Raw genomic sequence first — 57671 nt, forward strand, 5'->3', positions numbered from 1 at the left:
GTACTTTTTAAAGTGATAAGCAATCGGTTTGTTATAGTCATCTACCTCTACCCCTTCAAGTACGCGGTTTTTACCATGAGCTGTTACTGTCGTATCCAGTTCATCAACGGACCGAATTTGTAACTTAAACGGGAATTTACTATTTCCAACATATACTTTTACAGCAAAAATACCGCCATCTACAACGTACCGGCGAATAATCATTTCGGATATCTCTTCAAGGGACTGCGTCGCCGTAATATCAATATTCTCGGCCTTGCAATATTCCTTCCAGAGCTTTTCAATACTTTTATTAATCTGACCTTCTTCATTCCCTGGAACATCGTGAGGGATTTTCGCCTGAAGCATAATACCCGTTCCAACAACATTGCGGTTAAAAGCCTGTAAAATTCCTGCGGTCAGGTCACTATTATTCTCAAGATCCTGAGCTCTTGCCCGGAGTGTGGAGCGTTCTGACGCTTTTTTCCATTCATTTGGACCAACAGACGGATTCCATCCTTGATTAAGACGTCCACGTCCTCCGGCATCAAAGACATTCATTGCATCACGCCAAGCCGCGCGTTTATAGGCCCACCTTGGACTTACTGCTGCAATAGACCGGTCAAGCCAGTTCATATTGTTCACCTCCCTTCAAAAAAACCATAGTGAAAGATAGATCCGCCACGCTGCAACATATCAATTTCCTTCTCTAGGCGATTACGCTCAGAATACAGTAATCCAAGATCAGCACGTTTTACTGATCGGCTTCCAATTCGGTATTCCTGTGCCCCATTTTGGACCGCCAAAATTGCCTTGTTTACATTTAGCAACTGTTCCTGCAATGTAATTAGCTTTTCATCCATGGTCATAGCCACTTCTCACCCCCATTCAAGCCTTTTGCTACAACTTTAGGTGATTCCTTTGGTTTGACCGTATCTTCATAACGCATGTACCGAATGCCTAAGCAGTCCGCGGCAAACGCTGCATACACTTCACAATCCAGGTAATGGTTATCTGCATGAGCTGTTTTGGGTCTCCAGACCTCAACATCTCTTTTCCCAACCCTCTCCAACACCTTTTCCTCGGCTGTTACTTGCTCGGCATATTCCAAATCACAGTTTTCATACACGAACCATCCTCCGGGTTGCTCCTCCTTCCGATCCAACCGACCAGCAATAAAGTCTTTATAAAATCCGCCGTCTACGTGGTACAAGGAAATGCCGTACATCCCCTTATCCTCCCGGTCAATTTTAGTCAGCTTATATTTTTGCGGTAACGGACTATTTGAACCTTTAATAGAAACGGCCCATTCGTTATTTTTCAAACAGAAATCATAAATTTCATCCGCATTGTAACCCGAGTCAATCGCGCATAGATTAACAAAATATTCAGTTCCATCTTCTGCGCAATAGGACATATTCATGACATCTTCAATCTCGGTCCATGTTTCCACAACACCATGCCGAATATTATGACTTGTCATATTCTCGCTCCACGCTCTTATGGTGTAGTACATGCGATCTTTCTGTACATCGACTCCACCAGTGAGGAGAATGGTCCGATCAGGGACGACACCCTCTTCGTAACCGCTTGTTTTCTCAAGAACCTTGTCACTGTTCAACTTCACCTGGGTGTTTTCCCAAGGCTCTGCTAGCCAAGAATTAATAAAGTTCATGAGTTCTTCAGGCGACTTTTTAGAAGTAAGGAATTCATATGCCATATCACCAAAACGAACCCATGGACTATAGATTGCATTGAGGTGAAAACCCGTTTTCTTTCCTGGCTTTGTGCTCCCCGACTCTGTTCGCCACTCCCCAGCTCGAAGCATCTGCGGTTTATGAGCATCCCGTATCTGCTGTTTACAGTGTTCGCATTCATAAACGGCTGTACCTCTTGCCTGTTCCGGTTCAAGCTCCTTATTAAACTTGATTTGTTTGAATTTCAAGGTTTGGAACTGACCGCAATGAGGACATGGAACATAATATTGCATCTTCACGCCTGCGCCTTCCCAAGCCTGCCAAATCGGACCCGATTTCAGGGTAGGTGTAGAGGTTTGCATAATTTTTTTGTTGAACGGAAAAGTTTTCGTTCTTTCTCTCGCCAGTGAACGTGGATCAGCTTCTTTACCAGCGTTTTTCGGATACTTGTCCACTTCATCCATGAACAAATAACGGATTGCCCTACTGGATAGCGAAGCCGGGCTATTGGCACCGGCAATAACTGCATACATTCCATCAAATTGAAGCTCACGAACCGTGCTTTCATCCGACTTAAATCGCTCATTAAGCACCGGACTCAGCTCCAACATCGGTTGCAGCCTGTTTTTAGATGTGTATTCTGCCAGCTCCAACATGGGATAAACGATCAAAGCCGGGTTCGGGTCCTGAGCTATGACATAACCAAACATATTATTTAGACTTTCGGTGCCTCCGACCTGAGTCGGCTTTACAAATATAATCTCTTCGATACGCGGATCAGTAAAAGCGTCCATGATACCTCGAAGGTAGGGCGTTCGATCCGTAGACCAAGGACCCGGTTCAGCAGATGTTTTACTATCCAAAATACGGTAGCGATCTGACCATTCCGAAACCGATAATTTTTCAGGCGGTTTTAACACACGAAGTGAAGCCAATATCCATTCAGGCCATTCCTCAACCTTTTTTGGCATCGTACACACCTCTGACCGACAGCTGCAAAAGCACATTGTTTGAATTGTCTGAGATATTCTGCTCAATCACACGAACCTGCTCGGGTTCTATGTAAGGAGAAATGTCCATTGCGATTTTACGGCTAAAGCCTGAAAGCGAACGTTTTAGAGAAGTTAAAAACCGCTGAAGCTCACTGACTACCTCTTCGCGCCTTATGTATTCTCCATTGGCAATTGCATTCTTAAGGGTAGCTGCTTCCGCCTGCTGCTCTTTTAACATCACTTCGTACTTCAGCTTTTGTTGAGCTAATGTCATTTCCTCTTCGTCATCTGGATTCTTACGAACACCCTTATGTTCTGTCACCCATTTAATCGTATCTTTGAGTGAATACCACCCTCGGGCTTTTTTGGGCATTCCGTTTCGCTCCCACTGTGCAATCGTGTTGCGGTGTACACCAAACACCTCACAAAGCTCAGAAGTCGCGATACATAAGGCACCGTCGATCATTTTTGCTTTTACTTTTTCACTCATAAAACCCCCTCCTTTTTGCACAATGCATAGTGTGCAAATTTTATAAAACTCGGTCAATTTCCGGGGTCATTCGTACCCGCATTACCCCCACCCCCTGGGAAGGACCCAAAACCTAAAAAAACCGCAATCCCTTGCCACATAAGGGGTTACGGTTTCTCAATAACACGATTTTTAGTAAAACAACCTCAATTTATCTATTGAGTTATTCATATGTTAATATTCTGCATAACTTATACAGCTTAAAAAAAACCTTGATATATAAGGATTTGATTAACATTGATTGATTGAGTTATACATTCGTGAAATGAATGGAACTCATAGACCAAATCGGTTCATTGCGTTGTCCATCATGTCCTGATCCATACCGATATATCTGAAGGTGATAGAGTCGGAAGAATGATTCAGCATGTTTCTAACTAATGAAATATCCTTTGTCTTCTGGTACATATGATAACCGAATGTCTTTCTCATCGTGTGGCATCCGATATCTTTCAATCCGAAGCGTTTCGCGGCTTTCTTCATGATTTTGTATGCCATATCCCGTTTAATTGGACGATTTTCGCCTTGACGGGACGGGAACAGATAGTCATCATCTTCCATGTTTACCGTATATCGCTTAAGTTCACGCTTTAACGTCGGGTTAATCAGCTGCCATTTTTTCTTGCCTGTTTTCATTTCGATCATGACAATATGCTCACCCATGACATCCCTTTTACGAAACTTCAGCATGTCTTGTATACGGTATCCCGTGTTGATCCCAAAAACAAAAAGCATGTAGTTTCTATACGAGTCTTTCATCAGGTATTCTTTGATAGCTTCGATCATTTCCTGTTCTCGTATAGGCTGCACAAAGTTCATATCACCACCTCATATCATAAAGTTAAATAAAAAAAAGCATCCCTAAGGATGCTGACTGTTATTAGCTGGTTATGACGACAATTGTATGTGTTGCGTAACCGTAGACTCCCGTTTCTCTATCAGTGTTTATTGCCTGATGTTCTATTTGATATTTAACCTCAACCTTTGTAGCAATAGGCAATTCTTTAAGATAGTTATTTACTTCGAGTTCTAACGCTTCAAGACTATCTTTTCGAAAAATCTTAATCTGGTACATTTGACCCCCTCCTTTTGTAATAGGATTTCGACAGTCTGGAAGGTTTTTCCTCTTTCCATGTCGAAACCTATCTATGAAAGGAGGTGTCACTATGGCTACCTACATCGTTAATACTGGAGTGAACAAAGAGGTTCACCGTACTGCATATGTCGTGTCTGCTTGTAATATCCATTTGATCAGCCCGACCAATAGAGTAGATACAAATGATGATTGGACAGTACTTTATCCATCTACATATGATGGATGTAAACATTGCTATGCCTCTAAGCACAGAAAATAAGCGATTAGAGAGGAGTTCGCCGCTCCTCTCGTTTTACCCATTCTTCACAATCTTGTTTATTCATGCAACCCGTTTTAAGGTACATCTTTAACACTCCGAACTGCTCTCCATCAGCATAGCTGTACGGAAAAGGGCGGTAACCTAATTTCTGAGACACTTCTACACTCTCTTGAGAAATAAGAGCATGAGGCGGATCAATGTATCCTTTCCATTGTCCAAATCCATTTTCCCATTCAGTAGTTTCCCCAGCTCGACCGTGACCGCAACAGCAACTCAGGGTGATTACTCCTTTATCGTTTAGTTCTTGAATCTCCTCAGCAATACAAGCATCTACAGGAACAACCGTGCGCCCTGACTCAGATCTCGGTATACATAACCTAATATCCTTAGTTTGATCAATACACATTTAGGACCACCTCTCTTTTTACAATTCTATGCTTATAGTCATCCTTATAAACTCAGTAAAAGTTTTCTATTTATCCCATAAAAAAAGCCGCTTTTCAGCGACTTAATTTGTAAAGACAATATTGATTAAACGATATTCCTTCATGCGCAGCCTCTTCCATCAACTGTTTATGCAGCGATTTCGGAGCGCGTTGCAGCCATTTCCCACTAAACTGATTTTCGTCAGCCGGTTCTGGAATCATGTCACCAAATTCAATTTTCACCTCAATGTAACCTTCCATGGCTTCTTTAACCATTGCCAAGGCTTGCTCCGGTGTATCCCCATGGCTCTTGCACCCATCTAGTTCAACAACAGTCGCAAGGTAATACGCTCCACTCTCATCATTCATATGTTTAATCTGGATTGTATACGGGAGCGCCATGTAATACGCTAAATCCTTCTTTACATTCTCATTTGCCATCAATTTCGGGCTAGGATAAAATGAGGATTGAAGAAGGGGAGGTGCTACTCCCCTATCTTCTCCAGTACGTCTTTGACGTACGCCGTCTTAACGGGTGTTTCCTTCGGTATTGGGAAGGTGTCGCCTTGCTCATTTCGGAAGATGTGGTGTGAACCTTTAATTCGAACCACTATGTATCCGTAATGCTCAAGTACTTTGACTACTTCCTCAAACCTCATCCCGTTAGGGCGGTTTTTCATTTTCTGAACCAACTTCTCTACCCTAGCCATTGCTCACCTCCTATACTTATATAGTATCATATATGATATCACTTAGCAAGGTTTTTTTGGTTTTTTTTGGCTCTTTGACAGCTAATAAATGAGCAAATTTGCTTGGTTCCCGTCCAATCTCCCCATACACACCCTTTGCATTGTTCAGGTTGCTTATCGGATCTGACTGGAACAGGCCTTGACTTGATGGGTAATTGTCTTACCATCAGCGTCCCTCGCTATCTATGAAAATAAAAAAACCTGTCCGCTTGGACAGGCTCTCTTTTCACCAAATTTTCTTATAATACTCTGATTCCTTAAGGAAATCCTCTAAATACTTATCTTCAACTGTAACAGTCTCCATGTTTGCAATCTTCCCGGTGGTTCGGTCAAATCCTTCTACCATTCTAACGTTTACGACTTGACCTTGGTCATTAACCTTAACAAATCCCGGGAAAACGCCATGTGCCAATAGGAAGGTTAATAGATCTTGAGTTATATCATAATAATAGTTCTGTTTTTTGGTGGTAATCTTAAACCGTGTCTCCGGCATGCCAATATCACCAAAGCCAACCTTTTTGATATCACTTGTAAAAATGCGTTTCTCCTTACTACTATCTTGCAGGTCAATGACAGTCAGCATCTTTTCGGATTGGATTGCTTTAGCGACTACTTCCAAATACCTTTGACGTTTTTCTCGCATGTAATTACCTCCAATGTCATTTTCATCATTTATTGTAACTGTGAAAATGAATTAAAGGTAGTATTATGTCGATATGAATAGAAATAAGCGAGAAGAGGAACGCCCCAGTCATGCGCCGTATTTACGGCTGTGCGTTTCATTCTCGCTCGATTTCCACAATACAAATATATCACGTAAAAAGTCCAGTGAAGGGCAACAAAACGGCAAGATTCCGGCAAAATACCGGAACCCCTAGATGACTGAACTTGCAGGAGCTGCATCTTCATCGAAAACCGTTAGGCGTAGCATTCCTGCAAGAGTATCAAGTGCCGTCTGTTTGATCTCTCTTAACCTCCGATCACTCATATGCAGTTCTCCTGCAATGATGTAATCAAATTCCCCTTCATCGTCTAGGTAACTTCGTTGAATGACTTCACGTTGGATAGATGATAACTTCTCCATAGCCAGAGTGAGCAGGCGGTCTTTATTAATAAGCTCTGCTTCTTTATCAACGTTATATACGGCGATATTCTCCGTCTGCTTACTTATTGTATTGGTTGATTGATGTTCTCTATATTCATAAGCTTGTGTAACAGCTGCTTCACGCCGGACAAATCCAATTTGCCGAAACTGCCGAACGGTCTCTAAGTAGTCTTCCACGGTGCGCCGAGTTGCTTTCTCGTCGATCGGCAGGATGTTGAAACATAACTGCAGTTTGTTTTTTCTACGTTTTCCCATTTATATCCCCTCACCTGTGGTATAATTTGGTGAGGATTAAAACACAACACATCCCCCGTTCGGCAGCCAAGCTTACGGGGGATATTTTTATTTAATGTTCACTGACATTCTCCATTTGCTTAGATGTCATCTTAAAGCCCATACCAATATTATTTATAATCTGTGAGATAATTTTCGCTCGTTCCTCAGCAGGGAAGTAACAAACCGTTCCTCCTATTGCAAAAGCATTCGCCATTAGATTCTCCTGCGTATCGACATCTGTTTCACTTTCGGATAGTAGAGCTGCGAAACGGTCCATTTTTTCAACATTGCTCACTTGTGTTTTCCCCCAATATGATCATATGATTTTTCTCATTAACTTCGCTCGATCGAATGATTGCTGAAGATCCTCTCGAGTCTTTACTGTATAACTCCTCACAGCTTGCGTCTTAATGACTGACTGAACTTCCCTTTTTGCTCGACTGCATTCTTCCAGCAATCCAAAGCGCGTAATGACTTCGTATAGGATTCTCCATTGTTCATTATCATTTTTGGCTTTGCGCCGGACACGCCTGTTGGTTTGATACTGGTTGAAGAGCTCAGCCGGATCTATTTCATCCGGCCCTAGCAATTCAAAACCGTGCGTTAGATCAATAGCTTCACCTTCGCAATAGCTGATTTGTTCAGCAGTGGAATCAAATCCTAGCTTGATCTGCTTTACAAGCTCATGGAGCTGATTAGCGGCTTCTCTCGGCGTTAATTCCATGATTCACTCCTACCTTCTCCACTGGAATAGCATGGAATGAAGTTTTGCAAGTATCGTGGTATTCCGTAACCCCTTCACTCAAAGCTTCATGTGATGCAAACGGTACTATGTACCAAATAAGATTAAGCTTCTCAGCGTAACCAGCTGCCTTAAAATCAACATGATCTATCTCAGCGACTTCATTCAGAACTTTACAGAGCTCGTATATGAACCAATGATTACGTGGCTGCTGTGACACTAGATAACGACGTTCCTGAACAATATTAAGCCAATATAGCCGTCTCTCATCCTGTGACATCCTCACGAACTGTTTGAGCTCACTCATCATTTCTGAGATATGAACCAGGCTGCTTCCAGACTCCCTTGTCACTCTTGGAGCCCGTTTGAATACGTTTTGACTTTGCTCATGGAATAATTGGATCATGTTTTTATCCTCCTATGGTTTCGCTATTCTTCAGCTTTTCGACCAAACTGTCATATAGTTTCATGTATTTTGGATAGCGCGGATCACTCTTCCCCATGGAATCAAGCATTTCTGCTCCTTTTAGAATCCGCTCTCGTAACTTTTGCCTATGGTATTCAGCCAAGTCATTGAATAATCGCTGGTAATGATCGTATACACCTGATTCTTTCTCCTCCGTGCATTCCTCTTGGAAGAAATAGAAATACGTCTGCTCATCTAGCTCCTGTTTGTCAAAGGCTGCCTGCACTTGCCGCATGAGGATTTCTTGGTAAGTGGCAATGAGCAAGGATACATCCTCAGAGCTCTCTAATTTTCTGGCAGTTCCGGTCATAGAATAACTCTACCTTTCCAAGCTTTCCGTTCCGCTGCTTCGTAAAGTTAACTTCCATGACTCCTCTCTTATCAGAATAAGCGTCATAGTAGTCATCCCGATAAAGCAGCGCAATGACATCAGCTGATGTCTCAATTCCGGTACTACCAGCTAAATCAGCATTTCCCGGACGCTTGTCCTTCCGATCCTCCACACCGCGGACGATCTGTGAGAGCCCCATCACATGACAGTCCATTTCCTGCGCTCCTGAACGAAGCTTCCGACATATTCGGGCAAGCCCGCTGCCGCCGTTATCGTTTGTCTCTCCCTGCTCCTTGATATCCTGCAGATAGTCCACGACGACGAAATCTAGGCCCTGTGTCCGTTTCAAGCGCCGCATCTCGTCAACGATATAGTCCGAGCTGACACCTCTCGTGTCGTCGATATACAAACTCTTAAGCTTGTCCTTCTCTTTCATCATCCGTTCAATATAATGATGCCTGGCTAAGCGTCCGGTGCGGAACTGCTCCAGATCCACCTGCAGGAGGTTGCTCATCATCCGGTTGTATAGCTGCCGCTTCATCATTTCCAGACTGAACATGGCGCATTTGTAGCCTGCTTCGTTGAGCCGTAAAATCATTTCCAAAACGAAAGCCGTCTTACCCATGCTCGTCCTTGCTCCCACAACAGAGAAGTCTTGACGATGCCAGCCGGTTGTCATTGCATCTATCGGCCTGAATCCAGTAAGCAGTCCAAACGCCTTAGCAGGATCGTCCACGATCTCCAGCACGCCCTCTGCCCATTCATCAACGTCCCGATCAGGGGAACTGCCGTCCTTACCTTCGCTTGTGGTAAGAGCAAATGCTTTTTTCTGGATGGCTCGAAGTGTTTCGTCAGGGTCTTCTTCTTCCTCAATCAAATTCAGCGTCTTCACTGCCAAATCTTTAAGCTCTGTTGAAAGCTTGTTCTTCTTGAGCTCCTGTATCAGCCTAGGCAGCCGATTCTCGTTGAAAAACGTTGCTCTTAGCTCATGGAGTACTTTCAGCTTTGTGACCTCTGTCCGTCCGGCAACGCCCTTGAAGGTCAGGCCTTCCTCTGCATCTGTCTCCTGTATGATGCGATAAAGCCAGCTGTATTCCCCAAACAGTTCCGGCGTTAATCCTTGCTTATGGACGGTGTAAAGGGTTGGGTCCTTGAGAAAGGCTCCTAGCACTTCCTCTTGCGGTTCAGCGCTCCTTGCTTCGTCGACTTGCATATATGCGGTCATAGAACTCATTCTCCTCTGCTGTTAGCTCACGTTGTTCTAACTTCGCACCTTGTCTTGGGTGGTCCGGCTTGTGTACTACCAGCGCTTCCTCGTAATCTGCATACTTCTCGTTCTTCGGGTTTAAAAAGGTGGTAGCATGCAGGATGTATCTGTCTTCTAAGCCATTTGCCTTGCAGTGTGCAGCGTAGTTCATAGCGCAACGGATCAAATACTTTGGATCCACATTGTTTTTTAAGAGTTTCTCCCATACGTTGAGTGACTCTTTTTTTCTGAGCTTTCTCGGATATGCTTTCCAGAAGGTTTCGAAGAGAGAAACACACATATGTTTTAATTCTTTTAAGTCTTTAAGATCTTTACTGTCTTTAGAGAGCTCGGAAGCCGCGTCCTGTAAGGGCTCGTGAGGGGTCGAAGTTACCGTTTCAGTAACTCGGCTTTTTCCGTCACTTACCGTTTCAGTAACTTCGACTTCCTGATTTGGTAACTCATCGACCTCAGAAGTTACCGTTTCAGTAAGTTCCGCGTTCTCTTCCAGCATTTCTTCTTCTGGAATTACTGTTTCGGTAACTTTAACTTCCTGTTTCGGTAACTGAGAGCTGACATCAAAATTACTGTTTCGGTAATCGGAATTGCCTTCTTCGACTTCCTGTTTTGGTAACTCTGAGTTACTGTTTCGGTAACTTTCATCCGGTAATTTCTCTTCTCCCTCAGTTACCGTTTCAGTAACTTTGCTTCGCTCATTTTTAGCCTGAGTTAGATTGATATGAACAAGATCACCATAGCGACTTTTGTCCCAACCTTTATTGGAAGAAATGTCCCACTGCTCATGATTCTCATTGAACGAATACTCATTGTTCATTCTATGGATGACATTGGTCTTTTCTAGCTGTCTCAGCTCTGCACCAATATGCCCAGCTCCTACACCACATAAAGCGAAATCCTTTTGCATAGGGATGATCGCCGTCGGCTGATTACATCCGTAAGATAAGCGCCAGATAAACAGCAATATGTCTTTCTGACGCTTTGAGAAATCCCGACGAATGACCTCATCCCATATCTCGTTGGCAACTGCTACAAATCCGTTTTTCTTGCGAGAGTCGGTCACTCGTCTCACCTACTCCTTCTGTATTTCAAGTGGTTCGTATGAACCAAAAATCGTCTCATAAAACTGCTTCAATCTGATGTTATGGTCCTGCTGACTACCTGTTTCTGAGCGGATTGTGTACCGATAGATTAGTTGAGCAGAAAATTCTCTAAACAGCTGCTCGTCTGCATTCTGCTTGACAATCAACATTGCTGGTTCCATCAACTCGACAGGATCACCATCCCATTTAAAACCCAAGTTATGAAACATCCCTTCGAACTCAGAATCTGGTCTAAGGGGATGTTCGGCGAGAAGATTACTTAAGCATGCATACAACTGTTCCTCGCTATATTCCAAGTCCATTCCCCTCCCATCCATAGTGGAATTCCAAGCTTTCACATCTGTCAGATTGACAGGGACGACTGTACCACTCGCTATAACATCCTGAATCTATACAGGAAGCCACAATAAATGCTGATCCGTCAGCGTCTATACCTGGCTCAATGTTTATAGCTGCGCCTCTAATTTGGGGCAAACAACGTATTACGCTGCTAATGAGCTCCAATAAAAACTCCCAACATTCTTTACGCTCTTCTAAATCCGGACAGATCCGGACAAGGTGCATTTCCCATGTTTCTAAAAGACTACTAACACCGTATTTCGTTACAATATTTTTCACGTCATCGAAAAGATAACCCGGTGACAATTGTTCAAACGCTTTACGATAAGATGCGCGATATTCAGCGCCATTCATATATACTCACCCTCCAAATTTGAGGGCACCTCTTGCGCTTTTTGAAAATATGATGCTATAATGTTGCGCAAAGGGATGCCCCTTTTTAGTAAGCTGCCTTAACGTCCCCGCCAAGAGAGGTAAGGCAACGATTGATTAACTAATAATGTTACTGACAGAAGCTTTGTGAGCCTGTGCAAGGGCCTGCATGGCTTCTTTTTCGCGGTCATAAACTAATATGAGAATATTCATCAAATCGTCCTGTGCATGTTCTTTGGTGTACATACTCTCGTTTGCCAGAAGGTACATCACGTCCAAGAGTTTCTTTTGTATATCCCAATAAGACTGTAGCTCGGCATGCTGTTTAGGATTCATTCACGCAGTTCCTCCATTTCATCTAGCAGTGGTCTAATTAAAACCTCTTCATATCCATAGATATCAAAGATAATCTCTTTCAGGCTTCGTAAAATATGATTCCGTGTGAACATGTTATCCTGCTCGACATAATGACTTAGGATGATAACCTTTGTTTTGATTTCCGAGATTGTGGCAGCGTCGTTTAAATTGGTTACTCGTGGTGGTTTCCGAGCTGCATACACATCTTCTGCTTCTCCTGTATAAATATGATCCACTCCAATGTTGTACTTCACACACAGCCCAACAACGATATCTGCTGGAGCTTTACTTGCATCGACCTCGTACTCTTCCAATTTATTTACACTAAGGCCAAATAGCGGCGCTACCTCCTCGATCGAGAAGCCCGAATTTTCCCGAGCTTCCTTGAGAGTCAACTTTTGAGCGATATCAGTAACTGATCTCATAAGCTCTCCTCTTCTCCTGTAAGCTCTGGGTACACATGCTCACAGTAATCATCGTTTGCCATGCCAAGCAATTCCTGCAGTTTCTCAAGCTTGCCAGAACGGTCAAACCATCCTGAAACAATGATTGCTTCTCGCTGCTTATACGCTTGCTCATAACCCTTAAGTTCTGCTTCTTTAGCGCCATTTCGAATAGCATCCGTTGCGTCAAGCAAATCATCGAACTTCAGAGTCCGTAAGTATTCAATCAGATTCTTTTCTCGATCATTCACTTCTAAGAAGATGGGTTCATTCTCGTCAGGAGCTGGAGCTCTGTAGGAGTTTGCTTCAGTTATGAATTTCTCAGGAAGTGCTCCGCTATTAAACCAAGCAGTATATTCATCGTTGGCTACACACATAAATAATTGTCTGTTAGTCAACTGTTTAGATATCTGCAGGTTAAGCTCAAAACAGAACTCCGCTTCTCCAAGAGCAACCACGAAGGAATCCCCATCTTTGCTTTCGATGAACTCTGTTTTAACTGGCTGGTGACTAACGCCAACAAAAGTATCTCTAGAACTTGTAAGCGTAAGTTCCATACTGCAATACAGGCCGTATTTATCCATAAGTTCGAAAAGATAAAGTGCTTCATCAACAGATGACTCAACTAATTGAATGTTCTTGCTCATTTTTGTTTAGCTCCTTTAGATTGTTTTTTGATATTACGAATGATGATTGCATGTTGTAGTGGATGATTGAACCAGAGACGAGCAAGTTCAGGAAGGGTTAGAACTATTTTCATGCTCATGCTTGCTCACTCCCCACAGCTAAGTAGCTTACTTTTTCCTGATCTTCAATCCATTTTAATAATGTACTTTTTTGGATCCGTCGTACTTTGCGAACCTTAATACTAGGTATATCTCCTTTTGAACACCATCGGTAAATCGTATTACGCGATACCCCTAAATAATCAGCAACCTGCTCAGGGGTACAAATTTCTGGCATCTCAGTAAGTTTCATGACAACCCCCTAAGTTTTCTTAGACTTTTACTCAAAAAAAATGATCTCATCAATTTCACATCCCAGAATCTTAATCAATCGGTCTACGTCGACTATTTTCATTTCCTGAGGAGTGTTTTCCCATTTTGCGTATGTGCTGGGGTGGACATTGAGTAAAGATGCCATATCTTGCTTTGTTTTAGATAATCGCGCTCTCCACTCCCTCAAAGTCCTTCTGTTCTGAGTCACCGAATACACCTCCTTTCGGTAAATTTATCATAATCTAAGTATACTTTGGTGTCAATACTTGTCGTAAAGTTTATCAAAGTATAATTAGATTTATTGTGGTTTTTTTAGATTACATATGTTACAATACTAAAAAAATAGTGAGGTACTAATAGTGAGAACAATAAACTTTGCTCAAAATCTAAGAAGAATTAGAGAATCTAAAAATATCACTAAATCTGAACTTGCTCGGAGAATTGAAGTGTCAGATGTTCAAATTGGTTATTGGGAAAATGGAAAAAATGAACCTCGCATGGGTAAGGTTCAACAGTTAGCAGATGCTTTAGGCGTAACAATGGATGAACTTATTTACGATGATACTCCCGTTATTGAAAATATGACTCAAGTAAAAGGAACGTCATTTAGAGTACCGCTTTACGGATCAATAGCAGCTGGTATTCCATTAGAAGCTATTCCTGTAGATGAATATATTGAAATCCCAGAAGAGATTGGACGAATTTATCCTGATGCTTTTTTACTGAAAGTGAACGGAGATAGCATGAACAAAATTGTGCCTAATGGAGCATACGCACTGATTGATCCATATAACGGAGAGGACATAAATAGCGGTGATGTAGTTGCAGTTTTAGTCAATGGTTACGAAGCTACACTCAAAAGATTCTACAAATTAAATAACACCATTGTTCTGGAACCTGATAGTTATAGTAAGGATTTTGTTGCCAAGAATTTTACAGGCGATCAAATAGAATCTCTAAAAGTAATAGGTAAGATGGTTTGGTTCATGTCAGCTCCTAATACAAAATACTAATAACCTGATACGAGGTGAGAAAGTTGGGCAGAAAACCTAAGTTACCAAAAGAAGAAATTAAGTATCCAAAAGTCAGAGAACGTGATGGGTTGTACCGTTACAGATATAGCATAATTAATCCGGAAACAGGGAAGCGAAAACAAAAGGAGACTCAAGGTTTCAAAACAGCTTTAGAAGCTTTCCAGGAAGGACTTAGAATCGAAGAGGAGCTGAAGAACAAAACTTTTGTAGAGGCTAAAAACATTACTTTTTCTGAATATGCTGATGAATATTTAAAAACATATAAAGCTCTAGGTAATGTAAAGAACTCGACAGTATTTCTTAGAGAAGTAAGTCTCAAACAAATATCAAAATATTTTGGAGGATTAAAGCTCCGTGATATTACCAAACTTCAATATCAAGCGATGCTCAATGATTTTAAAGACAAAAATAAATCGCTTAACACAATCAGAATTTTACATGTTGCAGGAAAAATGTTATTTGAGTCTGCTGTTGAACAAGAAATCATTAAAGTGAGTCCAGCAAAAACTGCAAAATTGCCTTCCTTCATACAGACGGTTGATCAATTAGAATCAGGAATCACGATACCACGATATTTAGAAAAAAATGAATTGCAAAGATTCCTCGATGTTGTTAAAAACAATGGGTCTAAACAAGATTATACTGTCTTTTTCCTTCTAGCCTACACTGGTCTAAGATTAGGAGAGCTCTGTGCTCTAAAATGGAAAGATATTGATAGGAAGAATCTTTTTATATCTATTACTAAAACGATGTATATAAGATATGGCGTTGAAAATTATGAATTAAATACTCCCAAAACAAAATCGTCTATTCGAGAGGTAGATATATCTAAAAAGGTTCTCTCTGTCTTAGATGAACACGCATCTTGGCAAAAGGAGCTGATCATGTCTAAGAGAGATAAATACTACAATAAAGGGAACTTTATCTTTGTGAATGATATGTTTAAACCAGGGTATCCGATGATTCACGAGGTTCCACAGCGAAGAATTAAAGAATTCCTAAAAATAGCTGAACTCCCCGAAACACTTACTCCGCATTCGTTACGACACACTCATGCCTCATTACTTGCAGAAGCTGGAGTAGATCTTGAAGTTATTCAAAAGAGACTCGGCCACAAAAACGATCAAATTACCAGAGAAATTTATCTCCACGTAACTAAGAAAAGGAAGCAGGAAGCTCCTTTACAATTCGAGAAGCTAATGGAATAAGGACATAAATAGAGTTTTGTGGGAAGAATGTGGGATGAAGGTTAGATAAACCCTGTATTATTGGGCAAAATCATACATCGGGTAAATACACCACTCCGTCCCTGTACGGTAATGCGCCGCATGAATAATTCGATACAAGACCGGATCCCTCAGCGTAATATTGGGTGCTGACATATCTATCTTGGCACGAAGCACCTTGGCACCACTCTGAAATTCCCCATTCCTCATTTGCTCAAATAAATATTGGTTCTCATCTATTGAACGCTCCCGATATAGACTATTCTTACCAGGCTCTGTAAGCGATCCTCTATATTCTGTTAGTTGTTCTGGATTCAGATCACATACGTATGCCTTTCCTTTACTAATCAAGGTAACAGCAGCCTCATAGATTCGCTCAGAATAATCCGATCCAAAATAAACCTTTGGTGTGAGGCCAAGCCAGCGGAGGTCCTCCTCAATCGCTTGAACATATTTCAAATCCTCCTTAAGCGGGTTCGTATCGTCAAAACGAAGATTAAATACACCGTCAAAATGCTTCGCAATCGACGAATTGACATGAATCGCATATGCGCTTCCGATATGCAAATATCCGTTTGGCTCTGGTGGAAACCGCGTGTTGATCGGTCTGTGATATACCCCTGCCTCCACATCATGCTGAATCAGGCTGGTTAAAAAATCACTTGAAGCTTCCTTCTTGTGTGCTGCTTCTTTCATCATTTTTCTGCCTCCTATTGATGGAATCAATGGTAATATGAAACGGATTCCGATTAATGAAAAAACAAAAAAATCTCGTCCCCAAGACTTCTGTCTTGGGGACGAGATTTTATCAATCGTGTTGCCACCCCTGCTTCATGAACACATCACTGTATCCACCTCTTCAAGTACGGCATAATGCCTTGGCATTATACTTATACTCTAGCTCTATAACAGGAGCTCCTGTCGCACCATCGCCATGAAATTTCAGGTTCCGATGCGCTGCTCAGAGGCTTGGTTCAATGACGGGCTTCCTGCTCCTTCTCAGCTTCCGGAGCTCTCTGATGAGGAATCCTGTTCATTTACTCTTCTCTTCATCGCGTTTATTCGTCAGTTAATTTTTAATATAGTATCACTTAGCATGCCGAATGTAAACCAGATCAATATAATATCTTATTCCTTCTCTTTTTGACACACATAGATCAGTTCAGGTTTGCTGTCAACTGGTGGATTCTCCTCCCAGTCTCCATAAAGCTCAATCACTCGGAATCCGTGTCTGGCGAGCAGACGCTCCATTTCCATCGGGTACGTATATCGCAGCTGGATTGTCGTCCTGAGCTCGTTTTCGATTGTATGATCATCCCGTTTCGTTTTCCGAACAATGACATAATCCTGTACTTGAGTCAGCGCATCGTACTTGCTTATCGTATAGATATCCACCTGTTTTCCGTCATCCGTTGTATAGGTTCTCCAGTACTCTTCACCAGCATCCTGCAGCAGCTCTTCCGCATTGGGGAATCGTGTGTTGAATATGAATACACCACCTGACTTCAAATGAACGCCCACAGACTGCAGCAGCTTATCCTGTGCTTCGTTCGTCAGAAAATGCTGAAAGGCATTGCCAACCATGTAAATTATTGAACTCTTCATATCCAGTTCTAGATCTTCACAATTCTGCAGTTCAAATCGGATGTCCGTGTGCTCTTCCTCTGCTTTGAGCTTGGCTCTCTCCAGCATGCCTTCGTGTAAATCCACACCAATAATGGAATAGCCTTTCTCAGCGAGAGGGATAGCCGTGCGACCTGTACCACAGGCTAAATCAATAAGGGTGCCTCCCATTAAAGATGCCCATTTCTCAATAAATGCAAAATCATCATCAAATCCGTCATTCTCCATGTCATACATGGTTGGATCATTGTATTCTTCCAAATTCAATAAATGCTTTTGAATACTTGAGCCGTTCTTCATGTCCATATTCAGCTTCCTCTTTTAACCCATTTTATAATTGGAATGAACTGCAAAATACTGACATAAGAATAACGTTTTTTGAATGTGATTTCAACTTCTCTGCCACAGGCTCTACAATAACAGCTGAGTCAGTACATGAATGCCATGGTCCAGCACCAGCTTACTCTCTATACGCTGAGCATGGTCGATTAGGGTAATAGGAATAAGCCCTGTCTCCGTCAGATCATCATTCGTTTGGTACGGTTCGATGCGGATTGCATATTTAAGAGTGAACTCATTATTAGACTCGTTCGTGTATATTGTTCTGGAAGCAATACCTGACTCCTCTAGCTCAGCTGAAGCTCTAGACGCAGCGACCTTTAGATGAGGAGCGGCGATTAGCAATACAACCGCATCCTTCTCCGTTCGATTAGTGACATTCTGTTCCGCGATCAACTTTTCTACAGCATCGAAGTCAATATATAATTTCACAGCCGAAGCAGTGGTATTCGGAACATAGACAGACCTGGCAAGCATACTCTCACCTTGATCGGCAATTAAAGTGTAGATTACCTCTTCTCCTTCTCTACTCTGAATTTCTGTTTCAGAATTCGATTGAACAAGATGCGCTATTCCTGTCTTATCGAAGATCGTTCCGGCTTCATCAAGAGACAGGCCATCTCTACGAAGCCAGTCCGTATTCCACACCAGCTGTACAGGAATATTTAGATGATCGAAAAAATTCAGAGCAGTGACTAACAGCTGTGCTTCTGTTACGTATCCACTTTGTTTAACTAAAGATGCCGAGCATGTATGCTGATCCAATCCGAATTTCTGCATTTCCTCACGTATAGAGCTTCGTTGTTCGTTCGATGGATTCGTTGGTTCATTCGATTTCACTCTTTGCATGCGTTTCACCGTCTCCCTTCATTTGGCAAAAATAAAAAACGCGCCGGACCCATGGTCCTGCGCGTTTCAACTATGCCGCAGGGGGGCCGAACGCGAAATGCGTTAGCCCACCTGTTAATAACGTAAAAGGTGTGCTAACGCTGATTAAAATGATAATATTGTTGTAAGCGAGATAACATCATGAATTTCAATCTCCTTCAACATGACAAATTTAAGTTGTCATTGATTATATACGAAGTAGCTGAGGGCTGCAACTTTTATTTAGAGATCCATTTGTATACTTTCTAAAGCTCATTGTCTTATAATGAATCCTAGAAATAAGTCAGGGACCATGCATTACAGCATGGGGAAAGGAGTCCGTATGCTTGCAGCAGAAAGACGACAATACATTATGGACATTGCACAAAATGATAAACGAGTGCTCGTGTCCGAGCTCAGCCAGAAATTCAATGTGACAGAAGAAACCATAAGGCGTGATTTGGAGAAGCTTGAAAAGGAAGGAATTTTGACCCGTACATATGGGGGAGCCATCATTAACAAGCATACAAATGAAGACCTGCCTTTTGTTACACGGCAACGGGCCAATCTGGACATTAAGCAAGCAATTGCCCGAAAGGCATTAAATTATATACACGACGGCGAAACATTAATGATGGACCCCAGCTCCAGCTCCATGGAGCTCATGAAGATGCTTAAGCACCGAAGCAACTTGACAATTATAACGAATTCCGCCATCTCCATGCATGAGCTGGCAAGCACAGGACATCAGATGATTTCAACCGGAGGTACCCTCCGTGCTTCCTCTATGTCTTTGACTGGAACGGTTGCACAGGATACCGTCCGCAAATATCACGTGGACAAGCTTATCTTAAGCTGCAAAGCTCTCTCGCTGAATAAAGGGATCATGGACTCCAACGAGCCGGAAAGTGAGCTTAAGCGAACGATGCTTCGTCAGGCAGCTAAGATCATCTTACTCGCAGATCACACCAAATTTGACAAGACAGCCTTTGTTCAATTAGCCAGCTTCACGAATATTGATATGCTCATCACTGACCGCGAGCCTGCCCCAGCATGGATTCAGATTCTGCAGGATCAAGAAATTGAGCTTGTATATTAACTCATCAATTCAGCCAGTGCCTATAGACAAGAATTAGGGCACTGGCTGAATTGTTATTCCTATTCTTTTCTATAGATCCATTCTCCCGTGCTTGCATCTACAAATACCGATCGTGCTTGGAGAATTTCTGACTCTCTCATGTACTTCACCCCATTTTCATATACCAGCTTGTACTCCTTCTTCCCCGAAGGCAATGTATGTAAGAACCATTTCAGCTGTACATCCATCTGCTGTCTATATCTTTGGAACGCTTCCTCGGCCGATAGCTTTGGTTGATGCTCTAAGGACATTAATTCCGATATCAGATGCGGACTTAACCCTCGGTAACCGTTAATACGTCCGTTTCTTGTATTTACAACGACAGTAACTTGCTCGTGAGATACCGGAATACCGGATATAAATAACGGAAAGAAGAAAAATTCTTTTTTTCTCCGCTCCCCATCTACAAAGTCGTTATCCACTTCTCTATGCAAGTAAGTACCATAATTCGGAAAAACATCGGCAAGAAACTGTTCAGCGATCTCCCTGCACCCTGATCTGCTAAGCGTCTCTTGAATTGATTCCGTATCCTCCTCCTTATCAAAGGCTTGAAATGATAGAAGACTTCCTGTGCCTGCATCCACTGAAAGCTTGCATGAATAGAACATCCGATCAAATATATTGCCCCATTTGTGTTTAAGGTAGGCGTCTGCTTGAAACGGGTATGATTCATGACTAAGATCTTGATACCTCTCTCTACTCTGGTTCCTTAATGTATATAGACAGCTGATCTCTCCTTCCTCTTCCTTCACTTCATCCCGCTCAAAATAAGACAAATCTATTCCTAATCGTTCTTCCCACTTCTTCAGCGCGGAATCAATAGAATCAGACACTGATTCACAGTGGGGCTCTGCATTAAATAAGAATTCTTCTCGTGCTTGTATCATAGACTCACTTCTAGGAAATCTAAAATGATCTTCATCAAATAGATCCGCTCCGGTATCTGCACATATGAATTGATGTTCAGGAACTGCGGTGTATACGAGCCTAAATTCGGAATCTGAACCTTGGTAATCATATAGCGTAGGATAAAAATATCGGAGGCTTAACTCCATGTCAATTGAGCTTAACAGGTTCGCTCTGATAATATCTGGTTCGATTACTTTCAACGGCCAATGAGGGAGTAATTCAGGAATATCCTTATTGCCTTCAAATCTAAATCTGACTAGCTCCAAGTCTCTGGTAAGGATGAGCTCACACCCTGTATGAGGTAGTGGAAGACCACCGATCTGGAGTCTATAATCCACCTTCACTTTATCTTCAATATATTTCAATTCATTTAGCATATAACGATTCGGTTCTATTAAGTACCGCTCCAACATTTCCTGTGCCCTAACCTCTGCACTCTCTATAGAAGGAGAATTTAACGAAGATGGTTCCGCTTGCTTGTACATTTGCAATCTCAGGAGTTCCTTGCTGTGAAGATCCAATTCGACCTCAATGGTTTCCTCTCTATTTTCACGATTCTCCCATACAAATACTCGGTACATTGCATTCTCCTTCGGTATACTATCCTCCATAACCAATTCGTAATTCGCTGGAGCCTCAGCATAGTTCTCGGCAAGCCTGCGCAGTTGTTCCCAATCCACATTTCATCCCTCCGTTATATGAAGTCCTCTTCCAATATACAACAGACGGGTACATACTGAAATTCAATTAAGTTAACCGCACGATAAATTAGGCAATACAAAAACAGACCGTCCCAACATGAATCGGAACGATCTGTTCTGCATAAGCTCTGCATCAGTTTTGAATCAAACTGACCTCAGCCTCTAATCCTTACATCTCTTCTTGCCCGAAGTGCGAGGATAAAGCACAAGAATAAAATAATGCTTGCCGATATATATGGAAAGTTAATATTGATATCAAACAGGAATCCCGCCATTGCTGGTCCGAGTACGTTACCCATACTCGTAAATGCCGAGTTAAGTCCCGCGATATATCCCTGCTGCTCCATTGCCATCTTGGACATTTGGGTACTCAGTGTCGGTCTCAATATATCCATGGATAAAAATACGATAAAAGTAACGACGAGTATTAGCCAGTAGTTGTGCACGAAAAGCGTCAAGATGACGAACAGTCCGGCAGCAAACAAACAGACGGCTACCACGTTTTTCTCCCCGAATTTGTTGAGAATCCAACTGAAGATCGTGACCTGCACCACTGCGCCGGCTATAGACCCAAATGTGATAATAATCGCGATATCCCGTGTTGTAAATCCAAACTTCTCATCGACGAACAAGCTAAATACGGTCTCATAATTGGCAAGTCCAAACGAAGCAACGAATACAATAATGAGGGCCAAAATGTATGGCTCCCGATAAGAATAGAGCAGCTGGGTGAGCAGGCTTTGACTAGGAAGCTTAACAACCTCCTCATCGTTCTCCGTGCTGTGCTTGGATTCAGGCAGGACCAGCAGTGTAATCACCGCTGCCACCACACCTGCCACAGCTGCTGCATAAAAGGGAACCCGAACGCCATACTCGGCCAGAAACCCACCAATCCCTGGACCGATTATAAATCCGGTCGTTATGGCCGCATTAATAAATCCCATTCCCTTGGCCCGCTCTTCTCCAGAAGTAACATCCGCAGTATAAGCCATGACAGCAGGCATAATCAGCGCCGCCCCGATACCTCCCAGAAATCTGGCGAGAAAGAGAAACACTGCTGTATTGGACATACCAAACATCAGCTCGGATACGGCAAAGATGAGCATTCCGAGGATAATAATTTTTTTCCGGCCAAGGGCATCAGACAACCGACCTGCGAGCGGCGAGAACAAGAACTGAGTCATTGAAAAGGCAGCAACGAGCAGCCCTACAATACTTCCAGTCATCGATAGCTCCTTCATGAAGGTGGGCATGATTGGAACGACGAGTCCAATTCCCGTAAATACGATAAAAATATTAATCATTAACAGAAGAATGGCTCCCCTGTTTCTTAACATCAGTGACATGTGTCTAAATTCCTCCGTCTATATTTCCTCTGTATAATTACGTCTTTAGTTTGCTCTTTTTCATGAGCTTGTTGATTTCTTCCATCGTTTCCGTCATTTGAATCAGTTTGGGCAGATCGATCTTTGAGTAATATTTGTCGATCATCAGCTGGTCAATATCAGCCAGCTTGGCAATAAACGACTTCCCTCTTTCATCAAGCACAATAAAAGATTCTCTTCGGTTATCCGGGTTCACCAGCTTCAGAATCATCTTCTCCTGCTCAAGCTTGGTTAGGACCTGACTTACGGCACTTTTGGTAATATCAAAAGCATGCGAGATCTCGCTCGTTGTAATTTTCTCATGTTTGGATATGTAGATGAGGATGACTTCCTGCTGAGAAGTCAGATTATAATCACTCAGTTCCTTCACTTCTTTTGTAATCAAAACATTAAACTCATCGAGCACCTGATTCATCCGTGTAATCACTTGAATATAATCATTCATGTATTTAATATCAGCCCCTTTGTGGAGGAGTCAGCGAATCGATCCTCTTCCTATTATAATAAGTACGTTACCAAAAAAAGTTTAGTTAAGTTAACTAAACTGTACTAACCTAATATATAGACACTTTAGAAGCTTGTCAATGCGTATTCATGCCATCGTACAAACAAACCGGATGATCACGATAGATCATCCGGTTGTCATTAGCTATGCTTTTCCCAGCACGATCGCTTTAATCGTCTCTAGCGGCAGTTTAGGTACCCGATCATACGTTAATAGACCATTGATCTCTTGTTCGACATCTGTAAGCTGTGTATAACAGAAGCCCTGCACGACACGTGAACGAAGCAATGGATCAATGACAGCCTGAAGCCGAGCTGCGTAATCGTCATCACTCTCTGCACCAGAGTAACCCCAGCCCTCCCAATCACTTTTCTTATATGCAATGCCTCCAAATTCACTGACTATAACCGGCTGCCCTTCATAAGGGAATCCCGTTACGGCAAGCTCCCGGTTAGAAGGTCTTGAAGCCAGTACATGATCGATTGTCCGGTAACGCTCCTCCAACACTTCTTTACGCCATTCATAATCATGAATATTAAACAGATCCGTCTTTGTCATCTCCCAGCCATCATTCGAGACGACCGGTCTCGTCGGATCCAGCGATTTCGTCAGATAGTACATCGCAAGTGCATGGTATTGCTGCTGCTTATTAACCCATATATTCGGTACGCCCCAGCTCTCGTTTAATGGAACCCAGCCGACAATCGAAGGATGATTATAGTCCCTTTCAATCGATTCCTGCCATTCCTTCGTAAACCGCTCCACGTATTGCTCAGAGAATTCGTAAGCATTCGCCGCTTCACTATATACGAGAAGTCCAAGCTTGTCACACCAGTATAGATATCTTGGATCTTCCAGCTTCTGGTGCTTCCGTGCGCCGTTGAAGCCCATTGCTTTGGTTAGCTCCACATCTTGTTTAATCGCATCATCACTTGGAGGCGTAAGATTTCCATCAGGAAAGTATCCTTGGTCTAGGACCAATCTTTGAAAATACGGCCTGTTATTCAGACACAGCTGCCCGTTCTCTATCGAGACCTTCCTCATACCGAAGTAGCTATCCACCTGGTCAACAACACTTCCATCCTGAAGCAGTTCAAAGGTAACGTCGTACAAATTCGGATTCTCTGGTGTCCACCATCCGCCTAAGCCATGATCATTAAAGTCATGAAGCTGTATGCATCTTGTTTCACTTGCTGCAGTGACAAGACACTGATCCTCTGCAATCAGCTTGCCCTTGAATTCGATACGTGTCTTTAGATAGTGCCGTGTCTTCGTCTCAGGCCGCTCAATAAATGCTTTGATTTCAATCTGCTTCCGATCAATATCCGGGGTCATACGCACTTTAGCAATATAAGAAGGAGATACCGGCTCAATCCAAACAGACTGCCAGATTCCGGTGGTTCGAGTGTAAAAATGCTCTCAGATTCCTGCAGCCAATATTGCTTCCCTCTTGGAAGAGTCACATCTGTGCTGTAGTCCTGTGCACGAACGACAACCTCGTTCACTCCATCCTGAATGAAAGGCGTAATATCAGAGCTAAATGGTGTATGTCCGCCTGAGTGCGTCATCGCCAAACTTCCGTTAATCCAGACAGAAGCCTCATAATCCACGGCGCCAAAATGCAATATGATGCGCTTCCCCCTATAGTCTTCAGGCAGCTGAAATATCCTGCGATACCACACCAAATCATGAAAATCAGACTCGGCTATTCCGCTCAGTTTGCTCTGATAAGCAAATGGAACCTGAATTCGCTTGGAATACTCTTCCTTACTCTTCCACCACTGACCCTGGTCTCCCTTCGCATCATCATCAAATTCAAATTCCCATTCTCCATTCAGATTCAGCCATTCCTTACGTACGAACTGAGGTCTTGGATAATCATTTCTATAACACTCTGTCATTGATTCTGCCTCCATTAATTAATTTAAAAGTTAATTTAAATACTAATAAGGAAACTTTATACAACCAAGATTATGCACCTAACGTATGGAAACGTCAATCAAAAGTTGATTAGTTAACTTTTAAGTTATATAATCTGTACAAAATGATGTTTATGTAGAGGATAAATAACATATGAATATTCGTGTAACTTCGGAGCATTTTCCCTTTCTTGAAGCCTTCTCATCGGAAACCCGAATCAAAATCATTGAGATGCTGAATGAAAAACCTAGAAACATTAAAGATATGGCCGCTGAGCTTTCACTATCGTCAGCAATGATCACCAAGCATATTCAGAAGCTTGAAGAGGCAGGAATTGTAGGTACCGAGAGTCTGTCCGGAGCTCGTGGCAGGCAGAAGATATGCAGGTTAATCCAGGACTCGGTCACCCTGCAATTCACCTCGCCAGCTGTCGCAGATCGCAGCGGCTACTCTGTTAGTATTCCAGTGGGTCAGTATACCCGCTATCAAGTCAACCCTACCTGTGGGCTGGCCTCTGAGAGCGGCCTGATAGGCATGATGGACGATCCGCGCTATTTTGCCGATCCAGAGCATGTGAAGGCAAAGCATTTATGGTTTGGCAGCGGTTATGTTGAATACTCCATTCCCAACTATTTGGTAGGAGATCAAGCGATCAAGAGCCTCAGTGTCACACTTGAGATTTGTTCGGAAGCCCCTGGATATAATGAAGACTGGCCTTCGGATATTACATTTTATATCAATGATATCGAGCTTGGTACCTGGACTTGTCCTGGTGACTACGGCCACGCCCTTGGTGTATTTACCCCTGGCTGGTGGACATTCGGAACGCAGCACGGCTTGTTAAAGACAGTGATGCTCCAAGCAGAAGGAACCTTCCTGGATGGAATTCGGCTGTCTGATATGACAGCTAAGCAGCTAAATATTAGAAAAGGAGATGATATCCGTCTTCGGATCGAGTGCAGCTCCAGCTCCGAGCATCCCGGCGGAATCAGTCTGTTCGGATCAGGCTTTGGCAACTACAATCAGGACATTGATATTCATGTCTTATATGAATAGCCACCTCCATTGGTGGCTCTATTTTACTTATTGCTGTAAGATCTCAAGACTACTCAGGTAGATGCTGATTTTGATTTGATTCTGCAATAATGATGAGTTTAGCCCCCATTTTTACTTCAGAAATGAGAAGTCGCTAGTATAGTATATTGGGATCATGCTTTGCGGTAGATAGACAGCGATGTGTCTTTCTTATTTGAATTTTTCATATGTTGAAATAATATCATCGATTGAATATGTTAGGTTGATTTTGATCTTTATATTGAACTGTTATTATAAAACAGCAGAGCTTATGATTGTTCATCACAAGTCCCTGCTGCTTTTTATATGTTTCTATAATAATGTTGCTTTAGATGCTCATTGTTTCTACGGAATGAATTTTTGTCACTCGATTTCTTTCTATTATCTTTATCTCAGTTTATCTCAGGCTCTTGGGACACATATCCGTCCACGGAACTTCAATGTATTTCTGGCATGCCAGCTTATTATCTGTACCATATACGATCGTCCATCCTGGCGGTACATCTATCATTTCCGGCCACATGGAGTACTGTTCCTCATCATTAATCAGAACGACGAAGCTGCCGTTTTCATTGTCAACGGTATTTACCATAAAAAAAGCACGCGATTCTTGTCATATCGACATCGCATGCCGTTCATTAGTACTAATTTATTGTCCTAATCAAATTATCGAGCTTGGATACATCTTTAACTAAAAATGGTGTCTAGTGGCAGCCTTTAAACTTCGGGATCACCTTGAATTCCAGCACCTCTCTATATCGGTTAACAGAAGGTGCTGTACAAACAGGTCCTCCTAAGATGAAAGTTACGCATACACAAACTGTGACCCTTGACCTACCTGTTACCTAGACTTGAGAGCATGGACATTGGCCGGAATTCAGATAAAACTTGATGCCGTTATTAGATCAGTTCTGTCTTGTTTCTACTATTGATATAGATTCCTTTCTCTGTATCAAAAAAATTGATTGCAAATGATAATGAGAATTGTTATCATTCTTTAAGTGATTTACATATACATAAGGGGGAACCAACATGCCGAATTCCAAAAAGAAAATAGCCTCGCTTCTGGCGAGCTTGCTGCTCGTTTCCACATTTCTTGCCGCATGCGGCAGCAGCGAATCGGGCACTGATAGTAATACCGCTCCAAACAATGCTTCCCAGACCGAAACAGAAGCACCTGCTGCCGAGGTTGAAGAATCTGCTGAAGAGCCTACAGAGAGAACAGTAACCGATGCTATGGGTCACGAAGTTACCATTCCGGCAAATCCAAAACGTGTTCTCGCATCTTATCTGGAGGACAACCTGGTTGCACTCGGTGTAACTCCAGTAGCGCAATGGTCTGTAGCTAACGGAATTCAAGATTACTTGCAAGGCTCACTGCAAGATGTTCCAACCATTCCGCACGATCTTCCATTTGAACAAGTAGCAAGCTTTGAACCTGATCTGATTATCCTGGATTCAGCTGACATGGCGAGCGGAGATAAATATGAGCAATATTCTAAGATCGCTCCTACTTATGTTATTGGTTCAGAACAGAACAATGATTGGAGAGATGAGCTCCTTAAGATAGGGGAAGTACTTGGCAAAGAAGAAGATGCACAGAAAGCAATTGATGACTATGATGCCAAAGCGGCTGAAGCCAAAGCGGCGCTTAGTGAAGCTGTAGGTGATGAATCCGCTGCAGCCATCTGGCTCGTAGCAGATCAATTCTATATGGTAAGCGAAGACCTCTCCAGCGGCACAGTAATGTATGGTGATCTTGGACTTGCTGTTCCTGAGGTAGTCAAAGAAATTTCGGCAACAGGTACAGGCAACTGGCTGCCAATCTCGCTTGAGAAGCTTGCTGAGCTGGACACTGACCACCTCTTCCTGATCAACAGTGATAAAGGTGCGGGCGGCGAAGCGTTAAACGATCCATTGTGGAAGAACATCCCGGCTGTTAAGAATGGCAATGTATATGAATTTGGTGCTGACACAAGCTGGCTCTACACGGGTACGGTGGCCAATACACAAATCGTTGATAACATTGTAAATAGTCTTACGAAGTAAATAATGATGGAAGTAAATAATGATGATTAAAAAGACCTTTGAGATCAGTGTGTGTGAACCGTCTTGGATCACACCTCTCAAAGGTTTTTTATCATTTCCATAAAATATATAAATTCTCCTTATGAGGAGTAACTTTCAGATGGAATTCCTCCGTTTCCCTCCTGCTGCTTCCGGCCTGAAAACTGAGGATAGGCAATTCCAACCAGAATAACAGCAATACCGACCCATTGCAGGATGGAGACCTTCTCATTCAGCAGCCATATGGAAGCAAGAATGGCAACAGGAAGTTCTCCTGCACTCAGAATGGAAGCAAGTCCAATACTAATCTTCGGTGCACCCAGAGCCAGCAGAAGCACCGGTATGACAACGCCAAATATTCCGAGGATAAGACCATATATCCATAAACCATCTTTGAAGGAAACCTCTAACACTGCTGACGGACCATACATGGTAACATGAAGCAGCAATAGCAGCAGCAGACTCCCTGAAGATGTGCAGAAGCTTCTTGAAATGGTAGGCAACGCTGTCTCGACTCGGCCACTGAAAAATATAAATAGCGCCATCATAACAGCAGCCATGAGCCCTAGAAATACTCCCTTCACACTCAATCCCAGCGGATTCGCCCCGATAATCCCTCCTGCCAGAACAGTCCCCAAGAACAATAACAGAATGGATATGACTGTTGATTTAGAAGGTCTTTGGCGTGTAGTAATGACTTCAATGACGACACCAATCCAAGTAAATTGAAACAGAAGCACTACGGCGATCGATGCAGGAATACTCTGCAATGATAAATAGTAAAAGACTCCTGTCAAACAGGTGCAAGCCCCTACACCGGCGAGACGAATAAATTGTCTCAGCTTCACCTTTTTTCGGGAGAAAAAAAGCATGAGAATAAGCATAATCAACCAGCCTGATCCAAACTGTCCAAGTGTCACTTCTTGGAATGTAAATCCCTGCTGGTAGGCAAGTTTAACGATGCTTGACAAAATGCCAAACGAGCAAGCTGCCAAAAACACATAAAGCGAGTTCTTCATAAGTTGTAACAAAGCTGTTTACCTCCATAAAAAGACCCCGCTCTTATTGTTTTAGAATCCAGAAAACAATAAAAGTGGGGTCAAATTCACGTTCTATTTAATTACTAAATAATATTAATTTAAATTTTATGGATTGTAAACCTCTTTATTTTACGGTCACAACGATCTTGTCTGTTTGTGTAACACCAGCATCGTTAACCAGCTGACCCATATATTCATAAGTTCCAGCAGGACGATCCTTGATTGCAATTACTGCTAGCTGACCATTAGGAGAGTTAGGCACCAGAGCAGTCGTCTCGAGGAGCTTACCGTTCTCGTACAAATGATAAGTATTGGCGTTCGTTCCCCACCATAAGTTCATAAATACAGAATAGTTGCCGTCTTGATCCCAGTTGTCGTTCGAGAGCATTGCTTTGCCTGGATTCGCATCAGTCACCGTAATGACCAGTTCAGAGCCAGTTGTCGTTCCATAAGTATTCGTCAACTCGTAAGTATACACGTACGTACCATTGCTTTTGCCTGTAATTGAGGTCGTTGCGGTTTGTCTCTCCGGAGACTTGTCACTGAACTTCTGCTGGTCAATGAGTTCACCGTTCTCATACAGCTTGTACTCTGTTGCATTGTTTCCCCACCACAAGTTCATCGTTACATCATAATTCCCATTTCTCAGCCCAGTGTATCCGTGATTGCTCGTGAGCGAAGCATGTCCAGGCACGCCGTCTGCAAGCACCGGTTCTTCAGGAACTTCTGGAACCTCTGGTTCTTCAGGAACTTCTGGCTCTTGAGGCTCTTCCGTTTCCTCCGCCGGAACAATATCCTCGATTCCTCTTGGCTTCAACTGATAATTTCCACGAAAAATAGCAGAAACTCCAGTAATGCTGACTTTGTCGCCTTCCTGATAAGGGAATTCATCCAGACTCAGTCCTGTTCTTGTATCAATCCGAATGTGATTCGTTTGATCCGAGACGGCATCAAATTCAAAAGATCCGGACGGAGCAGCAGTGATGATGTTCTGAATAGTCACATTAGATAAAGTAACGAGCTGACCTTGGTTACTATCATCGATAGCTGTCACTTCCTTCGTTTGTGGAAGATCAGCTGTGCCTATTTTCTCAATTGAGACAACATCCGCCAGCTCAAGCTCTGTATTATACAGTGTTAATGGAGCGGTTATCTGTACTTTATCGCCAGAATGAAATCCGCTTTGAGTCTGATATACATAAATTCCTGCCGATTCATCCTGAATGTAGAACGCCTGACCACCAAATGCTCCGGGCTCCGTTGTAATTACGCCCTCAACCTTGACAACGGTGCCTTCAGGTTGGAGTCGTGCTTCACTGATCGGTATTAAGCTGATCTGGGGAGACTCCTCTTCTTCATCTGGCAATGGCTCAGCTGATACATTCGCAATCGTCACCTGGGAGGTCAGGAGATTGGAGCCATTTTGTCTAAGTCTTAAGTTGGCAGCACCTGTCGTTCCCGGTTTGATCTGTACAGTTAAATCCTTGTAAGCCGTACCTTGACTATTAGCCGTCACACTGAAGGTTTGACTATAGCCGTATGCGCTCGGCCACGTGCCATTCTCATTCTGTACCATCGCAACCTGTGTTCCGCCCGCTAAATAAATGCCCGCACTATATCCTGATACCGTACTGTTTGGAGCAAGATTGTTTATAACAACCCGAATCTGGAATGTTTCTGCATTCGGGAGCTCGTCTTGGTGAACAAAGCTGTAAGCCGGATTCGACGGTGCTGGAGCTGTGCTTCCATAAGATCCTGGCTTGAAAGTCGTTGGATCCCACCACTTGTAACCTGCAGCCGGTTGGGACCAAGGCTCTGCTTGAGGCTCAGTTGATGCAGCCGGCACTTCAAAAGCAAGCAGATCTGTCGGCTGATCAAGCTCAAGACCCGACACCTCTGTCAGATCCGTATAATTCTCTTGATCTGTTAACCAATTCATCAAATTTACCAGCAGCACGGCATCATCCTGCTCCTTGAAGCCGTCGTAGGTTGTCTTCTTGCTGCCCGTCTCTTCACGCACATACTTAGGTGTAGCATCCTCGACCGGTGAAGAATCACCAATAAAGGCCGCTTTGCCTAGACCTACCTTAGATACCGCAACATAGGGTCCTTCTTCAATCCCACCGCCATTGTAAACCCCCTGATCTACCGCATTGCCCCATGCCTCATTCGTTTCAGGGACGTACACAATGCCTTTTGCCTTATCAGGGTCTGTAATAGCGAGAGTGGAACCCGCATGCATCGCTACAGAGTCAACCCCTTCTGTAATACCGAAGGATTGATCAGGCTCAACAATGACATTCGCGTCAACATCGCCAAGCGCGTTATAGCGGAAGCGAACGCCAAAATTATCCGACAGCCAGTCCGAACTGACGACCCCTTGCATCGCTGCTGAGTTCTTCTCCTCGGTACTCATTCCCTTTGTCGGATCCGTCCAGGCGCCTCTCCGATACCCGTTAAAAGATTCTGAGCCATCCCAGCGGTTCTTATTGCGGTCCGCATTATAATGATCACCTATGAAGAAGATGCTACCACCTTGCTCAACATATTGTTCCATAGCTGCTTGTTCACTTTGTTTGAAAGGGACATTCGGTTCTGCAATAACAAAGGCATCGTAATCAGACAAGTCACTGAGTGTAATCGGAGTGGATTTGCGAAGTTCTTTAACATAGAAGCCATCTGCTGCCAAGGCATTGCCAAAATCGGAGAAACCACCGTCAATGACCCAGTCTGCTGCACCTGCCGTCTGTGCATGTGTGTTATCAAACAGTATTTTCTTGCCGGCATTTTCATTAACAACCTTGGCATTGATGTACGGCGCCGGATCTGCCGGACCTTCTGCGTGAGCTGCAGGGAGGTCAATCCCCCATCCTGTGTGAATTGTCGCCGCAAGAGAAAATGCGGCTACAGCTTTGAACCACCTGCTGCGTCTGATCATTCCCGAAGCTTCTCTCATCCTTCTCCTCCTAATTAGTAAATATTTGGTGCCAGAATCAATTTCATAATACCTTTAGCTCTATGAAATTGATTCATCTAGCAATTTATTCTATCATTCGATTAATAAAAAATATCGTACAATATGTAAAATAAAGATTAATTTAACAATCTTAATCCAGAGGATTATGTAACATTATGTAGTTTGTTGCCAGCTTCACTGCATCCTTTATCATTGATCTTACAAAAACAAAAAAACCGTCTTATTTTGAAAGACGGTTTTTTCGCTATAATATCGTAATTATTCTATTTTCATACACCATGCTTCTAGTAAAAGAGCCTGAGGTCGGATTCGCATTCCATTGCAGCCAGGCAGCACCATTTAACTCCTCCTCTTTGAATATCCCCAGTTCTAACGCATAGGATCACATCCAGAACCGTATACATAGAGATACATTCCATGTACTTCATAACATGGTGGTAATCTCCATATTCGCACACATCTTGAAGTTAATGCTAATAAAACAATATTGTAATAATCCTAGTCTTAGGACTAGGATTCATATAGACTATAGTCAAGATACAAAACAATACCCCAGTACGTTTTTATATGCTTGCTAACAAGCTAGAATGGGTTTATCGATTTGTTGGAGGGGAAAAGTAACATGTCAGCGAATAGTTACATTTATATCGTTCTGACTTCTTCAGGTACGTATTTTTCTAAAATGATTAAATATTATACGAAAGCTCCGCTTAACCATGCGTCCATCGCTTTTGATGCTGAACTGAATGAGGTATACAGCTTCGGCCGCAAGAACGCAGCGAATCCGTTCAACGCAGGACTGGTCCGCGAGGATTATCGCTCGCCTTTCTTTCACTCGTCTGAGTGTGCGGTATACAGACTGAAAGTCACAGCTGAACAATATGATACCATGCACCATCTGGTCAAGGAAATGATGAACAAGCAGCATACTTACAAATACCATCTATTGGGATTAATTGGAGTTATGCTGCAGATTGAGCTGCACAGAGAAAATGCATATTTTTGCTCTCAATTCGTATCCTATGTGCTCAGTCAGGCCGGGGTCTCTCCTGTTCGGAAACCCCCTCACTTTGTTAAGCCTTCAGATTTTGAAAGAGCGGACATGTTGCAGGAATTGTTCCGGGGAAGCCTCGCTGCATATACGAAGCAGCCCGGATCTCTTAATTCAAGCGGAATGGAGATCATCAAAGCCCGTATAATATAATACGGATTCAACTGAATCAATTTCATAATACAAATCGTTATGAATTTGATTCACTAGATTTATAATTTGGATCAAGATAGGATGTTTAAATCAAATGGGCTATGAAATTTTATTAGACCTTATAGGAAGTATTGGATATTTTGCTTTATTCCTCGTATTATGCCTTGGCCTGATTGGTCTACCCATTCCCAATGAAGTCGTCGTCATGACAGCAGGTATGCTCGGAGCTTCAGGAGTTCTGATCGAGATGCCTGCTTTTTTGGCGACTGCCCTGGGAATCTGTTCAGCCATGAGTGTGGGTTATGTTGTCGGACGGTACTTAACTCAAACCAGCATCTTCCGAAGCTTAAGAAGAACGGAGAAAACAGAGCGTTTCTTCTTGATTTCTGAAAGATGGATTGCCAAATACGGCGGATTCGCGATCAGCCTAAGTCTTTGTCTGCCTATATTGAGGCATGTTACCATGTATGTCGTGGGCATGAACTCAATGCCTTATCGCCGCTTTGCAGCCTTTGCCTATCCTTCTGCATTTCTATGGACTCTAGTTTATTTTCTGATTGGCCGAACGCTTGGAGATCATATTCTTGAAATCGGCACTCTTATTAACCAGTACGGCATGCTGATCCTGATCGTATTGATCACTCTATTTGTCCTTTATGTGATGTACCGTTATTTCCGCAGCAAGCAAAATTCCGAAAATAAGGATAAGTCGATGAAGATTTGAACGGGTAAGGTTTATGAACCTAATTATACGATTGGAGGCTCTTAACCATGCATCATTTTGAATCACGGCTTACGGCTCAGGAAATTGCTCATTTCTTCAGCGGTTTCCATCCGGAACTACATAGCAATCCGTATCCATTCTACCAGCGCTTGCGAAGCGAGCATCCCGTCATCTATTTGGAGGATCGGTCGATGTGGATCGTTTCCAAATATGAACATGTGCAGTCCATACTCAAGAGTCCCAGTATGATACGTGAAAGAGAGCGTCTCCTGACAGAGCAGGAAAGAGAGGAATTACCTCCTCCCCGCTATCAGAATATCCAGTCCCTTGTGCAGGACTGGATGCTATTCCGAGATCCGCCGGAACATACCCGGCTTCGCAGTCATGTTGCGTATGCGTTCACATCAAAGACGCTCGAGCAGAGCAAGCCGAAGATCTATTCCATTGCGGAATCCTTGGCCGATCAATTGGAGATGAATCCGGACTCCAACTTCATGCAAACTTTTGCCTTCCCGCTCCCTGTCGTCGTTATCGCGGATATGCTGGGTGTGCCGGAAGAAGACCGGGACTTCTTCAAGAAATGGTCGAACACGCTCGCCAAGCTGCTTGATGTTTCCTTAATGGATGATAATTTCTTCGAAGAGGCAGACCGCTCTTCAGCAGAAATCAGAGACTATTTCAAACAATTTGTACAGGACCGAAGAAAGTCGCCTCAAGATGACATCATCAGCCAACTAATTCATGTGCAGCAGGAAGAACACAGACTCAGTGACGAAGAACTAATCAACAATTGTATCCTGCTATTGGTTGCAGGACATGAGACGACCGTGAACCTGATTGGGAATGGTACGAAGACGCTGCTGGAGCATCCCGACTCCTATGAAATGCTCGCTGCTAATCCGGAGCTCACTGCATCTGCGGTTGAAGAAATGCTAAGATATGAGTCACCTGTGCAATTCACCAATCGGGTGGCTTCTGTCGATGTAGAATATGAAGGTAAGATGATCCCGCAAAAGGCTGAGATTCTCGTTAACCTGGGAGCTGCCAACCGGGATGAAGATTATTTCCATGACCCGGATGTATTTGATATTACACGCAGCAAGAATCGGCATCTGTCCTTTGCAAGCGGTGCGCACTTCTGCTTGGGTGCACCGCTTGCAAGAATGGAAGCTGCTATTTCTTTCGAAGTGCTCACTCGGCGTTTTCCTCATATGAAGATGGGTGGAACATCTCCTGTATGGCGGGATAATTTGCTGCTCAGAGGACTTGATTCCTTGTATGTGAAGATATAGAAGATGAAATAGTGTGTTAAAATCACGACACAGCAGTAGAGCCGGTGTTACTTGGTCATTTGAGCTACGACCAATTAACACCGGCTCTTATTAAGGTTCAATACTCTCCTTCATCCATCTGTTCCAGCATGGCATACATTACATATACTGTATCATTGAATGCAATCTCTGCCTGCAGAGCTGTCTCATCATTAGGGCTAAAGCTGTTTATCCTGTTCTTGGTGTTCATGCGCAGGACACCCAATATTTGAGCTTCACCCACCTGTAGTTCAATGCGCTCCTCTTCCGAGAAAGCATCATCCCATGCCGTTGCAAAAGGATCGTCTTTATTGATCAGGATGGAGGGTAATTCTGTAAGACCGGTACTGCCGCTTCCAGCGTACATCTTGCCATATTTGTGCTGCTGATCCTTATCCATAAGCAGAAATCCCCATTTGGTTCCCGTTGACATACTGGAGTCAAACCCAGAAGCAAGCCCCAGTATTTGGTCCTGCAGCTTCCCATCCAGATAAACATCTGTCCACAGGCTGATTCTCAGCACTTGATCCTTAAGCTCTTCCGGGATCGTCAGCTCATAGAATCGCGCAGTTCCCAGTCTCAAGTCGTCAAAGGTTTGGGAATAATCACCCGAATCAGAATATTCAAGCGTAACCGCATTGGAATATGGAGTACAGCCCCCTGACAACAGAATACTGCTCATCAGCAGTACAATCCATTTACTACGTTTCATCGTCATCTGCTCACCTCTTAGCTATAAACGTTATTCATAGAAAGAAGTTTGATTAAAATCACGCGCGACCGCAGCAAGCAGATAACAAAATGACCGATTGTGAGCGATATAAAAGGAGGAGACATCGTACCTTCCCCTGTCTTGTTCATACGTAACGAGAAGCCGGTGCCCCATTCGCTCCATCGCATATCGAACAAAATATTCGGTTGCAGGTCCATCCAGCATCGTGACATAGGCATACAAGGAGTGATCATCCGCTTCATCCAGTATACTGACTCCTGCACATGAAAATTCGGTTTGAATGGAAGCTTCTTGCAGTGCAATCAGAGCAGGATATATCGGAGCATCTACGGATACACCATTGAAATCAGACAGCGCTTTGCTTGCGGTTGTTGGTTTAGGACGTTCGATCCAGGCAGCCAGCTCTCTTCTCCGTCTTGTCCACAGCTTGGGGGATTGCTGACTGATGAGCAGCTCTTTCTCCGCTTCCAGCATGATGAAGCCACCACTCTTCTTATTCATATTTATTTATTACTATATAGCAGCACTTGAGCTAAATCCAGCTCTTGTATAATCCCTTCTGCTAGTCTTTTACGCTTGAATCCACGGCAAAGGATTTGGAATCTGGGACCAGTCAATCTTCATCTCCGCGTCCGTAAGCAGGCAATCGTCCAATTCAGCCTCGAGCATTTCCTGATTCATATCAATTCCAATCATTACGATTTCATTCATCCGATCACCGAAGTCGTCATCCCATTTGCTCCGAATCTCGGGTTCCTCAGCTAACAGCACATCCCGATCCTTCTCTGGCAATGCAGCCACCCAGTATCCGGCTGGTCCAAACTGTATGGAAGGTCCTGCTTGGCTAATGCTGGCCGCCATATCCTCCTGTACAGCAATCCAGGCAAGTCCTTTTGCCCGAACAACTTCCTCTGGCCAAGATCCCATAAATTCTGCAAGACGCTCGGGGTGAAAGGGCCTTCTGCGTCGGTAGACAAAAGAACTTATGCCGTATTCATCTGTTTCAGGTGTATGCGTCTCCTTCTGCAGCTCTTTGATCCACCCTGGAGACAGACTCGCCTTCTCAAAATCAAACCGTCCTGTATTTAAAATTTCCTTCGGATCGATCTGTCCCTGAACAGTCCGAATAAAATGCGCCTCCGGTTGCAGCTTGCGAAGAATGCTCTCCATTCGAATGAGCTCTTCCTCCTCTACAAGATCACACTTGTTTAAAACAAGCACATTGCACATCTCGATCTGGTCGATAAGCAAATCCACGACATCTCGTGTATCCTCTTCTCCACTTCCCTGATTACGGTCAAGCAGGCTTTCTCCGGAAGAGAAGTCATGCCAGAACCGATTGGCGTCAACCACGGTGACCATACAATCCAGTCGTGCCAAATGGGTAAGATCAATGCCTGAAGCCTCGTCTGCATAATAGAAGGTCTGCGCAACGGGCATAGGCTCCGAGATTCCCGTCGACTCGATTAATATATAATCAAATCGCTTCTCTTCCGACAACCGTTTGATCTCATGCATCAAGTCCTCACGCAATGTACAGCATATGCAGCCATTAGATAATTCTACAAGCTGCTCTTCAGTCCGAGACAGATTCGCACCTCCTTTGACCAACGCCGCATCGATGTTGATCTCACTCATATCATTGACGATGACGGCGACCTTCAGGCCCTCACGATTGTTCAATACATAATTGAGCATGGTCGTTTTCCCTGACCCTAAATATCCGCTAAGTACAGTGACTGGTATTTGTTCTTTCATGGTTAGTTCCCCCTATTATGTCCTAATAGTAATTATTACGATTAATAAAAGGGAATATACCTCTCTTTCTCTCACTTGTCAACTCTCATTCACTGCTTCTTTTTATCAAACCTATAAATTTGGTACAATCATAGACATAATCCACGAAGGAGAATATAAATGTTTAAAATTATGATTGTTGAGGATGACCGATCTCTTGTATCACTGCTTGTTGAACACTTACATAAATTCGGATTTGAAACCTATGCTGTTCAGGAGTTTGATTTCGTACTTCGAGAGTTCGAAACCTGTCAGCCCCATTTGGTGCTGCTGGACGTCAATCTTCCGAGCTATGACGGTTATTACTGGTGCCGGCAAATCCGCGGTATTTCAACCTGTCCCATCGTGTTCATCTCCGCAAGGGATAGCAAGATGGATCAAGTGATGGCACTCGAGAATGGAGCCGACGATTATCTTACCAAGCCCTTTGATTATGATATCGTCATTGCCAAGCTGAACAGTCATCTAAGAAGAGCCTTTGGCTCGTACGCTGCTCCTTCTAGTGACCGGACAGTTACACTTGCCGGTCTTACGCTTGATATGGAACGACTTGCGTTATTTTATATGGACCAGAAGCTCGAAATCAGTCATACCGAAGCCAAAATGATGGATGAATTCATGAACAAACCAGGACAGGTTGTCAGCCGCGACCGGCTTCTTGAGAAGATCTGGGATGAGCATTCCTATGTAGATGACAACACACTGAATGTATACATAACACGTGTTCGCAAGAAACTGGCCGGACTTGGTCTGCCTGGTGTGCTTGAGACGATACGTGGAATCGGCTATCGCCTTCATCCCGAGCTTCATGTGGAATCTAAGGCATGAAGCAGGGTTTTAAACTGTTTTTGCGGGAACAAACGCCTCTTGTCTTTATTTATTTCATTCAACTGGCTGTCATCACTTTTGTATATTGGCTTGGCGGTTTCAAGAACTGGTCCATCGCTTTGTATGCAGTCCTGCTCAGCGGTGCGCTGTTTGCTTCTTATCTGACATACCGATACTTAACACACCGCCGGTTTTATGTGCGGCTATCAGAGCCCGTAGCCTCTGTTGAAGAGATCACCTATACTTCAGAGCACGCTCCCTTACCCGAGAGTTTACAGCAGCTTACGCTAAGCCATAATCGTGTGTACCAAACTCGTCTCCATGGTATTAAGGAACAGCTCGATCAGCATATTCATTTTATTCATCAATGGGTGCATCAGATGAAGACCCCGCTGTCCGTGCTGCACCTGATGAATCAAGGACGTGACGATGAAGAGTCCGCGTCGATGGGAGATGAGCTTGACCGGATGCGCAAGGGTCTTGATATGGTGCTGTATGCAGCAAGACTCGATTCATTCGAGCATGATTTATACATTGAATCCGTGTCACTAAATACTTTGGTCAGAGCCGTTACTTCAGAGCAAAAACGTTTATTTATTCGTAATCATGTCTTTCCTTATGTGGAGATAGACCCGCAGCTTCAAGTAATCTCGGATGAAAAATGGCTGAAGTTTATCATTACTCAGCTGCTGACCAATGCCGTGAAGTATTCAAGGGGAACGAACAAGAAGATCCAATTCCGCGGATATAAGCAGGATGAACGGATCATCCTGTCCGTGGAAGACGAGGGAATCGGGATTCCGAAGGAGGACATTGCCCGTGTGTTCGATCCTTTCTTCACAGGGGAGAATGGAAGAACCGTTCAGGAATCAACTGGAATGGGGCTCTTTCTGGTCAAAGAAGTAGCGGACAGACTTGGCCATTCCGTCACATTAAGCTCCGAACAGCACCTTGGAACAACGATTCAATTGATATTTTAGCTGTAACACCGCTTCTGTATTTGATTGTCTTACAAATCTGTAAGCTAACTGTAAGCCAGCATACTAGCCATCTCCTGGGGCGGTTCATTATAATGAGGACAATGACATAGAGAAAGAGAGGTGACCGTGACCGTGCCGCTGCTGGAAGTACAGAACGTGTCCAAAATATATGACGGATACTCACAGAATAAAGCACTGGACAATGTTCGGTTTCAAGTAAGAGATGAGGAGTTCGTTGGCATTATGGGACCATCGGGCAGTGGCAAAACGACGCTGCTGAATGCCATAGCGACGATCGATCCTCCCTCTTCCGGAGAAATTCGGATCAGCGGTCACAATGCATATCAAATGACAGCCGAGGAAATGGCGCTGTTTCGCAGACGCAGACTCGGCTTCGTATTTCAGGACTTTAACCTCATAGAGTCATTAACCGTAGAAGAGAATATATTGCTTCCATTGACTTTTGACAATGTGCCGCAGGACGAAATGCACAGAAGACTTAACCATGTGATGTCTAGACTTGGCATCGAGTCCATACGAAATCGAATGATTCATGAAATTTCAGGAGGTCAGAAGCAGAAGACTGCCATCGGAAGAGCGATTATTCATGAGCCTGCCGTCGTTCTGGCTGATGAACCCACCGGAAATCTGGATTCCAAATCAGGCAGAGACGTGATGAATCTATTGAAGCTGCTGCATGAACATGAGCAGTCTACAATTCTCATGGTGACGCATGATGCATATGCTGCAAGCTACTGTGAGCGTGTCATTTTTATTAAGGATGGGAAGCTGTATAACGAAATTTACAGAGGAGACAACCGCCAGGCTTTTTTTCAAAAGATTATGGATATGCTGGCACTGCTCGGTGGAGACCGCCCATGACTGTAAGACAGCTTGCCTTGAGGAACGTGATCCGGGGCATCAGAACGTATGCGGCCTATTTTTTATGCAGTTCGTTCTCGGTCATGGTTTTTTTTGTAAATGCGATGCTCATTTTTCATCCGGATATCCGAAATGGACTCAGCTCGGAAACGGCCATACAAGCGTTTGTTGTCGCTGAATGCATGATCTTTGTGTTCTCCTTTCTGTTTGTGCTGTACTCCGTCAGCTCTTTTCTTACCTCGCGAAAAAGGGAGTTTGGCATATTCATGATGCACGGCATGACGCTGGCCCAGCTTGGCAAGATGATATTCCTGGAAAACATGATTATTGGAGTGTTATCCATTATATTCGGGACTTTTGCAGGAACATTGTTTGCCAAGCTGTTCTTTATGGCCAGTGCCAAAGCGCTTGAGATTGCTTCACTGCCTTTTTATCTGTCGCCGTCCTCACTGCTGCTTACTATTGGAGCATTTGTGCTGCTATTTTTACTCATATCGGCATACACATCTAGAATGGTAAGGACAAGCAAACTGATTGAGCTGTTCCAAGCTATGCCTAAGAGGGAGAAGGCACCGCACGCCTCCCCTGTTCTATCCGCTCTGTCACTCGCATTGCTGCTCATCGGGTACGTATTCGCAGTCACAGCCGACACGTATACGATCTATGACAGAGTTGTACCCGTCGTACTTATCACGACAGCAGGAACTTACCTGCTATACTCGCAGCTTGGGGTGTACTGTCTCCAGTATTTCCGGCAAAAACGCGGCAGAAAAATGAATGGCAGGCATCTGTTGACCTTGATCGGGCTGTCTTCCCGGTTAAAGGAGCATTCGCGCATGTTTTTTACAGTGACCATGATATCGACGATTTCCTTCTGCTCGCTTGGCGTATTTGCTTCCATTAATATCGTGTCAGGACTGTTCGAAGAGGATTACCCTGCTGCTGTCGGATATGTGTCCAAGACAGGCAATCCTTATCGGGAGGAGCATCTGGCTGATATCAGAGCAGAGCTGACAGAGAGAAAGCTCGTCTATACTGAGGATCAAATCAAGATCAAATATGCTTCTGCTCAGCCGAGCTCTGAGCATGTTGACATCGTTAGAAATGAACTTCCTGTCATTTCATTCTCAGATTACAAGCAGGCTGTACTGCAGGCCGGATTTAGGATGACAGAGCAAGGCCCGGGCTACAATGAGGCCATTCTTATGATCAGCTCACAGAATGACCGAAGTAAAACAAGATATTTGAACCAAAGAAAGTACACGCTGAAGGAGCCTCAGATCACTATTACAGAGATAGGATTCACGGATCATGTCATTATCCCCGATAATTTACTGGATGATTTTGACGAGAGCTTCGAAGCCGTCATTATACATGATGAGCTCTATCAACAAATCAAGCAGCCTGCGAGACAAGATGTTTATACTGGCTTTTATTTGGACGATTTTACTCAAACGGCCTTTATCGCTAGTGAATTAGCAGATCATGGACGTACTCGTTACGATGCTCATAAGCCATACTCCATCTCGGTCAGTGGAACCTTGTATATCTTGAGAGAAAGTATGTATCGGATCCTGCTGTTTATTGCCATGCTCCTTGCCGCCGTGTTCTTCATCGCTGCTGGCAGCTTTCTATACTTCAGGCTGTATGCTGATCTGGATCGAGATCGCAAGCAATACCTGATACTGATGAAGCTGGGCTTAACTGACAAAGAATTCAAACGAATGGTGACCGGGCAGCTGGCGATGATGTTCTTCTTGCCTACGATCGTAGCGGTCATTCATAGCATTTTTGCGTTCATTGCATTGCAGAGCTTGTTCTACTTGTCCATTGCAACTAAAATGGGAGTTGTGCTTTTTAGCTTTATGCTCGCTCAGGTGTTATACTTTTTCTTTATTAGGTTTCATTATTTAAGAAACTTAAAGAAAACACTCCTCTAATGAATGAGGGATATAACTAGAAAATTCATAGGATTTACAGGAGGTATATCTTGCAAAACTGGATTACTGATTTTATGGAGCAGTTTGGCTATATCGGCATTGCTCTTATCATTGCTCTTGAAAATGTGTTTCCACCGATTCCTTCGGAAATCGTACTTCCTTTTGGCGGCTTCATGACCACTTATACTGCACTTACCGTCCCAGGAGTCATCATCGCAGCCACCATCGGTTCTGTTGCAGGTGCCATCATTCTATATGGAATTGGACTGCTTCTCGATGTTGAACGTCTGGAGAAGATCGTTGACCGCTGGGGCCATATCTTACGCGTCAAAAAAGAAGACATCCGTAAAGCCGATGCCTGGTTTGACAAATACGGCTACTGGACCGTTCTCTTCTGCCGAATGATTCCGTTGATCCGAAGCCTGATTTCAATTCCTGCCGGCATGTCAAACATGAAATTCGGACTATTTCTATTGTTTACGACGATAGGTACAGTCATTTGGAATACCATTCTTGTAATGATCGGTGCGGCGCTTGGAGAGAATTGGCACTCGATTACCGAATTTATGGATGTGTACTCCAATATTGCGTACGCCGTTATTGCTGTGGCCGGTATTGCTTTTTTGATCTGGTTCTTCCGCCGCAACAAAAAACGTGCTAAATAATGCTAAGCTGTTACCAGATGTTAAAGGAGAAGTGAGTAATTCATGGAATTTGATTTTATTAATTTACTTAAATCGATCATTCTTGGGATCGTGGAGGGCTTAACGGAGTTTGCTCCGGTATCCTCAACAGGTCATATGATCATCGTAGATGATATGTGGCTGAACTCCAAAGAGTTCTTGACTCAATATGTTGCAAATACGTTCAAGGTAGTTATACAGCTTGGCTCGATACTTGCCGTTGTTGTCGTCTTCAAAGACCGATTTATTAATTTGCTCGGGCTTGATCGATTGCGGGACAAGAGCAAAGCTGCCGCTGTACCTGCCTCTGGAACGAATCGTTTGAAGCTGATGCAAGTCATTGTGGGCTTGATTCCTGCAGGTGTGCTTGGTCTCTTGTTCGAAGATTTTATTGATGAGCATCTATTCTCGGTAAATACGGTACTTATCGGGCTCGTTATTGGTGCTTTCTTCATGATCGCAGCAGATCTCTTCGCTCCGAAGACACCAAGAGTAGAGACTGTAGATCAGATGAGCTACAAGCAGGCTCTATCTATCGGACTTATTCAATGCTTGTCCTTGTGGCCAGGCTTCTCCAGATCTGGTTCGACGATCTCAGGTGGTGTACTTCTAGGTATGAGCCATCGCGCTGCATCCGACTTCACCTTCATTATGGCGGTGCCTGTCATGTTCGGTGCGAGCCTCCTGTCCCTAGTGAAGAACTGGGAGTACTTTACGCTTGATGAGTTGCCATACTTTATTGCTGGGTTTGTAGCTGCGTTTATCTTTGCACTTATCTCCATTCGCTTCTTCTTGAAGCTGATAAACCGTGTCAAGCTTGTACCGTTTGCGATCTATCGAATCATTCTCGCGGCAGTCATTTATTTCGTATTTGTGATGTAAATAACAAAAGAGGAGACCTGTATATGAATTAACAGGATCTCCTCTTCTGTTGTTATAAACGAAACAGACCTAACGTTTACTGGAACTCAGCTGAATAATCATCAAGATGAGCACAAGCAGCTGGATGAGCAATTCCGCACTCATGTCAAATCCCCTCCTGCTATCTAATGCTCCTTCAGCCGGTTCCCTCCCACATGATTCCAACTGTGAACTATACGTTTCCCATACTATACGTATGCACAGAGCGGGTCGATTATGACCATCACTTGGCTTAAGCACTTGTAACTCTTATGGAATAAATGTCATACTTGTCCTATTCAATAATTGAGCACTGTCCTTCGTGCACTCCATTTATACAAGTGAAAGGTCGGTTATATTTACATGAATTCTATTAAGCTGAAACATGCAATGGTTCCTCTTCTTCTCCTGACTATAATCCTGCTGCTTACCGCCTGTGCCAAAGGTGAGGCCCATGTAACGGTAAATACAGATGGTACAGCAGACGTGAAATTTAACATTCAAATGAACAATCAAAATCTGGAAATCATCGGTCAGCCAGAGCTGATCGACAAATTAAAGGACACCTTCATAGAGCAGGGATTTGAGACCGAATCGGCAGCAACCGATGATACTCAAGGACTGACGGCTTCGAAGCAGATTGACATGAGTTCAGCAGATCAGAACCCGGAATTACCGGACAGTGTTACTTTTAATCACGATACTGACGATAAGTTCTTCTATACAACCCACCGCATTGTGGCAGATGCAGATTTGATGAGTGCCATCCCAGATAATGATTGGACAGACAGGCTAAATTCCATTCCATCCTTTGTTCGTAATCTGGTGTTCAAAGAGGTGGATCTGGTCTTTAAGCTTACACTGCCAATTAAGCCGGAATCCAGTAATGCCAATCAGACGAGCGAGGATAACAAAACGATGACGTGGAACATCAACCCGTTATCGAACAACCACTTGGAGCTTACCGTTAACGTGCCTAATATTCAAAATATTCTTATGGTTTCCATTGCCCTCCTAGCCGTCATCGTTATAGTTATCATTATCTTGGTCAGAAAAAGAATGAAAAAGAAAAGAACCCCTAGTGAGTGAAGCCACTGAAAAGGCCTTATTGCGTCTCTAAGAGACATGTTTCTTTTTTTGAGAAGCATGTCTCTTTTTGTTATCCCCTATTCTTTTAATAAAGATAAAGACGATCATCCAATCCTTCATCCACGCCTAAGCATACTCTATCGTATGTATATATGCTGCCACAGGCAGTGTGTCGTACAACAAAGGAGGAAATGCCTATGGCTAAACCTGTCTCTATTTCTCAAAAATACCCTCGCTTGACGGTATATAGCGAAGAAAATTTCAGGGGATTTCGAAGAGTATACCGTGGAAATCTCGGCATGCCTGATTTAGACGTCATACTGACAGGAATTGAAAGCCTGAAATTTTTCTCTACTAATCCGAACGCCACACTCGTACTGTTTAATCGTTCCCGCTTTCGAGACAATTTTGTTGTATTGCGTGGCAATCGTAGCATTCGCGAACTAGATGACTTTTTGCGCAGAGGTGATGTGGAGTCCCTGATCGCATCCAATCAGCGGTTAACCCTGGCACAGATTCGTGAAATAAAACGAACCGGAGAATTACCTCCTGGCTACCGCACAATCTAGCTCTACTAGATAGATACCTCTTAATTTAATATATCGATAATGTGAAATATTGAAGTTAGAGAAAGACGAGTTCCATTCTAAATAAACAGAATGGAACTCGTCTTTTTGATAATAGTTCATGCTATTACTAAGTAAGGCCAGTTTTTGAGTTCAGTCGCTTCAATTATAACTTTAATTATTTATTATTTTTATCATTGTCGGATATGAATCGATCCGCAGCCTGATCAATAATCTCCATAAAGGCGTTCGGCAGCATGAATTGCTGATCCCGGATAATAATCTTTCGCGGGTCCTCCTCTTCTGCCTGCAGATCCTTAATCTCCTGTATTTCATGATGCAATCTCTCCATCTTATGATCCAGATGATTTGCTGCATCAGCCGCGCTCTTGAGCTCTCTAAGCATATGCTCAGGAACATCCTTGTTATATTTGTAGAAAATCTTGTGCTCCAGGCTAGCCCAGAAATCCATCGCAATCGTTCGAATCTGAACTTCGACGCAGACGTTCTCTGTCCCATCCGACAGAAATACCGGCACTTCAATGATCAGGTGCAGACTCTTATAGCCATTCGGCTTTGGATTCGCGATATAATCCTTAACATCCAGCACTTTAATGTCACTTTGCTTCTGAAGCATATCACTGACTTTATATATGTCGGATATAAAAGAACAAGTAATTCTGAGACCTGCTATATCCTTGATATGCTCTTTAATATTGCCTAGGGAAATGGGATATCCTTTGCGATACAATTTCTTCAGAATGCTCTCAGGAGATTTCAATCTGGACTTCGTGTGTTCAATAGGGCTGTAATCATGAAAGGCTTCGAATTCTTCTTTTAGAATATCGATCTTGGTCTCAATCTCATCCAGGGCAAATTTGTATACCATTACGAAACGGGTGATTTCATGCTTGATTCTCTTCATCTGGTCTAGCTGACTCATTTGATTCATGTATATTTCTTCCTTCCTCACTCCAGGTGATCCTACAGAAAATAACTTGATTAATACTCACTCTTTTCCTCATTTCATTGTACACGATATGGACTCCCCATTTCAAAACAGTCAGCTTGTGGAAAAAAAGAACAAATTTACAGGATCTCAGGCATAAGCTGATACAAATGATAAGACATCATGATGAAATAGCGTTCAGTTGTTCATTCATTTACAAAATTTAATCTATATTTTCAAGGGGGCGAATCCAATTCCTCTTGTTTTACGTGCAACGTACAATGCAACAGGCGCAATAACCTTTACCGGGAATACACTTGGCCTAAGCCGTTCCAACACGGAGGGTGTACCTGGTACCTTGGACAGCATAGGCGCTTTTATTACAACGAACTCGGCAGTCAGATTCGGTACATACCCGTTAGGCACTACAAGCTCATACCAAAGCAACAATTCATCAGCCGTACTGGTACTTCCCTCTGGAAGTACAGTACTATATGCCGAGCTCATATGGGGCGGCTCCTACATCAACGGCAATGTCAATCTAAGTTCAGCGATCAACAATCCGGTAAGCTTCACAACTCCTGCAGGCACCAGCAGTGTGACGCCTGATCCAACAACCTATAATGCCTTCGATCTAGGTAACGGAGCACAGGCTTATGTAAGATCAGCCAATGTCACTCCCCTCGTTCAGCAAGGCGGAGCAGGGACTTATATTACCGGCGGAGTCGTGGGAACAATCGTGATTAACAACGATACGACTGCCAATCACGCGGGATGGACACTCGCCGTGATCTATAACAATCCGACACTGCCTTTTCGCAATATGACGCTTCGGGCTGGCGGCCTGCTGGTTAATGCCTCCAATCAATCGACGATTACCGGGTTTGCTACACCTACTTCAGGTGCGCTTGGCGGAAGAGCTCTCTTTAGCGCCCAGGAAGGCGATGCGAACCGCACCGGTGACTCTGCACAGTTCGGACCGACCTCGGCTTCACTAGTTTCTTTATCCGGGCCGAATAACTTTGCGAACAACTTTTTTGCCTCACAAATTAATAATGATGCGGGTCAGTTGAATACGACAGGCAGCTTTGGCACGTCGAATCAAACGAATGGTGCACCAGGGACGAATATCATTGCCGGACGTCAAGGCTGGGATATTACGAATGTAGATATTTCGGCCAGACTCGTCAATAACCAGACCTCAGCCGTACTTAATCTTACAACCTCCGGCGATGTTTATATTGTGAATGCCAATGCACTGCAGATCAACATTAATTCCCCTAATATAACGGTATCCAAAAGCGCAAACGTATCCGGCCTGGTTGTTGGCGATACCGTTATATACACCATCGTTGTTGGAAATACAGGAACGGCAAATGCTGCTAATGTCGTCCTTACCGATGTGCTTCCTGCGGGTCTAACCTTTGTTACGGGAAGCGTTACGGTTGCAGGAACACAGAAACCAACGCTCGATATTCGCTCAGGCGTGCCGATCGGCACATTGAATCTCTCAAGCAGCGTGACAATCACGTATCGTGCCACAGTAACGTCCATCCCGAGCCCACAGCAAGTAGTAAACACCGCGAATGCCGCCTTTACGTTCCAAAGCATTGCGGGTGGGAGCACGATTACCGGCGTTATTCCGTCCAACGCTGTAACACTGCCGGTGTATGCCCCCATCTTTAATCTGGCTAAATCGTCGAACATCGCAAATGCAACCGTTGGGGACACCCTTACTTACTCTGTTGCGGTTACGAATTCAGGCAATATCGGTGCGACCACAACATTTACAGACAATATTCCAGCAGGCACCAGCTATGTGCCGGGAAGCTTCCAGGTGAATGGCATTGCTATCTCCGGTGCAAACCCTGCAACAGGAGTTAATATCGGGGTTGTTGCTGCAGGCAGCACCTCACAGGTCACATTCCAAGTCGTTGTCAATTCTCTGCCTTCCCCGCCGACGCTTAACAATCTAGCCTCTGTTTCCTACACCTATCAACCGCCGGACGGCAGAGTGCTTAGCGGGTCAGCAGTATCAAACACCATATCTACACCTGTATCTTTGCCTAACGTAGTCATCAGCAAGACAGCGAATCTGACGGATGCTGCAGTTGGTGAAGTGCTCACATATACAACGGTTATCGCGAATAATGGCACTACAGTCTTGGGAAGCATCGTATTTACGGATGCTATTCCAACCGGAACTTCTCTTGTACCCGGAAGCGTTACAGTAAATGGTGTAGCTCGTAATAATGCGAATCCCGGAAATGGTATTTCACTGCCGAGCATTGCAGGAGGAAGTTCATCGACAGTAACTTTTCAGGTGCTCATTCAGTCTGTTCCTACCAGCGGGCAAGTCCTCAATCAGGCAAGTGTCGCATACCGTTCAGGGACTTTAACTGGTCTTGGAGTCTCAAATGCGGTATCTACGCCTGTATATCAACCGATCATCAGCGCAGTGAAAGCATTGAATGACAATTATGCAACGATTGGCGACACCATTACCGTAAACATCAGCCTGCAAAATACAGGTAACATCGGTGCACAAGTATCGGTCACTGACCCTATACCTCCCGGCACCTTATTTGTCCCAGGCAGTGTCACGGTAGGGGGCGCCAGTGTGCCTGGGGCCGATCCGGTAACAGGTATATTTATAGGAACGCTGGCAGCTGGCAGCAACAATACCATTACCTTTCAGCTTCAGGTTGCCTCACTACCTACACCGCCTTCCATTTCAAATACAGCCTCGGCTAATTACTCTTACGTCCTTCCAAGTGGCCGAACGCTGACAGGCTCAAGTTTGTCCAATACCGTCACTATACCTGTATCGGCTCCAAACGTCACTGTAGATAAAATCGTCAATGCAACAGAAGCTGCCATCGGTGATGTCATCACCTATACCCTTACCGCTTCCAACAATGGCGTAGAGCCGGTCAGCAATGTCATTGTCTCGGATACCATCCCGCAGGGAACTGTCTTTGTACCGGGTTCAGTGAGAATTAACGGAGTAGTGTCTCAAGCTTCCAATCCTTCTGCCGGAGTTGCCATCGGCTCCGTACCCGGTCAGTCCTCTGTCCTGGTCAGCTTCCAACTGCAGGTTGCTGCACTTAACGAATCGGGACTTGTCGCCAATCAGGCGAGTGTCGCCTTTACCAGCGGTACATTCACGGGGGCATCTGTTTCCAATACCGTCGTCTTACCGGTTTATAATGCAGATATTTCAATAGCCAAGTCTGCCAGCCTGTCCACTGTGACTGTAGGGCAGACCTTAACTTATACATTCATTCTGTCCAATAGAGGTAATACTCCATCGTTTGCGACGCTCTTCGATGAGCTTCCACCTGAAGTCGTATTTGATACGAACAGCGTCGTTATTGACGGTCAGCCAACACCTGGTGCAGACCCTGAAACAGGAATCACCATCTCCAGCATCCCTGCTGGCGGAACGACGACAGTCACCTTCATTGCGACCGTCAATGATCTGCCGGCATCACAGCGGGTTATCAATCAGGCTGACGTGAACTACTTCTACCAGACAGGAAGCGGAAGAACACTATCCGGTACAGCTTCATCGAATACGGTTACGGTTAACGTCTCTGCTCCAAATGTAACACTAAGCAAGACTCCCTCCAGAACAACGGCTATTGTGGGAGATTCCATTATCTATACGCTTGTCGTTACAAACAATGGAGGCGCAGCAATCAATAACATCGTGCTCAGCGATATGCTTCCATCCCAAGTTTCCTTCATTCCTGGGAGCGCGACTGTAAATGGAACCCCCCTTCCATCTGCATCTCCGCAATCAGGCATTCCAATCGGCAGCTTGGCTCCTGCAGCCATCGCGACCGTAACTTTTGAGGTGAATGTGACAATGGCAGTGCCTTCAGAGATTAATAACCAATCAACCGTAAGCTTCACATCCGGCGTCTTCTCGGGTACATCGAACTCCAATACATCCACCATTCCTGTCATTCAGCCGCAAATTTCTCTGCAAAAAACAGCAAGTACAAGTAACGCAACAGTAGGTGATACCATTGTATATACCGTTGTTGTTACCAACGCAGGTAATCTGGCAGCCAATTTGGTTCTTTCCGACACCATTCCGGCAGGAACCACATTTTCGCCTAATAGTGTTATTGTTCAGGGCAGTCCGGTTCCGGGTGTTGTAATCAGTGATGGGGTCAGTATCGGAACCATTGCTGCGGGTCAGAGCATATCCGTTTCTTTTGCCGTCGTGGTTACGTCCCTGCCGTCACCTCAGTTAATTACCAATCAGGCATCCTCTGTCTTTACTTTTACGCCTCCGGATAATCGGACTTTAACCGGTACTGCGGTATCTAATACTGTAAGCTTTCCGGTGTCCTCCCCGGATGTAGAAGTCACAAAGTCCAGCTCACTGGCAGATGTTTCAGTTGGGGATATTATCACCTTTACGGTAACCACCCTTAATCGAGGAATTGCTCCGATCACGAATGTCCTCTTTTCAGATTCTACACCAGGTACGACCTTCATTCCGGGCAGTGTGACGATTAACGGCATTCCTGATCCTACCGCATTTCCTTCGGGGGGAATTAATCTGGGCACCATTACACCTGGAACCTCTACTACGGTCACCTACAACGTGAGTGTTGACACTGTGCCAAGTCCTCCACAAATCACGAATCAGGCAGCAGTCACTTATTCTTCTGGCGCATTTACAGGTACCACATATTCCAACACTCCGATCATCCCGGTATATGAGCCTGTGCTTAGCGCTGTCAAATCAGGAAGCAGCATCAATGCGACCGTCGGAGACACAATAACCTACACCATCAGTGTAGCGAATTCAGGCAACTATGCTGCATCATTCACATTAACCGATCCGATCCCGGCGGGGACGTCTCTGGTCGCTAACAGTGTATTGATTAACGGTCTGCCTGCTCCAGGAGCCGATCCGGCAGTAGGCATTCCGAGTGGAGTCGTGGCTCCCGGCACTTCTACAACCATTATGTTCTCGGTCGTTATCGACACACTGCCGAATCCGCAAATTCTGTCAAACCAATCCTTTATTGCGTATGCTTACACCCTGCCTTCCGGCCGAACCTTAAGTGACAGCACCGTGTCCAACATCTCTGTCATAACGGTGTCCGCTCCCAATGTGGCGGTAGTAAAAATATCTGCGCTGACGGCGCTATCCGTGGGGGATGTAAATACTTACAGTGTTAACGTCACGAATAACGGCATTGCAGCGATAAATAACGTAATTTTGAGCGACCCGTTGCCTTCATTTACAACCTTTGTTCCCGGAAGTGTAACCGTGGATGCAGCACCTATTCCCACAGCCAATCCTTCTACCGGCATTAACATTGGAAGCATTCCGCCGGGGGCCAGCGTCAATGTTACTTTTCAGGTACAGGTAAACGCTCTGCCTCCTACAACACCTGCAGAGGTTACAAACCGGACGACGGTTACCTTTACTTCCGGTACTTTCTCGGGGAGCGCCTTCTCCAATACCGTTACGACTCCTGTATTTCAACCGATTTTGACTGCAGTAAAGTCAGCGAACACGGTTAATGCGACAGTGGGAGATACTGTCGTTTATAGCATCGAATACTCGAATACCGGCAATTATGGGGCAAATGTCATCCTTACGGATAATATTCCTGCCGGAACAACACTCGTTCCTAACAGTGTCATTGTAAATGGATCACCTGTAGCAGGTGCAAATCCTGCAGCAGGGATTGACCTCGGGGTCATCTCCACAACAGCAACTGTCCTCTTCTCTGTAACTGTAGACAGCCTGCCTGTAAGTCAGCAGCTATCCAACCAGGCGAATTCAACCTTTACCTATACATTGCCGGATGGCCGTACGTTAAATGGCTCCTTTACTTCGAACCTGCTGCAAATTCAGGTCTCTTCGCCGAACGTCTCATTAGTTAAGAGTGTCTCTGCTCCTACTGCAGTGGTAGGTGACACACTAACGTACAGCGTTCTGGTTACCAATAACGGTATAACCAACGTCACCAACGCTGTTCTATCTGATGTTCTTCCTTCCCAGAGCAGCTTTGTTCCCGGCAGTGTGACGATTAATGGTGTTACCCAGCCTAATGCGAATCCTGCAGGAGGAATCAGCATCGGAACACTTGCGCCCGGAGCATCAGCAACGGTTACCTTTGCAGTCAGTATCAATGCACTGCCTCCTGCACCGTATATCATTAGTAATCAATCATCGATCAGCTATACAACAGGGACCTTTACCGGTGCTTCTTATTCCAATACGGTGTCTACTGCCATCTATCAGCCGATCTTTAATCTTGTCAAAACGGCAAGCTCATCCAACGCCACCGTTGGTGATACGATCGTGTATTTCCTTAGCTTGACGAACAACGGCAACTTGCCAGCAGATATCGTCTTGTTTGATGACATTCCTACCGGTGCGGTACTCGTTCCAAACAGCGTACTCATTAACGGAGTTCCTCAGCCGGGAGTCAATCCAGAAACGGGCATACCGGTTGGTGTGGTGCAGCCTGGAAATAGCGTTTCAATTACCGTAACATTTCAAGTCGTTGTGGATATTCTGCCGAATCCCCAGCAGTTAGTGAATCAGGCCACCGGTAACTATACTTACTCTCCGCCAGATGGACGTGTATTATCGGGAACAGTCAGCTCCAATGTGCTGGTAATTCCGGTATCTTCGCCAGAAGTCTCTGTGGTAAAGAGCTCACCTGCTATTGATGCTGTCGTCGGAGATATCATCACGTATACTGTCGTTATCACCAACAACGGAATTACTGAAGTGAACAATGTCATCATGGTTGACCCTGTACCTGCAGGTACTGTTTTTGTCACCGGCAGTGTTACCGTAGACGGTGCGCCAAGACCTTCGGCAAATCCGAATTCAGGCATAAATGTAGGGACCATTGAAGAAGGTAGCTCTGTCACCGTCACATTCCAGGTGCAGGTTGTCATGATATGAGCCTTGATCCTAATCAGGAACGCCGTCTTCAGAACCAAACGTCAGTTACCTTTATATCAGGAGCTTCGGATGGAGTAGCTTATTCCAATCTGGTGAGCATTCCACTAACGGGCCCGGTAATTACACTCGAGAAATCGGCTTCGGTAACGCAAGCAGGACTGGGCAGCATCATCACTTATGAGCTGAATATTTCTAACACTGGAAATGCAGATGCAGAGGTGATTGTGCGGGATGCGATCCCGGAGAACCTGCAATTTATTGCTAACAGCGTCCTTATAAATGGGCAGCCTCTTCCGGGGGCAGACATAACCTCAGGTCTAAATATAGGCATCGTTGCCAGCAAGTCTGCCACGAATATCCGTTTTCAGACAATCGTCACGAGCCTCCCGCCTTCTAACGAGCTCTACAATGTGGCAAGCGCAGCGTATACTTTTCAAACGTTGGATGGTCGAATAATTAGGAGGGATATTACTTCAAACGGTGTACGAATCTCACTTGCGAATGCGCAGCTCATCATATCTCAGCGAGCAAACACTATGCAAACCTTTGTTGGAGATGTCATTACATTTACAATAACGATTCAAAATACGGGCACTGTACCAGTGGTCAATGCGAGATTAAGCGTATTGCTCTCTGCAGGGATGAGCTTTGTGCCGGGGAGTGTGGTGCTTAACGGTATCATCTCTCCGGGTCTAGATCCTGTTCAAGGCTTTATACTTCCGGTCATTAACCCTGGGGAGGTTATACAGCTGACATACCAGGTACGTGTGCTGAGCATTAGTAGTCCCTTATCCAGTGAAGTACTCGTATCTTACACCTCTGACGGGGTGCTTGTTCAGACTGGTTCCAATGAAGTTGTGCTGTCACCGGTTGATCCTGTTGTGAACATGATCGTAACGGTAATGCCTGAGCAAGTCACCTATGGAGGAGCTGCTCAGTTTACCGCTACGATACTGAATGAAGGAGATCTTCCGATTGAGGCTGTTTACTATATGAATTTTCCACAAGGTCTTATCTTCCAGGATCATTCTGTTCGAATTAACGGGGTTGAAGTTCAAAATGCAAATCCTGTGATCGGTATACGGCTGGGCACTTTGTTTCCACGTTCTAGAACCGTCATCACGTATCGAGCCCTTATATCCTTTACACCATATTCCCGGATATCTCAGATGAATTTGATGAATCAAGCATCCCTTCAGTTTACGTATCGACTGTCAGATAGCAGAACGGTCTCGCTCCGAGAGGAAGCAGAGGTCCAGGTATTATTTCTTGCTCCTGTTATTCAGGCGGTGCTTACCTCATACCCTGCCCGGGTTGAACGGGGTGACGAGGTGACCATTCAGATCTTAATTCGCAATACTGGAAATCTAGCTGCAGCTCTATCGCTGAGAGGCCTCACCCCACCGGGTACCGAGCTTATATCAGGTCACTTGCGCTTACAAGATGGGACGACGAGGGTCTTCTATACACAAGATTTAATAAATGGGATACTCTTCATCGGTGTTCTTGAGCCGGGAGAGTATGCTGAAATTGAATATATCGTTCGTGTGAAGATCGACGGACTCTTACCATCCGATTTGTTAAAAGGGTATGTCACTGCATTATTCACTTATTTGTTTGAGAATGAGGAATATACACTGGAAGTCAATTCGAATGAATACATCATCGTAATCGAGCAGCATGATGAATAGGAATAGATATTTCATGATATAAGAATCCCTCTCTCTCTTCCTTCTTAGGAAGAGAGGGAGGGATTTTTAATTCTTAGGATTTATGCAAAATCTTCATTCTACTCAGTTCGACAGAAACTAATTACAAGTTTGTTAGAAATTTATGAACAAATGATCCATTCTACATTTCTTATACCTACGGATTAACGAGTGTTTAAACCGTTATTTTACATAAAAACGAAAAAACTATGCCAAACTTCGGAAAAGAGAGTTGATAAATATACCAGTGAGTGATAAAATCCAAGAATAGATAAAGTAACAATTTCGTAATTATTAATGTCACTTCGTTGTCGAAATCTTTAGGTGAATGACTGATAACTGCCGAATTCTAGCACCAAGAAGCGGGGGACCCGACCATTTTATGGGTGAATTGATCAATATGAAGTGATCATAGGGAACCTTCAACCGAATCCTTAGCTAACCTCGCAGGCATTGGAAGGAGTATTATTTACTTTGAAAAAGACACTAACAGCTGCGGCATTAGGGTTCGCTCTATTATTCTCCGCAGGAGTCACAGAAGCATCGGCTTCCATTCTATCCAAAACAGTTAACAATACGGTAGGCATACCATACCAATATGGCGGTTCGACCCTTTCTGGGTTTGATTGCTCTGGATTTACTCGTTATGTATATAAGCAGCTTGGCGTAAATCTGCCTCATAGCTCCAAACAGCAATTTCATAAAGGACAGGCTATCAAGAAATCTGAGCTTGTAAAGGGAGATCTCGTCTTCTTTAATACTAGTGGATCCGGTGTTTCACATGTAGGAATCTATCTTGGCAATAACCAATTTGTCTCCGCTACTTCTTCCAAAGGGATTGCTATTACACCTATTAACAAAGGCTATTGGAGCTCCAAGTATTACGGCGCCAAAAGAATGCTTAGCCCGGCCTCTGCTAAAAGAGCTGGATTATAATTACATTACCCGATCTATTATTTCTCAAACAACATAAGCGTATAGCCATGATAGAAGGTCCAGGAATGATTCCTGGACCTTCTGCTGTGTACGCCTGCTCAGCCCGCATGGAGCATAGCGTTTAGATTTGGCTGCTCTTCGCAATCACATAAGGCTTCTTAACATCACCGATCAGCTTGCGATCCACAGATAAGTGTACATCCTTATCCAATATCACGTTCTCAAGCACCGCATTCTCCTCAATTACGCATTTCTGCATAATAATCGAGTTGCGTATTTGCGCCCCGCTATGTATTTTAACTCCTCTGAAAATGATGCTGTTCTCCACGGTTCCTCCAATAACGCATCCGTTCGCAATCAAGGAATTATTGACTTCTGCATGCTCTAAATAACGAGTTGGCGGTTCATACTTAATCTTGGTATGCACCTCATGATATTTAAACAGCTGGTTGTATTGTTCTTGCTGAAGCAGTTCCAGACTAATGCGATAATAGCTGTCTACGGAGTTAATCACGGCATGATATCCGTTATAAGCATAAGCAGCGATCTTGAGATTGGCCAGGTTGTTCTGAATTCCATCTCGAAAGAAATGGTTCTGGCCATGAGCAATACAGTGTTCTATTAATTTCAAGAATAGCTGCTTCTCCACAATAAATGCACCCAAATAGATATTAGGATGTCCACCTTCTCCATGCATCCCTGTGACCCATCCGTTGTCCACATCCATCCGGATGCATGAAGCATGTTCGGGGAGGATTTCATCTACTCTTTTATACAGCAAGGTGATGTCAGCCTGTGTTTCCATATGATTATTAAACATCTCTCTATAATCAGCTGTATAGAGATGCTGGCTGCCGGTATGAATAATATGCGTTCCAGTCCCTCTCATGAAAAAATCACGATTGTTATGAAAATGCTGTAAGTCTCCCTTGGACCTGTCGGTAGGATCATTCCAATCCGGTGGCAATATGAACAATCCTCCATTCTTGCGATCCAAGTCCCATGGCGCTCCTTCCCCTAAATGATCCATTAGGGATCGATATTTTCGGCGGACAAACAACGCGATGTTATGAACTCCAGAATGCATCATGTTGGACAGGACAAAATCGATCAGACGATACCTGCCTGCGAATGGAACGGCTGCGCCGCAGCGAAAATA

General features: G+C 44.0%; 58 protein-coding genes, 2 pseudogenes and 1 riboswitch (2 of these 61 only partly in view). Of the genes and pseudogenes, 20 read left to right on the plus strand and 40 right to left on the minus strand.

The genetic code is table 11. The features are described from left to right. From ACFQ3J_RS08815 to ACFQ3J_RS08840, 6 genes are all read right to left on the minus strand, one after another. Nucleotides 1-615, minus strand: the start of a protein-coding gene (locus ACFQ3J_RS08815) for a phage portal protein (RefSeq protein ID WP_251583504.1). It extends 888 nt beyond the left edge of the window; 615 of the gene's 1503 nt are visible here — the first part of the coding sequence; its start codon is at nt 613-615; its stop codon lies beyond the left edge, outside the window. A gap of 5 nt (nt 616-620) precedes the next feature. Then, nucleotides 621-848: a hypothetical protein gene (locus tag ACFQ3J_RS08820; protein ID WP_251583501.1), complete on the minus strand. Its 228-nt coding sequence runs from the start codon at nt 846-848 to the stop codon at nt 621-623. Beyond that, nucleotides 845-2647, minus strand: coding sequence for a phage terminase large subunit family protein (locus ACFQ3J_RS08825; RefSeq protein ID WP_251583499.1), 1803 nt, complete (start codon nt 2645-2647; stop codon nt 845-847). The genes ACFQ3J_RS08820 and ACFQ3J_RS08825 overlap by 4 nt, the downstream gene beginning before the upstream one ends. Further along, nucleotides 2631-3158, minus strand: a complete 528-nt coding sequence (locus ACFQ3J_RS08830; RefSeq protein WP_251583497.1) for a terminase small subunit — start codon at nt 3156-3158, stop codon at nt 2631-2633. Before ACFQ3J_RS08830 ends, ACFQ3J_RS08825 begins: the two co-directional genes overlap by 17 nt. Before the next feature lie 315 nt (nt 3159-3473). Beyond that, nucleotides 3474-4016: a site-specific integrase gene (locus tag ACFQ3J_RS08835; RefSeq protein ID WP_251583496.1), complete on the minus strand. Its 543-nt coding sequence runs from the start codon at nt 4014-4016 to the stop codon at nt 3474-3476. 61 nt (nt 4017-4077) lie between these two features. Continuing rightward, on the minus strand, nt 4078-4272 hold the full coding sequence (locus ACFQ3J_RS08840; protein WP_251583494.1) for a sporulation protein Cse60: 195 nt from the start codon (nt 4270-4272) through the stop codon (nt 4078-4080). Between the two features lie 91 nt (nt 4273-4363). Here ACFQ3J_RS08840 and ACFQ3J_RS08845 point away from each other — a divergent pair, with 91 nt between their 5' ends. Beyond that, a complete protein-coding gene (locus ACFQ3J_RS08845; protein ID WP_251583492.1) occupies nt 4364-4552 on the plus strand; it encodes a hypothetical protein in 189 nt (62 codons plus the stop codon). Nucleotides 4553-4556: 4 nt separating this feature from the next. Here ACFQ3J_RS08845 and ACFQ3J_RS08850 read toward each other — a convergent pair whose 3' ends face one another. The 19 genes from ACFQ3J_RS08850 to ACFQ3J_RS08940 form a co-directional block, all read right to left on the minus strand. After that, complete coding sequence (locus ACFQ3J_RS08850) at nt 4557-4958, minus strand: hypothetical protein (protein ID WP_251583489.1); 402 nt, start codon at nt 4956-4958, stop codon at nt 4557-4559. Nucleotides 4959-5052: 94 nt separating this feature from the next. Then, a complete protein-coding gene (locus ACFQ3J_RS08855; protein WP_251583487.1) occupies nt 5053-5379 on the minus strand; it encodes a type II toxin-antitoxin system HicB family antitoxin in 327 nt (108 codons plus the stop codon). A gap of 83 nt (nt 5380-5462) precedes the next feature. Then, nucleotides 5463-5687 carry a type II toxin-antitoxin system HicA family toxin gene (locus ACFQ3J_RS08860; RefSeq protein ID WP_251583485.1) on the minus strand — a complete coding sequence of 75 codons (225 nt, stop codon included), beginning with the start codon at nt 5685-5687 and terminating at the stop codon, nt 5463-5465. A 265-nt stretch (nt 5688-5952) separates the two neighbouring features. After that, entirely contained in the window at nt 5953-6369 is a 417-nt protein-coding gene (locus ACFQ3J_RS08865; protein WP_251583483.1) for a hypothetical protein, read from the minus strand. A 231-nt stretch (nt 6370-6600) separates the two neighbouring features. After that, a complete protein-coding gene (locus ACFQ3J_RS08870) occupies nt 6601-7086 on the minus strand; it encodes an ArpU family phage packaging/lysis transcriptional regulator (RefSeq protein WP_251583481.1) in 486 nt (161 codons plus the stop codon). Nucleotides 7087-7177: 91 nt separating this feature from the next. After that, complete coding sequence (locus tag ACFQ3J_RS08875) at nt 7178-7402, minus strand: hypothetical protein (protein ID WP_251583479.1); 225 nt, start codon at nt 7400-7402, stop codon at nt 7178-7180. Between the two features lie 21 nt (nt 7403-7423). Further along, on the minus strand, nt 7424-7831 hold the full coding sequence (locus tag ACFQ3J_RS08880; RefSeq protein ID WP_251583477.1) for a hypothetical protein: 408 nt from the start codon (nt 7829-7831) through the stop codon (nt 7424-7426). Beyond that, nucleotides 7803-8255, minus strand: coding sequence for a hypothetical protein (locus ACFQ3J_RS08885; RefSeq protein ID WP_251583476.1), 453 nt, complete (start codon nt 8253-8255; stop codon nt 7803-7805). Before ACFQ3J_RS08885 ends, ACFQ3J_RS08880 begins: the two co-directional genes overlap by 29 nt. A gap of 4 nt (nt 8256-8259) precedes the next feature. Further along, nucleotides 8260-8625: a hypothetical protein gene (locus ACFQ3J_RS08890; RefSeq protein WP_251583475.1), complete on the minus strand. Its 366-nt coding sequence runs from the start codon at nt 8623-8625 to the stop codon at nt 8260-8262. Beyond that, nucleotides 8591-9871 carry a replicative DNA helicase gene (locus ACFQ3J_RS08895; RefSeq protein WP_251583474.1) on the minus strand — a complete coding sequence of 427 codons (1281 nt, stop codon included), beginning with the start codon at nt 9869-9871 and terminating at the stop codon, nt 8591-8593. The genes ACFQ3J_RS08890 and ACFQ3J_RS08895 overlap by 35 nt, the downstream gene beginning before the upstream one ends. Continuing rightward, nucleotides 9831-10973, minus strand: a complete 1143-nt coding sequence (locus ACFQ3J_RS08900; protein ID WP_251583466.1) for a replication protein — start codon at nt 10971-10973, stop codon at nt 9831-9833. The genes ACFQ3J_RS08895 and ACFQ3J_RS08900 overlap by 41 nt, the downstream gene beginning before the upstream one ends. Before the next feature lie 9 nt (nt 10974-10982). Continuing rightward, complete coding sequence (locus ACFQ3J_RS08905) at nt 10983-11309, minus strand: hypothetical protein (RefSeq protein WP_251583464.1); 327 nt, start codon at nt 11307-11309, stop codon at nt 10983-10985. Next, complete coding sequence (locus ACFQ3J_RS08910) at nt 11299-11706, minus strand: hypothetical protein (protein ID WP_251583462.1); 408 nt, start codon at nt 11704-11706, stop codon at nt 11299-11301. The genes ACFQ3J_RS08905 and ACFQ3J_RS08910 overlap by 11 nt, the downstream gene beginning before the upstream one ends. A gap of 135 nt (nt 11707-11841) precedes the next feature. Beyond that, complete coding sequence (locus ACFQ3J_RS08915; protein ID WP_251583461.1) at nt 11842-12060, minus strand: hypothetical protein; 219 nt, start codon at nt 12058-12060, stop codon at nt 11842-11844. Then, nucleotides 12057-12506, minus strand: coding sequence for a helix-turn-helix domain-containing protein (locus ACFQ3J_RS08920; RefSeq protein ID WP_251583460.1), 450 nt, complete (start codon nt 12504-12506; stop codon nt 12057-12059). Before ACFQ3J_RS08920 ends, ACFQ3J_RS08915 begins: the two co-directional genes overlap by 4 nt. After that, nucleotides 12503-13171: a hypothetical protein gene (locus ACFQ3J_RS08925; protein WP_251583459.1), complete on the minus strand. Its 669-nt coding sequence runs from the start codon at nt 13169-13171 to the stop codon at nt 12503-12505. Before ACFQ3J_RS08925 ends, ACFQ3J_RS08920 begins: the two co-directional genes overlap by 4 nt. Next, entirely contained in the window at nt 13168-13290 is a 123-nt protein-coding gene (locus ACFQ3J_RS08930) for a hypothetical protein (RefSeq protein WP_285850182.1), read from the minus strand. Before ACFQ3J_RS08930 ends, ACFQ3J_RS08925 begins: the two co-directional genes overlap by 4 nt. Next, a complete protein-coding gene (locus ACFQ3J_RS08935; RefSeq protein WP_251583458.1) occupies nt 13287-13502 on the minus strand; it encodes a helix-turn-helix domain-containing protein in 216 nt (71 codons plus the stop codon). Before ACFQ3J_RS08935 ends, ACFQ3J_RS08930 begins: the two co-directional genes overlap by 4 nt. Nucleotides 13503-13529: 27 nt before the next feature. Continuing rightward, nucleotides 13530-13739, minus strand: coding sequence for a helix-turn-helix transcriptional regulator (locus ACFQ3J_RS08940; RefSeq protein ID WP_379292639.1), 210 nt, complete (start codon nt 13737-13739; stop codon nt 13530-13532). A gap of 142 nt (nt 13740-13881) precedes the next feature. On the opposite strand from ACFQ3J_RS08940, the gene ACFQ3J_RS08945 reads away from it, so the two are divergent. Next, nucleotides 13882-14535, plus strand: coding sequence for a LexA family protein (locus ACFQ3J_RS08945; protein WP_251583457.1), 654 nt, complete (start codon nt 13882-13884; stop codon nt 14533-14535). Between the two features lie 23 nt (nt 14536-14558). Next, on the plus strand, nt 14559-15764 hold the full coding sequence (locus ACFQ3J_RS08950; protein WP_251583455.1) for a tyrosine-type recombinase/integrase: 1206 nt from the start codon (nt 14559-14561) through the stop codon (nt 15762-15764). Nucleotides 15765-15827: 63 nt separating this feature from the next. Here ACFQ3J_RS08950 and ACFQ3J_RS08955 read toward each other — a convergent pair. The 3 genes and pseudogenes from ACFQ3J_RS08955 to ACFQ3J_RS08965 form a co-directional block, all read right to left on the minus strand. Beyond that, nucleotides 15828-16478: pseudogene (locus ACFQ3J_RS08955) on the minus strand (glutamate--tRNA ligase family protein); the annotation flags it as partial. Nucleotides 16479-16910: 432 nt separating this feature from the next. Then, nucleotides 16911-17711 (minus strand): class I SAM-dependent methyltransferase, encoded by an 801-nt coding sequence (locus ACFQ3J_RS08960; RefSeq protein WP_251583453.1) that lies wholly within the window; start codon nt 17709-17711, stop codon nt 16911-16913. Nucleotides 17712-17816: 105 nt separating this feature from the next. Continuing rightward, nucleotides 17817-18593 carry a hypothetical protein gene (locus ACFQ3J_RS08965; RefSeq protein ID WP_251583451.1) on the minus strand — a complete coding sequence of 259 codons (777 nt, stop codon included), beginning with the start codon at nt 18591-18593 and terminating at the stop codon, nt 17817-17819. A gap of 361 nt (nt 18594-18954) precedes the next feature. Between ACFQ3J_RS08965 and ACFQ3J_RS08970 the strand changes: the two genes are divergently transcribed. Next, nucleotides 18955-19710, plus strand: coding sequence for a DeoR/GlpR family DNA-binding transcription regulator (locus tag ACFQ3J_RS08970; RefSeq protein ID WP_251583449.1), 756 nt, complete (start codon nt 18955-18957; stop codon nt 19708-19710). Nucleotides 19711-19769: 59 nt separating this feature from the next. Here the strand turns inward: ACFQ3J_RS08970 and ACFQ3J_RS08975 are convergent, their stop codons facing one another. The 4 genes and pseudogenes from ACFQ3J_RS08975 to ACFQ3J_RS08990 form a co-directional block, all read right to left on the minus strand. Then, nucleotides 19770-21338 (minus strand): YcdB/YcdC domain-containing protein, encoded by a 1569-nt coding sequence (locus ACFQ3J_RS08975; protein WP_251583447.1) that lies wholly within the window; start codon nt 21336-21338, stop codon nt 19770-19772. A 176-nt stretch (nt 21339-21514) separates the two neighbouring features. Continuing rightward, nucleotides 21515-22705, minus strand: a complete 1191-nt coding sequence (locus ACFQ3J_RS08980) for an MFS transporter (RefSeq protein ID WP_251583446.1) — start codon at nt 22703-22705, stop codon at nt 21515-21517. 37 nt (nt 22706-22742) lie between these two features. After that, nucleotides 22743-23189: a MarR family winged helix-turn-helix transcriptional regulator gene (locus tag ACFQ3J_RS08985; RefSeq protein WP_251583445.1), complete on the minus strand. Its 447-nt coding sequence runs from the start codon at nt 23187-23189 to the stop codon at nt 22743-22745. 204 nt (nt 23190-23393) lie between these two features. Continuing rightward, a pseudogene (locus ACFQ3J_RS08990) lies at nt 23394-25165 on the minus strand (glycoside hydrolase family 2 protein). A gap of 157 nt (nt 25166-25322) precedes the next feature. Here ACFQ3J_RS08990 and ACFQ3J_RS08995 point away from each other — a divergent pair. Continuing rightward, nucleotides 25323-26225, plus strand: a complete 903-nt coding sequence (locus ACFQ3J_RS08995; protein ID WP_251583444.1) for an ArsR/SmtB family transcription factor — start codon at nt 25323-25325, stop codon at nt 26223-26225. A 415-nt stretch (nt 26226-26640) separates the two neighbouring features. Here the strand turns inward: ACFQ3J_RS08995 and ACFQ3J_RS09000 are convergent, their stop codons facing one another. Beyond that, nucleotides 26641-26835, minus strand: a complete 195-nt coding sequence (locus ACFQ3J_RS09000; RefSeq protein WP_251583443.1) for an MbtH family protein — start codon at nt 26833-26835, stop codon at nt 26641-26643. A 440-nt stretch (nt 26836-27275) separates the two neighbouring features. On the opposite strand from ACFQ3J_RS09000, the gene ACFQ3J_RS09005 reads away from it, so the two are divergent. After that, complete coding sequence (locus tag ACFQ3J_RS09005; RefSeq protein WP_251583440.1) at nt 27276-28292, plus strand: iron-hydroxamate ABC transporter substrate-binding protein; 1017 nt, start codon at nt 27276-27278, stop codon at nt 28290-28292. A 119-nt stretch (nt 28293-28411) separates the two neighbouring features. Here the strand turns inward: ACFQ3J_RS09005 and ACFQ3J_RS09010 are convergent, their stop codons facing one another. Next, nucleotides 28412-29341, minus strand: coding sequence for an EamA family transporter (locus ACFQ3J_RS09010; RefSeq protein ID WP_251583439.1), 930 nt, complete (start codon nt 29339-29341; stop codon nt 28412-28414). A gap of 133 nt (nt 29342-29474) precedes the next feature. Beyond that, nucleotides 29475-32306, minus strand: a complete 2832-nt coding sequence (locus ACFQ3J_RS09015) for a DUF5689 domain-containing protein (RefSeq protein ID WP_251583438.1) — start codon at nt 32304-32306, stop codon at nt 29475-29477. Between the two features lie 643 nt (nt 32307-32949). Here ACFQ3J_RS09015 and ACFQ3J_RS09020 point away from each other — a divergent pair. The 3 genes from ACFQ3J_RS09020 (at nt 32950) to ACFQ3J_RS09030 (ending at nt 35547) form a co-directional block, all read left to right on the plus strand. Beyond that, nucleotides 32950-33531, plus strand: a complete 582-nt coding sequence (locus ACFQ3J_RS09020) for a hypothetical protein (RefSeq protein WP_251583436.1) — start codon at nt 32950-32952, stop codon at nt 33529-33531. 94 nt (nt 33532-33625) lie between these two features. Continuing rightward, entirely contained in the window at nt 33626-34255 is a 630-nt protein-coding gene (locus ACFQ3J_RS09025; RefSeq protein ID WP_251583435.1) for a DedA family protein, read from the plus strand. A 47-nt stretch (nt 34256-34302) separates the two neighbouring features. Continuing rightward, entirely contained in the window at nt 34303-35547 is a 1245-nt protein-coding gene (locus ACFQ3J_RS09030; RefSeq protein ID WP_251583434.1) for a cytochrome P450, read from the plus strand. 97 nt (nt 35548-35644) lie between these two features. Here the strand turns inward: ACFQ3J_RS09030 and ACFQ3J_RS09035 are convergent, their stop codons facing one another. From ACFQ3J_RS09035 to ACFQ3J_RS09045, 3 genes are all read right to left on the minus strand, one after another. Next, nucleotides 35645-36283 carry a hypothetical protein gene (locus ACFQ3J_RS09035; protein ID WP_091155679.1) on the minus strand — a complete coding sequence of 213 codons (639 nt, stop codon included), beginning with the start codon at nt 36281-36283 and terminating at the stop codon, nt 35645-35647. Between the two features lie 24 nt (nt 36284-36307). Further along, nucleotides 36308-36772: a hypothetical protein gene (locus ACFQ3J_RS09040; protein ID WP_091155677.1), complete on the minus strand. Its 465-nt coding sequence runs from the start codon at nt 36770-36772 to the stop codon at nt 36308-36310. A 96-nt stretch (nt 36773-36868) separates the two neighbouring features. Further along, nucleotides 36869-38056 carry a GTP-binding protein gene (locus tag ACFQ3J_RS09045; protein ID WP_251583432.1) on the minus strand — a complete coding sequence of 396 codons (1188 nt, stop codon included), beginning with the start codon at nt 38054-38056 and terminating at the stop codon, nt 36869-36871. A gap of 159 nt (nt 38057-38215) precedes the next feature. Between ACFQ3J_RS09045 and ACFQ3J_RS09050 the strand changes: the two genes are divergently transcribed. The 8 genes from ACFQ3J_RS09050 to ACFQ3J_RS09085 all read left to right on the plus strand — a co-directional run bounded on the left by ACFQ3J_RS09050 (nt 38216) and on the right by ACFQ3J_RS09085 (nt 45966). Further along, the gene (locus ACFQ3J_RS09050) at nt 38216-38923 is read left to right on the plus strand and encodes a response regulator transcription factor (protein ID WP_091155671.1); all 708 of its coding nucleotides are present in this window, start codon (nt 38216-38218) and stop codon (nt 38921-38923) included. Then, on the plus strand, nt 38920-39903 hold the full coding sequence (locus ACFQ3J_RS09055; RefSeq protein ID WP_091155668.1) for a sensor histidine kinase: 984 nt from the start codon (nt 38920-38922) through the stop codon (nt 39901-39903). The genes ACFQ3J_RS09050 and ACFQ3J_RS09055 overlap by 4 nt, the downstream gene beginning before the upstream one ends. A 132-nt stretch (nt 39904-40035) precedes the next feature. Then, nucleotides 40036-40785: an ABC transporter ATP-binding protein gene (locus ACFQ3J_RS09060; RefSeq protein WP_311287207.1), complete on the plus strand. Its 750-nt coding sequence runs from the start codon at nt 40036-40038 to the stop codon at nt 40783-40785. Further along, on the plus strand, nt 40782-42725 hold the full coding sequence (locus ACFQ3J_RS09065) for an ABC transporter permease (protein WP_139236953.1): 1944 nt from the start codon (nt 40782-40784) through the stop codon (nt 42723-42725). Before ACFQ3J_RS09060 ends, ACFQ3J_RS09065 begins: the two co-directional genes overlap by 4 nt. Nucleotides 42726-42775: 50 nt before the next feature. After that, nucleotides 42776-43390 (plus strand): DedA family protein, encoded by a 615-nt coding sequence (locus ACFQ3J_RS09070; RefSeq protein WP_091155664.1) that lies wholly within the window; start codon nt 42776-42778, stop codon nt 43388-43390. A gap of 42 nt (nt 43391-43432) precedes the next feature. After that, entirely contained in the window at nt 43433-44290 is an 858-nt protein-coding gene (locus ACFQ3J_RS09075; protein ID WP_251583430.1) for an undecaprenyl-diphosphate phosphatase, read from the plus strand. Between the two features lie 381 nt (nt 44291-44671). After that, nucleotides 44672-45397 carry a DUF3153 domain-containing protein gene (locus ACFQ3J_RS09080; RefSeq protein ID WP_091155660.1) on the plus strand — a complete coding sequence of 242 codons (726 nt, stop codon included), beginning with the start codon at nt 44672-44674 and terminating at the stop codon, nt 45395-45397. Between the two features lie 197 nt (nt 45398-45594). Further along, nucleotides 45595-45966 (plus strand): hypothetical protein, encoded by a 372-nt coding sequence (locus ACFQ3J_RS09085; protein WP_091155658.1) that lies wholly within the window; start codon nt 45595-45597, stop codon nt 45964-45966. 175 nt (nt 45967-46141) lie between these two features. Here ACFQ3J_RS09085 and ACFQ3J_RS09090 read toward each other — a convergent pair whose 3' ends face one another. Further along, a complete protein-coding gene (locus ACFQ3J_RS09090; RefSeq protein ID WP_251583428.1) occupies nt 46142-46915 on the minus strand; it encodes a GTP pyrophosphokinase in 774 nt (257 codons plus the stop codon). A 199-nt stretch (nt 46916-47114) separates the two neighbouring features. On the opposite strand from ACFQ3J_RS09090, the gene ACFQ3J_RS09095 reads away from it, so the two are divergent. The 3 genes from ACFQ3J_RS09095 to ACFQ3J_RS09105 all read left to right on the plus strand — a co-directional run bounded on the left by ACFQ3J_RS09095 (nt 47115) and on the right by ACFQ3J_RS09105 (nt 56512). Beyond that, on the plus strand, nt 47115-53867 hold the full coding sequence (locus ACFQ3J_RS09095) for a hypothetical protein (protein ID WP_251583426.1): 6753 nt from the start codon (nt 47115-47117) through the stop codon (nt 53865-53867). Then, entirely contained in the window at nt 53864-55558 is a 1695-nt protein-coding gene (locus tag ACFQ3J_RS09100) for a DUF11 domain-containing protein (RefSeq protein ID WP_251583425.1), read from the plus strand. The genes ACFQ3J_RS09095 and ACFQ3J_RS09100 overlap by 4 nt, the downstream gene beginning before the upstream one ends. A 348-nt stretch (nt 55559-55906) precedes the next feature. After that, nucleotides 55907-56044: riboswitch (cyclic di-AMP (ydaO/yuaA leader) on the plus strand. 6 nt (nt 56045-56050) lie between these two features. Beyond that, nucleotides 56051-56512 carry a C40 family peptidase gene (locus ACFQ3J_RS09105; RefSeq protein ID WP_091155651.1) on the plus strand — a complete coding sequence of 154 codons (462 nt, stop codon included), beginning with the start codon at nt 56051-56053 and terminating at the stop codon, nt 56510-56512. 121 nt (nt 56513-56633) lie between these two features. On the opposite strand, the gene glgD is transcribed toward ACFQ3J_RS09105, so the two are convergent. After that, nucleotides 56634-57671, minus strand: partial view of a glucose-1-phosphate adenylyltransferase subunit GlgD gene (glgD, locus tag ACFQ3J_RS09110; RefSeq protein WP_251583424.1) — the 3' portion only. The gene runs 63 nt beyond the window's last position; 1038 of the gene's 1101 nt are visible here — the last part of the coding sequence; the start codon falls outside the window, past its right edge; the stop codon is at nt 56634-56636.

This window comes from Paenibacillus provencensis (assembly GCF_042678545.1).
In the GTDB taxonomy this organism is placed as follows: domain Bacteria; phylum Bacillota; class Bacilli; order Paenibacillales; family Paenibacillaceae; genus Paenibacillus; species Paenibacillus provencensis.

Coding starts and splice junctions, on each gene's coding strand:
- ACFQ3J_RS08850 (WP_251583489.1), bottom strand. CDS start 4,958: ATGTGTATTGATCAAACTAAGGATATTAGGTTATGTATACCGAGATCT.
- ACFQ3J_RS08970 (WP_251583449.1), top strand. CDS start 18,955: ATGCTTGCAGCAGAAAGACGACAATACATTATGGACATTGCACAAAAT.
- ACFQ3J_RS09100 (WP_251583425.1), top strand. CDS start 53,864: ATGAGCCTTGATCCTAATCAGGAACGCCGTCTTCAGAACCAAACGTCA.
- ACFQ3J_RS08855 (WP_251583487.1), bottom strand. CDS start 5,379: ATGGCGCTCCCGTATACAATCCAGATTAAACATATGAATGATGAGAGT.
- ACFQ3J_RS08845 (WP_251583492.1), top strand. CDS start 4,364: ATGGCTACCTACATCGTTAATACTGGAGTGAACAAAGAGGTTCACCGT.
- ACFQ3J_RS08910 (WP_251583462.1), bottom strand. CDS start 11,706: ATGAATGGCGCTGAATATCGCGCATCTTATCGTAAAGCGTTTGAACAA.
- ACFQ3J_RS08885 (WP_251583476.1), bottom strand. CDS start 8,255: ATGATCCAATTATTCCATGAGCAAAGTCAAAACGTATTCAAACGGGCT.
- ACFQ3J_RS08840 (WP_251583494.1), bottom strand. CDS start 4,272: ATGTACCAGATTAAGATTTTTCGAAAAGATAGTCTTGAAGCGTTAGAA.
- ACFQ3J_RS09065 (WP_139236953.1), top strand. CDS start 40,782: ATGACTGTAAGACAGCTTGCCTTGAGGAACGTGATCCGGGGCATCAGA.
- ACFQ3J_RS08835 (WP_251583496.1), bottom strand. CDS start 4,016: ATGAACTTTGTGCAGCCTATACGAGAACAGGAAATGATCGAAGCTATC.
- ACFQ3J_RS09025 (WP_251583435.1), top strand. CDS start 33,626: ATGGGCTATGAAATTTTATTAGACCTTATAGGAAGTATTGGATATTTT.
- ACFQ3J_RS08895 (WP_251583474.1), bottom strand. CDS start 9,871: ATGACCGCATATATGCAAGTCGACGAAGCAAGGAGCGCTGAACCGCAA.
- ACFQ3J_RS09085 (WP_091155658.1), top strand. CDS start 45,595: ATGGCTAAACCTGTCTCTATTTCTCAAAAATACCCTCGCTTGACGGTA.
- ACFQ3J_RS08935 (WP_251583458.1), bottom strand. CDS start 13,502: ATGAAACTTACTGAGATGCCAGAAATTTGTACCCCTGAGCAGGTTGCT.
- ACFQ3J_RS08880 (WP_251583477.1), bottom strand. CDS start 7,831: ATGGAATTAACGCCGAGAGAAGCCGCTAATCAGCTCCATGAGCTTGTA.
- ACFQ3J_RS08995 (WP_251583444.1), top strand. CDS start 25,323: ATGAATATTCGTGTAACTTCGGAGCATTTTCCCTTTCTTGAAGCCTTC.
- ACFQ3J_RS08820 (WP_251583501.1), bottom strand. CDS start 848: ATGACCATGGATGAAAAGCTAATTACATTGCAGGAACAGTTGCTAAAT.
- ACFQ3J_RS08960 (WP_251583453.1), bottom strand. CDS start 17,711: ATGGACATGAAGAACGGCTCAAGTATTCAAAAGCATTTATTGAATTTG.
- ACFQ3J_RS08890 (WP_251583475.1), bottom strand. CDS start 8,625: ATGACCGGAACTGCCAGAAAATTAGAGAGCTCTGAGGATGTATCCTTG.
- ACFQ3J_RS09030 (WP_251583434.1), top strand. CDS start 34,303: ATGCATCATTTTGAATCACGGCTTACGGCTCAGGAAATTGCTCATTTC.
- ACFQ3J_RS09075 (WP_251583430.1), top strand. CDS start 43,433: ATGGAATTTGATTTTATTAATTTACTTAAATCGATCATTCTTGGGATC.
- ACFQ3J_RS08965 (WP_251583451.1), bottom strand. CDS start 18,593: ATGCAAAGAGTGAAATCGAATGAACCAACGAATCCATCGAACGAACAA.
- ACFQ3J_RS09000 (WP_251583443.1), bottom strand. CDS start 26,835: ATGGTAAATACCGTTGACAATGAAAACGGCAGCTTCGTCGTTCTGATT.
- ACFQ3J_RS08930 (WP_285850182.1), bottom strand. CDS start 13,290: ATGAGCATGAAAATAGTTCTAACCCTTCCTGAACTTGCTCGTCTCTGG.
- ACFQ3J_RS09040 (WP_091155677.1), bottom strand. CDS start 36,772: ATGCTGGAAGCGGAGAAAGAGCTGCTCATCAGTCAGCAATCCCCCAAG.
- ACFQ3J_RS08985 (WP_251583445.1), bottom strand. CDS start 23,189: ATGAATGATTATATTCAAGTGATTACACGGATGAATCAGGTGCTCGAT.
- ACFQ3J_RS08920 (WP_251583460.1), bottom strand. CDS start 12,506: ATGAGATCAGTTACTGATATCGCTCAAAAGTTGACTCTCAAGGAAGCT.
- ACFQ3J_RS09035 (WP_091155679.1), bottom strand. CDS start 36,283: ATGACGATGAAACGTAGTAAATGGATTGTACTGCTGATGAGCAGTATT.
- ACFQ3J_RS09055 (WP_091155668.1), top strand. CDS start 38,920: ATGAAGCAGGGTTTTAAACTGTTTTTGCGGGAACAAACGCCTCTTGTC.
- ACFQ3J_RS09050 (WP_091155671.1), top strand. CDS start 38,216: ATGTTTAAAATTATGATTGTTGAGGATGACCGATCTCTTGTATCACTG.
- ACFQ3J_RS09080 (WP_091155660.1), top strand. CDS start 44,672: ATGAATTCTATTAAGCTGAAACATGCAATGGTTCCTCTTCTTCTCCTG.
- ACFQ3J_RS09020 (WP_251583436.1), top strand. CDS start 32,950: ATGTCAGCGAATAGTTACATTTATATCGTTCTGACTTCTTCAGGTACG.
- ACFQ3J_RS09090 (WP_251583428.1), bottom strand. CDS start 46,915: ATGAATCAAATGAGTCAGCTAGACCAGATGAAGAGAATCAAGCATGAA.
- ACFQ3J_RS08830 (WP_251583497.1), bottom strand. CDS start 3,158: ATGAGTGAAAAAGTAAAAGCAAAAATGATCGACGGTGCCTTATGTATC.
- ACFQ3J_RS08925 (WP_251583459.1), bottom strand. CDS start 13,171: ATGAGCAAGAACATTCAATTAGTTGAGTCATCTGTTGATGAAGCACTT.
- ACFQ3J_RS09015 (WP_251583438.1), bottom strand. CDS start 32,306: ATGAGAGAAGCTTCGGGAATGATCAGACGCAGCAGGTGGTTCAAAGCT.
- ACFQ3J_RS08825 (WP_251583499.1), bottom strand. CDS start 2,647: ATGCCAAAAAAGGTTGAGGAATGGCCTGAATGGATATTGGCTTCACTT.
- ACFQ3J_RS09005 (WP_251583440.1), top strand. CDS start 27,276: ATGCCGAATTCCAAAAAGAAAATAGCCTCGCTTCTGGCGAGCTTGCTG.
- ACFQ3J_RS08860 (WP_251583485.1), bottom strand. CDS start 5,687: ATGGCTAGGGTAGAGAAGTTGGTTCAGAAAATGAAAAACCGCCCTAAC.
- ACFQ3J_RS08865 (WP_251583483.1), bottom strand. CDS start 6,369: ATGCGAGAAAAACGTCAAAGGTATTTGGAAGTAGTCGCTAAAGCAATC.
- ACFQ3J_RS08980 (WP_251583446.1), bottom strand. CDS start 22,705: ATGTCACTGATGTTAAGAAACAGGGGAGCCATTCTTCTGTTAATGATT.
- ACFQ3J_RS09045 (WP_251583432.1), bottom strand. CDS start 38,056: ATGAAAGAACAAATACCAGTCACTGTACTTAGCGGATATTTAGGGTCA.
- ACFQ3J_RS08870 (WP_251583481.1), bottom strand. CDS start 7,086: ATGGGAAAACGTAGAAAAAACAAACTGCAGTTATGTTTCAACATCCTG.
- ACFQ3J_RS08915 (WP_251583461.1), bottom strand. CDS start 12,060: ATGAATCCTAAACAGCATGCCGAGCTACAGTCTTATTGGGATATACAA.